The following is a 56,612-nucleotide window of genomic DNA, read 5'->3' as shown; positions in this document are numbered from 1 at the left end:
GTCCATCCGCGGTGCGGGGGCGACGAGTCGCGCCTGAACGGCCTGCTCGATGACGGTGGACACAGCCGGCTCCCTCGTGCGCGCTGGTGCGGCGTTACGCCTCCCTGACAAAGGGAAGGACGACGAACGCGAGCGGCACGTGCACTCTTCCCCGCTGTGAACTGTGTCACGGGCCTCCGCGTCACGGGTGCGGCCGAGGTCTTTCCGGCGATCGTGGCCACGGCGGGGTACGGCCGAGGCGAAGCCGTCCGGGGCCGGCTGTCAGAGGCGGGCCGTAGGGTGGCGCCATCATGACGATCATCGAGAAGCCCGCCGACTGGCCCCGCACCGAGGCCGAGGCCCTGGACGTGCAGAACGCGCTGCGCGACCGGGTCGTGCTCGGCGAAGTGGGCCCGCCGCCGGGTACCGGGCTGGTCACCGGAGTGGACGTGGCCTACGACGACGACCGGGATCTGGTCGCCGCCGCCGCGGTGGTGCTCGACGCCGCGACGCTCACCGTGGTGGAGCAGGCCACCGCGATCGGCCGGGTCGCCTTCCCGTACATACCCGGGCTGCTCGCCTTCCGTGAGATACCCGCGGTGCTCGCGGCGCTGGGACGGCTGGAGTCCGGCCCGGGCCTGGTGGTGTGCGACGGGTACGGGCAGGCCCATCCGCGCCGCTTCGGTCTCGCCAGCCACCTCGGCGTGCTCACCGACCTGCCGGTGATCGGCGTCGCCAAGAACCCGTTCGCCTTCCGGTACGAGCAGCCGGGCGAGGAGCGAGGTGCCGCGAGCCCGCTGCTGGCGGAGGACGAGGAGGTGGGCCGCGCCCTGCGCACCCAGCCCGGTGTGAAGCCGGTCTTCGTCTCGGTGGGCCACCGGGTCGGTCTGGAGCAGGCCTGCGCCCAGGTGCTGCACCTGGCGCCGCGCTTCCGGCTGCCGGAGACCACCCGGCACGCCGACGCGCTGTGCCGCCGCGCCCTGAAGGAGGCGGTGGCGGGCTGAGGGGAGAGGCCGGCCCGTGACAGCTGTGCGGCCCTGGTGCAGCACGACCGCCATGGACACGCCGCACCCGGACTGGATCGTCATCGCCGTCTACGAGAACCGGGGCCGCCTCCACCCGATGGCGGCCGCCCGCGCCTGACTGCGCGACCGGGGCATCGACTGGATGCCGTTCGCGCCGGACGAGATCGGCTGGGACCACTCCTGCGGTGCCGGCCCCGACGGCCACTGGCACGGCTGGTTCCAGGTCCGCGTCCGGGCCGGCGCGCTGCGACGGCTCGGGCTCCTCCCCGGTCAGCCCACCTCCGGGATCACCGGCCCGGCCCCGCCCGGCTGGTGGCACGCCGCCGCCGAACGGGCCGCCCGCCGGACCGGAACCCGAGCCGTCCGCCTCGCCCTTCGGCGGAGTCTCAGCGCACGTCCACCGTGCGGAACCGCACCCCCGCCTTGACCAGCCGGTCGATCAGCGCGTCACCCATCGCGGCGGCCGAGGTGGTCTGCCCGGCGGTCTCCGGCAGCGGGTCGAAGGCGAGGCAGAGCGCCGACTCGGCAAGCATCTTCGCCGTCTCGTCATAGCCCGGGTCGCCGCCCGACACCTCGGTGAACACCCGGTGCCCAGCGCCCTGCCCGACGAACCGCACCGAGAACCAGCTCCGCCCGCGGCGCTCCTCGTCCGGGCCGCTGCCCGCCTGGTAGCGGTCCATCAGCCACTTGCGCGCCTGGGGGACCTGGACGACCGCCAGCAGCGCTCCGGCCGCCACCGTCGAGCCGAGCGCCACCGGCAGCGAGGCCACCCCCGCGTAGTGCCGGTAGCGGAAGTCCGGGCCGTAGCGCGGCAGCGCGGCCGCCGAGCGGGCCACCACCGCCGCGTCCAGCGTCGGCAGCGGCAGCGCCCACAGCCCCGTCTCCCGGCTGAACCGCGGCGGCCCCAGCGGGCCCCTGGCCCGGCGCCCCACCGGCGGCGGCTCCACCGACTTACGTTCCCGGGCCGCCCGCAGGGTGTGCCCGCCGCGGCCCATCGCGGTGAGCGCGGAGGCCAGGGTGCCACCGGAGAACGCCGCGCTCGCCCGTACGAAGCCGTCCACCCGCAGCGGGACGCCCTCCGGCAGCTGCTTCACGGTGTAGTAGGCGCCCAGATCGTGCGGCACCGAGTCGAAACCGCAGGCGTGGATCAGCCGCGCCCCGCTCTCCCGGGCCCGCTCGTGGTGGCGGACATAGGTCCGGTCCACGAACTCCGGCTCGCCGGTGAGGTCCACATAGTCGGTGCCCGCCTCCGCACAGGCCGCGACCAGGCCTTCGCCGTACCAGACGTACGGCCCGACGGTCGTCGCCACCACCCGCGCCGAACGCGCCAGTTCGCGCAGGGCCGCGTCGTCGGCGGAGTCCGCGCGCAGCAGCGGCAGCTCCGCGCAGCCCGGGTGGTCGGCGGCCAGCCGCTCCCGCAGCCGCTCCAGTTTGCCGGTGTTCCGCCCGGCCAGCGCCCAGCGGCAGTCCGCCGGGGCGTGCGCGGCGAGATAGCGGGCGGTCAGCTCGCCGACGAAGCCGGTCGCGCCGAACAGCACCAGGTCGTACGCCCGTTCCGTGCCGTGCGTTGAGTCCATCAGCCCTCCGTACGTGGATGGTGCGGGCCCGCGCCGCGCGGGCCCCGGGCGCCGCGCCGGCCTCGACCGCCCGGCGCGGGCACGCCGAGGCTAACGCGATACCCCCGCCCGTGGCGTGGTTGCGCCACGTACCGGCCAAGGGCTTGTGCCGGGTGGAACCTGTTCTTAACATCTTCACTGTTACAGCAGTTGTGTCACATCAGTCGGCGCCGCGACGGGCCGCGACCAGAGGCAGGTGACCGCAGCCCGATGACAGCCGGATCCCCGACGACGGAATCCCACGGCCCGCTCGGCGGAGTGCGCGTGGTCGAGCTGGCCGGCATCGGCCCCGGTCCGTTCGCGGCGATGCTGCTGGCCGACCTCGGTGCCGATGTGGTGCGGGTGGACCGCCCCGGTGGGGCCGGGATCGGCATCGACCCCGCCCGCGACCTCACCAACCGCAACAAGCGCTCGGTGCTGGTCGACCTCAAGGCCCCCGAGGGTCCGGCCCGGGTGCTGGACCTGGCCGAGCGCGCGGACATCCTCATCGAGGGATACCGCCCGGGCGTCGCCGAGCGCCTGGGCGTCGGCCCCGAGCCCTGTCTGGCCCGCAACCCCCGGCTGGTGTACGGGCGGATGACCGGCTGGGGGCAGGACGGCCCGCTCGCCCCGCGCGCCGGCCACGACATCGGGTACATCGCGGTCAGCGGCACCCTTTCCATGGTCGGCCGCGCCGACGAGCCGCCGACCGTCCCGGTCAACCTTCTCGGCGACTACGCGGGCGGCTCCCTCTACCTGGTCGCCGGCGTCCTCGCCGCACTGCACCACGCCCGTACCGAGCACGGCACCGGCCAGGTGGTGGACGCCGCGGTCGCCGACGGGGCCGCCCACCTCGCCACCATGCTGCACGGCATGCTCGCCGCCGGAGCCTGGCAGGACCGGCGCGGGGCCAACCTCCTCGACGGCGGCTGCCCGTTCTACGGCGCCTATGAGACCTCCGACGGGCGGTATATGGCCGTCGGCGCGCTGGAGCAGCGGTTCTACGAGGAGTTCGCCCGGCTGCTCGGCCTCGGCGAGGCCGCCGCCCTGCGGGACGACCTCGGTCGTTGGGACGAGCTGCGGGAGGCCGTCGCCGCCCGTTTCCGCACCCGCAGCCGCGCCGAGTGGACGGCCGTCTTCGAGTCCAGCGACGCCTGTGTGGCCCCCGTCCTCTCGATGACCGAGGCTCCCGGCCACCCCCATCTGGCCGCCCGCGGCACCTATCTGGAGCACTCCGGCATCACCCAGCCCGCCCCGGCGCCCCGCTTCTCCGCCACCCCCGGCGCCGTCACCCGCCCGCCCGCCGTCCCCGGCGCCCACACCGCCGAAGTGGCCCGCGACTGGGCCCTGCCCGCCGCGGCCCGGCCCACCGGGGCCGACCAGGGCACCGAATCCACCGTCCCCGACAGGAGGCCCCGGTGAAGCGCCAGTTGTTCACCCCCGAGCACGACGCGTTCCGCGAGACGGTCCGCACCTTCCTCGCCAAGGAGGTCGCACCGCACTACGAGAGCTGGGAGAAGGACGGCATCGTCTCCCGGGAGGCCTGGCTCGCGGCCGGCCGGCAGGGCCTGCTGGGCATGGCCGTCCCCGAGGAGTACGGAGGCGGCGGCATCCCCGACTTCCGCTACAGCGCCGTCCTCGCCGAGGAGTTCACCCGCGCCGGCGCCCCCGGACTCGCCCTCGGCCTGCACAACGACATCATCGGCCCCTATCTGACCGGCCTCGCCACCGAGGAGCAGAAGCGCCGCTGGCTGCCCGGCTTCTGCACCGGCGAGACCATCACCGCCATCGCCATGACCGAGCCCGGCGCGGGCTCCGATCTCCAGGCCATCCGCACCACCGCCGAGGACCGAGGCGACCACTGGCTGCTCAACGGTTCCAAGACCTTCATCTCCAACGGCATCCTCGCCGATCTGGTGATCGTCGTCGCCAGGACCACCCCCGAGGGCGGTGCGCACGGACTGTCGCTGCTGGTCGTGGAGCGCGGCATGGCCGGCTTCGAGCGCGGCCGCAACCTCGACAAGATCGGCCAGAAGTCGCAGGACACCGCCGAGCTCTTCTTCCACGACGTCCGCGTCCCCAAGGACAACCTGCTCGGCGAGCTGAACGGCGCCTTCATCCATCTGATGACCAACCTCGCCCAGGAGCGGATGGCCATCGCCGTCGCCGCCATCGCCGGCGCCGAGCACCTGCTGGAGATCACCAAGGAGTACGTACTGGGCCGCGAGGCCTTCGGCCGGCCGCTCGCCAAGCTCCAGCACATCCGCTTCGAGATCGCCGAGATGGCCACCGAGTGCGCCGTCACCCGCGCTTTCCTGGACCGCTGCATCACCGAGCACGCCCAGGGGACACTGGACGCGGTGCACGCCTCGATGGCCAAGTGGTGGTCCACCGAACTGCAGAAGCGCACCGCCGACCGCTGCCTCCAGCTGCACGGCGGCTACGGCTACATGGCCGAATACCCGGTCGCCCGGGCCTTCACGGACGGCCGCATCCAGACCATCTACGGCGGCACGACCGAGATCATGAAGGAGATCATCGGCCGTTCCCTGCTGGACAACCCCTCCCGAAAGGCGTGACCCCCGTGAGCACCGAAGCGTACGTCTACGACGCGGTCCGCACCCCGCGCGGACGCGGCAAGGCCAACGGCTCCCTGCACGGCACCAAGCCGATCGACCTGGTCGTCGGCCTCATCCGCGAGCTCCGCGACCGCTTCCCCGGGCTCGACCCGGCCGCCGTGGACGACATCGTCCTCGGGGTGGTCGGCCCGGTCGGCGACCAGGGCTCCGACATCGCCCGGATCGCCGCCATCGCCGCCGGACTGCCCGACACCGTCGCCGGCGTCCAGGAGAACCGCTTCTGTGCCTCCGGCCTGGAGGCGGTCAACATGGCCGCGATGAAGGTCCGCTCCGGCTGGGAGGACCTGGTCCTGGCCGGCGGGGTGGAGTCGATGTCCCGGGTGCCGATGGCCTCCGACGGCGGCGCCTGGTTCAACGACCCGATGACCAACCTCGACACCCACTTCGTCCCCCAGGGCATCGGCGCCGACCTGATCGCCACCATCGAGGGCTTCAGCCGCCGCGACGTCGACGAGTACGCCGCGCTCTCCCAGGAGCGGGCCGCCGCCGCCTGGAAGGACGGCCGCTTCGACCGCTCCGTGGTCCCGGTCCGCGACCGCTCCGGACTCACCGTCCTGGACCGCGACGAGCATCTGCGCCCCGGCACCACCGCCGACTCCCTGGCCGGGCTCAAGCCCTCCTTCGCCGACATCGGGGACCTCGGCGGCTTCGACGCGGTCGCCCTCCAGCGCTACCACTGGGTCGAGAAGATCGACCACGTCCACCACGCCGGGAACTCCTCCGGCATCGTGGACGGCGCCGCGCTCGTCGCCATCGGGTCCCGGGAGGTCGGCGAGCGCTACGGACTCACCCCGCGCGCCCGGATCGTCTCCGCCGCGGTCTCCGGCTCCGAGCCCACCATCATGCTCACCGGCCCCGCCCCAGCCACCCGCAAGGCGCTCGCCAAGGCCGGGCTGACCATCGAGGACATCGACCTGGTCGAGATCAACGAGGCCTTCGCCGCCGTGGTGCTGCGCTTCGCCAAGGACATGGGCCTCTCCCTCGACAAGATCAACGTCAACGGCGGCGCGATCGCCCTCGGCCACCCCCTCGGCGCCACCGGCGCGATGATCCTCGGCACCCTCGTGGACGAGCTGGAGCGCCAGGACAAGCGGTACGGCCTCGCCACCCTCTGCGTCGGCGGCGGTATGGGCATCGCCACCGTCGTCGAGCGCCTCTGACCGCCCCGTCCGCACCCCTCACGGAGAAGCAGCCATGACCGAGAGCACCACCATCCGCTGGGAGCAGGACGAGACCGGCGTCGTCACCCTCGTCCTGGACGATCCCGCCCAGTCCGCGAACACCATGAACCAGGCGTTCCGCGACTCCCTCACCGCCGTCGCCGACCGCGCCGAGGCCGAACGGGACTCCATCCGCGGCATCATCTACACCTCCGCCAAGAAGACCTTCTTCGCCGGCGGCGACCTCAAGGACATGATCAAGGCCGGCCCCGCCGACGCCCAGCGGATCTTCGACGGCGGTATGGCGATCAAGGACGCCCTGCGCCGTATCGAGACCCTCGGCAAGCCCGTCGTCGCCGCGATCAACGGCGCGGCGCTCGGCGGCGGTTACGAGATCGCCCTCGCCAGCCACCACCGGATCGCCCTGGACACCCCCGGCTCCAAGATCGGCCTGCCCGAGGTCACCCTCGGCCTGCTGCCCGGCGGAGGCGGCGTCACCCGCACAGTCCGTCTGATGGGCATCGCCGACGCCCTGCTGAAGGTCCTGCTCCAGGGCACCCAGTACACCCCCCAGCGTGCTCTGGCGGGCGGCCTGGTCCACGAACTGGCCGCCACTCCCGAGGAGATGCTCGCCCAGGCGCGCGCCTTCATCGACGCCCACCCCGAGTCCCAGCAGCCCTGGGACGTCCCCGGCTACCGCATCCCCGGCGGCACCCCCTCGCACCCCAAGTTCGCCGCCAACCTCCCCGCCTTCCCGGCCAATCTGCTCAAGCAGACCGGCGGCGCCCCCTATCCGGCCCCGCGCAACATCCTGGCCGCCGCCGTCGAGGGCTCCCAGGTCGACTTCGCCACCGCCCAGACCATCGAGTCCCGGTACTTCACCGAGCTGGTCACCGGCCAGACCGCGAAGAACATGACCCAGGCGTTCTTCTTCGACCTCCAGGCCGTCAACGCCGGCCGCAGCCGCCCCCAGGGCGTCGAGCCCCGCAAGGTCACCAAGGTCGCCGTCCTCGGCGCCGGGATGATGGGCGCCGGGATCGCCTACTCCTGCGCCAAGGCCGGTATCGAGGTCGTCCTCAAGGACGTCTCCGCCGAGGCCGCCGAGAAGGGCAAGGCCTACTCCACCCGCCTCCTGGACAAGGCCCTCTCCCGGGGCCGCACCACCGAGGCCGCCCGCGAGGAGCTGCTGGCCCGGATCACCCCCACCGCCGACCCGGCCGACCTGGCCGGCTGCGACGCCGTGATCGAGGCGGTCTTCGAGGACACCGCCCTCAAGCACAAGGTGTTCCAGGAGATTCAGGACGTCGTCGCCCCCGACGCGCTCCTCTGCTCCAACACCTCCACCCTCCCCATCACCCTCCTCGCCGAGGGTGTCGAGCGCCCCGCGGACTTCGTCGGCCTGCACTTCTTCTCACCCGTCGACAAGATGCCGCTGGTCGAGATCATCCGCGGCGAGCACACCGGCGACGAGGCCCTGGCCCGCGCCTTCGACCTGGTCCGCCAGATCCGCAAGACCCCCATCGTGGTCAACGACTCCCGGGGCTTCTTCACCTCCCGGGTGATCGGCCAGTTCATCAACGAGGGCGTCGCCATGGTCGGTGAGGGCGTGGAGCCCGCCTCCGTCGAACAGGCCGCCGCGCAGGCCGGCTACCCGGCGAAGGTCCTCTCCCTGATGGACGAGCTGACCCTCACCCTCCCGCGCAAGATCCGCGACGAGACCCGGCGCGCCATCGAGGAGTCCGGCGGCGTCTGGCCCGGCCACCCCGCGGACGAGGTCATCGACCGCATGGTGGACGAGTTCGGCCGCCCCGGCCGCAGCGGAGGCGGCGGCTTCTACGAGTACGGCGAGGACGGCCGCCGCACCCGCCTCTGGCCCGGACTGCGTGAGCACTTCACCAAGCCGGACGTCTCCATCCCCTTCGAGGACATGCGGGAGCGCATGCTCTTCGCCGAGGCCGTCGACACCGTCCGCTGCCTGGACGAGAACGTCCTCACCTCGGTCGCCGACGCCAACATCGGCTCCATCATGGGCATCGGCTTCCCCGCCTGGACCGGCGGCGTCCTCCAGTACATCAACGGCTACGACGGCGGCCTGCCCGGCTTCGTCGCCCGCGCCCGCGAGCTGGCCGCCCTCTACGGCGAGCGCTTCCAGCCCCCGGCGTCCCTCGTCGCCAAGGCCGAGCGCGGCGAGACCTACCACGACTGAGGCGCACGGTCCCTCCCAAGAGACGCATGACCCCGGCCACCTCAGGTGGCCGGGGCCGTGCGCTGGGGGGGAGTAGCGGCTACCCGATGCCGGGAGATGCCGTCGGTGCGAAGGAGGCTAAGTGGGCGGCTGCTGGTAGAACGGGGCCGTGCCCGCTCCGGAGCCGGCACCGATGACTCTGCTGTCCGGCGGGTCCCCACCCGCCCCCGGCCCTCTCCAGGAGCCCCCTTGCCTCCGCGCACGGCCGTCACCCGCCCGATACCCCTGCTCCTGGCGATCGCGCTCGCGGCCACGACGCTCACCGGCTGCGAGCTGCTGGATCTCGCCCAGGACTGCGAGGGGACCGACGAGGCCCGGGTGAAGGAGACAGCGGCGCTCGACATCCTCGGCGCCCGTCCCGACGGCGCCACCGTCCCTCGGGGCTTCGAGGAGGTCGACGCCGGCTGCTGGGCGGACAGCGGCGAGGTCGTGGTCTACGCCGACCGCACCTACGCCTTCCCCGGCACGCGGGCCGAAGCGGCCGCGCACTACCGCACGGTGGCGGTACAGGACGGATGGGGAGCGGCCCCCGAAACCCCGCCGGGCGAGCTGTGCTTCACCAAGGACGCCATGGCCCTGCGGATAGCCTTCCTCACCGCCGAAGGTCTGGCGGAGGACGGTCACGGACGTCGCCCCGACCTCACCACGGGTGCCGGCTACTCCGTCGGTGTCGAGTCGTACGCGAACAGCGGCACCGAGGCGGGTTGCTAGCCAAGGCCGTGTTCCAACGCCCTGCGGGTATCGCTTGCGGGTCGTAGCCGACAACAAGTGCAGAAGGCATGCGGCCGGCCAACCTATCGATTTCTGCCCGAACATGATCCGCCGGACCGGACCTGGCCTTCGGCTCCGGCTGCGCGTACGTCGGCGAGCGCTTGCCGTACCAGCGGGCCGAAGTCCTCGCCGTTGCCGGTCTCGATCCACTGGTCGTAGGCCATCTCCCAGACCAGGGTGCCCAGTTGCGCGGCCACGCGCGCGTTCAGGATCGGCACTCCGCGGCGGTGGAGGGCCTCGATCATCGAGGCGGTGAGGTCGAGCCTCTTCAGGGCTTCGCGTTCCCGCAGTTCCGTATGGGCGTTCAGCACGGCCTGGCGCCGGCCGCTGAACTCGCGGCGGTCGGCGGTGAAGAACGTCCGGCCCAGCGCTTCGACGGCGTCCGCCACCGCGTCGAGCGGCCCGGCCTCCGGCGCCGCCGAGGCGATCCCTTCGGCGAGCAGACCGGTCACCGTGCCCTTGTCGAAAAGCACCTCGCGCTTGTCCGGGAAGTGGCGGAAGAAGGTGCTCTTGGTGAGCCCCGCGCGTTCCGCGATCTCGATCACGGTCGTGTTCTCGTAGCCGTGCTCCTCGAAGAGGTCGAGGGCGGCGGCGGCGAGTCGTCCGGGTGCGTCCGGTTGCCAGCGAACCATGGGAGCAGTGTACGGGACTTGGTCCCATCACTGGTGTACGGTCCATGAGACCAAGTCCCATCACTGCCAAGAGAGGTCACCGATGAGTAGAGCTGTCCGTTATGGGCGATTCGGCGGTCCCGAAGTCCTCGAACTGCGGGAGATGCCCGAGCCGCACGCCGCGCCGGACGAGGTCCGCGTCCGGGTCACGGCCGCTGGACTGAACCCGATGGACTGGCAGATCACCACACAGCCCGACATGGCGGCGCGGTTCGGCATCACCTTGCCGGCCGGGTTCGGCAGCGACTTCGCCGGAGTGGTGGACGAGGTGGGCGCCGAAGCCACCGGATTCGCGACCGGCGACCGGGTGTACGGGGCTGCGATCGGCCGGTCCGTCGCCGATTTCGTGCTGGTCAAGACACCCGCGCCACATCTGTGGCACACCCCGGAGGGCATCGGCGACGAGGTGGCGGCCACGCTTCCGGTGTCCGGTCTGACGGCCTCCGCCGCGCTCGCCGCGATCGGTCTGCGCGCCGGGGACACCGTCCTGATCGGAGGAGCGGCGGGCGGCGTGGGCATCTACGCCGTGCAGTTGGCGAAGCTCGCGGGCGCCCGGGTGCTCGGCACCGCCTCCGAGGGCACCTTCGGATTCCTGCGCGGGCTCGGCGCCGAACCCGTGGTGTACGGCCCCGGCCTGGCGGACCGGGTGCGGGCCCTGGCGCCCCAGGGGATCACCGCCGCGGCCGATCTGTACGGAAGGGAGGCCGCCGAGGCCGCTCTCGGCCTCGGCGTGGCACCCGAGCGGATCTCCGTCGTGGCCGACGGCCCCGCCCCACCGCCCGGCGTGCGCACGGCGGGCGCCCTCGATGCGGGCCCGGGCGCCCTGGAACGGATCACCGACGCGATCGGTTCCGGCGCGATCACGGTGCCGATCGCGGCGACCTTCCCGGTCGAGCGGATCCGCGAGGCGGTGACGACGCAAGCCGAGAGGCATGTTCACGGTAAGATCGTGATCGCCCTGTGAATCGGCATCTTCGTCCAGCCACTTGCCCAGGGTGCTGCGGCCTGCCCGCGACGTGAGTGAGGGCCGACCGGCCGTCGTACGCCCCGGTCGGCCCCGCCAACGCGAAGGTGACCCCGACTACCGTGCCGCCAGTGCCAGGAAGGCGTTCCACTGGTCGTGGTTGACGCGCAGGACCGGTCCGTTTTCGGCGGTCTTGGAGTCGCGGACGTGGATGGTGGTGGAGCTGGTGGCGATCTCGACGCAGTCCCCGCCGCCTGATCCGCTGTAACTGCTCTTGAACCAGCTCAGTTCGTCCATGTTGTCAGCCATCTGCTGCACACTCATAGCGTCTCCCGTCACCTCATGGATGAGCTGTCGGCTACGTCGTCGCCAGTGCCAGGAAGGCGTTCCACTGGTCGTGGCCGACGCGCAGGACCGGTCCGTTTTCGGTGGTCTTGGAGTCGCGGACGTGGATGGTGGTGGAGCTGGTGGCGATCTCGACGCAGTCGCCGCCGTCGGACCCGCTGTAGCTGCTCTTGAACCAGCTCAGTCCGTCCATGCCGACGGCCACCTGCTCCATGCTCATGCCTCTCCCACCATCCGCTCGATGAGCCGGGCTGACTCCTCGACGTTCAGCGCCTGCGAACGCAGCTTGCCATACCGCAGTGCGAAGGTGCTGACGTCCGACGCCTGGGAGACGACGCAGCCGACGCCCTGCGACTCGAAGTACCCGAGCTGCTGATGGGTCGCGGACTCGACCAGTACGAACGCGCCGTTCTTTCCCGAGTGGAACCCCCGCCCGGCAGGCATCACCTGGACACCGACGTTCCGCAAGGTGCCCACCTGGAGGAGATGCCGCCACTGGTCGCGCATGATGTCCATGTCGGCGACCGGGTCGCGGAGCGCCTCCTCGGCGATGATGAAGGACAGCTCCGCCATTGGCGCCCGGGTCAGCAGCTTCTGCCGGCTCAGCCGCCCCTCGGTGTGCTGGTCGATGATCTCCTCGTCCAGCGGCGGGCAGTGGCCCGCGAAGACCGCCCGTGCGTACGCCTCCGTCTGTAGCAGCCCGGGCACCAGCAGCGGGTCGTACGAGAAGCGGCTCAGCGCCTCGGCCTCGATGAGCGCGAAGTTGCGGAAGAACTTCGGCAGCTTGGCGCGGTCCACCTCGTCCTGGAGGACCAGCAATACGCCCCGCGCCTTCAACGTCCGGTCCGCCGCGACGGTGAACGCCTCCTTGGCCGGGCGCCGGCCCTGCTCGACCGAGGCCACCAGGTCCACGGAGTAGCCGATGACGTCCCCGAGCTGCGGCTGGCTCAACCCCGCCAGCTTGCGCAGGTGTTGCAGCAGCTTGCCGGGCCAGGCTCGGTGTCATGACCGCACAACAGAGCACCGATCAGCGGCCCGTGCCGCAGCTGGCGGCGCCGGGCCACCACCTGACCATGCTGTTCAGCAGCACCCGGCGAGGGGCGCGGCTGGCCCGGCGGCTGGCCGTGCAGCAGTTCACCGAGTGGACCGGGCTGCCGCACGGTTCGGACGCCGCACACGCCGTCGCCCAGATCACGGGCGAGTTGGCGTCGAACGCCGTCACCCATGGGCGGCTGCCGGGGCGGGATTTCCGGCTCCGCCTGTCCCTCGCTCGGCAGTGCCTGCGGATCGAGGTGACGGACGCCCGGCCGGAGCGGGTGCCGTGCTTGCCGGTCGCGGGCGGCCTGGAGGAGGGCGGCCGGGGGCTGCTCATGGTCGCCGCCTACGCCGAGGACTGGGGGTGGGAGGTGCGCGACCGATTCACCAAGACCGTGTGGGCGGAGGTGGCGGGATCCTCACTCGTCTCGGAAGGCCGACCGCAGCTCGTCCTTGAGGGAGCGCTGGAAGGCGGTGACCAGGGCCTGCACCACCAGCGGCTGCATATGGGCGGACAGTGACTTCATCGCGGCCAGATGCTCCGGGTCGCCCTCCCGCTCCCGGTACGGGCCCCACACCTCGTCGCGGAACAGCCGGGTCAGCTCCTGCGCGGCCGAGCGGGTGTGCTCCACCAGCACGGTACGGGCGGCGAGGATGGTCTCGTGCGCTATCGGCACATCCAGCAGCCGCGCCCCCAGCCGCAGCAGCCCCAGGTCGACCCGGAACACGTCCGTCGCCTCGGTCCGGGCCAGCACCTCCATGGCGACCAGCCGGTCCACGTCCTCCGCCGACAGTTCGCGCCCGAGCCGCCGCTCCAGCTCCGTCCGGCTGGCGTCCTCCGCCGCGTCCGGTGCCCAGGTGGCCACCAGGGCCCGGTGGATGGCCAGATCGTCGGCGCTGAGGTCGGGCGGCAACTGCTCCAGATACCGTTCGATCGCCGACAGCGTCATACCCTGCTGCTGCAACTCCTCGATGAGCGCCAGCCGGGCCAGGTGCTCGGGCCCGTACCTGCCGACCCGGCGCGGCCCGATCACCGGGGGCGGGAGTAGCCCCCGGGTGCTGTAGAAGCGGATGGTCCGGACGGTGATCCCGGCCCGAGCGGCCAGCTCGTCGACGGTCAGCATCGGCTGCGTCGGCTGTCCCTCGGTCTCGGTCGCCATGGTCGGGCCTCTCTTCCGGCTCTACGGCAATACGGCTCTACGGCAATGCGGCGATAGGGCTCTATGGCTTTACGGCTCTACGGGTGGAACATTATTGCTGTCTCACCAGGAGTGTGAAAGACGGATGCTCCCGCCACCGCACGGGGGCACCTAGATCCACGCCCCCAGCTTCTCGGGGTTGCGTACCGCCCAGATCCGAGTGACCCGGCCGCCGGAGCCGGAGAACGCCGCCACCGTCACCGTGACCCCGTCGCGCTGGGCCACCAGCCCCGGCTGACCGTTGACCGTGCGCTCCAGCAGGGTCAGCCCGCCGACCTTCTCGGCGAAGTGGACCAGGTACCGGGCGATCCGCTCGCCGCCCTCTACCGGGCGCAGCGCGGCGCCGACCACTCCGCCACCGTCGGCGGTCATCGTGGCGTCGGGGGCGAGGAGGGCGACCAGGGCCTCGATGTCCCGCGCCTCCCAGGCCTGCCGGAAGCCCCGCACCAGGTCGGCGGCCTGTCCGGACGACGGGGTCCGCGCGGTGCGCACCCGGCGCCGTGCCGACGAGGCCAGCTCACGGCAGGCCCCCGGCGACCGGTCGAGGATCCCGGCCACCTCGGCGAAGGGGTAGCGGAAGACGTCGTGCAGGACCAGCGCCACCCGCTCGGCCGGGGTCATCGACTCCAGGACCACCAGAAAGGCCATGTGCACCGACTCGTCCAGGGTGATCTGGTCGGCGGGATCCACCGCCCGCCTCGTCCACTCCGCGCGGTCGGGCAGCGGCTCCGGCACCCAGGCGCCGACATAGCGCTCACGCCGGACGCGCGCCGAGCCGAGCACGTCCAGGCAGATCCGGGTGGCCACCGTCGTCAGCCAGCCGCCCGGCGAGGCGATGGCCTCCCGCTGCCGCGCCGGCAACCCGTACCAGCGGGCGTAGGTCTCCTGCACGGCGTCCTCGGCCTCGGCCAGCGAGCCGAGCAGCCGGTAGGCCAGGTTGGTCAGATGCCGTCGTTCACCGAGGACCGCACCCGTCTCCGTGGTCACGATGACCGCCCCCTGACATTTTCCCGACCCGCGTCGTCGGAGTAGCGCAACCGTATCCACGATCCGCTGGCATGAGGCAGCAGAGAGGGCGCACATCATGAACGTGCAGACGACGGAGACCCCCCGCACCACGACCCCCACCCCCACCACTTTCCTCAGGGTCGCGGTCGCGCTCCAGACCGGCACCCTCTTCCTCCAGGCCGTCAGCGCCGGGCTGCTGCTGACCGCGCACCACGGCGAGGTGCTGCACAGCGTCGGCGCGCGGGTGACGTACGGCGCGTCGATGCTGTACGTGCTCGCCGCGGTCCTGGCCTGGAGGCCGGGCGGAGGCTCACCCCGGCCCATCGCCTTCGCCTCGGGGTTCCTGGCCCTCTCCTCCGCGCAGGTGGTGCTGGGCATCGCCCGCATACCGTCGGTCCATGTCCCGCTCGGCGTCCTGATGTTCGGCCTGAGCCTGCTGGTACTGGCACGCCGCCGCCCCGGCGGGCCGGAGTAGGCGGGCCGGCCGCTGGCTGGTCACCCGCGCTCGCGCTCGCGGAGGTACGCGTCCAGCTCGGCCGCCCCGGTCAGCATCGCCCGCCCCCGCGCGGACAGCCGGCCGTGCCAGTCCTGCAGGGCGCCCTCCAGCGGAGCGAGGCCGCCGGCCGCCCGTACCTGGGTGATCAGCGGGGCGATCTGCTCCAGCAGATGGCCGCCCCGTCGGAGCTGGTGCACCAGCCGGGCGTCCCGCACATCGGCCTCGTCGTAGACGCGGTACCCGGTCCGCGGGTCGCGCCTGGGCCGCACCAGCCCGGCACGCTCCCACATGCGCAGCGTCGCCGGCACGATCCCGAGCCGCTCGGCCAGCGGCCCGATGAACATGCCGCCGGAGTCGGGCCACCTGTCGGGCCGGGAAGCCGCCGGGGCGGACCCCAGCTCGCGCAACGCCCGCTCCACCGCCTGGAGGGTCCGCCGGTCGTCACGGAGCTGGGCGTGGCTCTCGTCCAGCAGCCGGAACACCTCGCCCTCCGGGCCCGAGTGCACCGCCCGCATGATCGACGTCGCCCCCTGGTGCCCATGGCCCGGCACCAGGGCGAGGAAGGTGCGCAGGGCCAGGGCGTGCAGCGGGGTGTAGGTGCGGTAGCCGTGCTCCGTGCGCTCGGCGACCGGCAGGATGCCGGCCTCCTCGTAGTTCCGGACGGCCTGGGTGGACAGACCGTGCCCGCGCGCCAGATCGACCGGCCTCAGCCGCTCAGGTGTTTGAAGCTTCTGCTCCACCATTGCCTCCACTACCCGCCTGTCCCGACGCCGAAGTCTCCACCGTGAGTTCAACGATACCGTTGAGGGCATGGCCACCGACATCGCACCGACCACCCACACCCTCGACGCCGCCGCCGTCATGGAGCTGCTCCCCGGCCGCCCCCGGCTGCTCGCCCTGGGGGAGCCCACCCACGGCGAGGACCTGCTGCTCGATGTGCGCAACGCGCTCTTCCGGCAGCTCGTGGAGCGGGAGGGCTACCGCACCCTCGCGATCGAGAGCGACTGCCTGGCGGGCCTGATCGTCGACGCCTATGTCACCTCCGGCGCGGGCGGTCTGGACGAGGCCGTGGAGCGCGGCTTCAGCCATGGCTTCGGCGCCTCCGCCGCCAACCGCGAACTGGTGCGCTGGCTCAGGGAGTACAACACCGACCGGCCCGCCGCCGAGCAGGTCCGCTTCGCCGGCTTCGACGGCCCGCTGGAGATGACCGGCGCCCAGAGCCCCCGGGCCGCCCTCACCGCGCTGCACGACTACCTTGCGGCCCAAGTGGACACGGACGACCTGCTGCCCTGCACCGCCGAGACGCTCGACCGCCTGCTCGGCGCCGACGAGCGGTGGACCGAGCCCGCGGCCATGATGGACCCCGCCCGCTCCCTGGGGCGGTCCGCCGAGGCCCGGGAGCTACGGCTGCTCGCCGACGACCTGGTGGCGCTGCTCGACGCGGAGGCGCCAAAGCTGATCAGGGCGACCTCGCGCGAGGAGTGGGACCGGGCCCGCCTGTACGGGCGTACCGCCCTCGGCCTGCTCCGCTACCACTTCTGGATGGCCGACACCTCGCCCGCCCGCCTGACGCGGCTGGTCGGCCTGCGGGACCAGATGATGGCCGACAACCTCCTCGCCCTCGCCGAACGCGGGCCGGTACTGGTCCACGCCCACAACGCCCACCTCCAGCGGGACCGGAGCTCGATGCGCCTGGGCGAGCTGCGCCTGGAGTGGTGGAGCGCCGGCGCGCTGGTGAGCGCCCGGCTGGGCGCGGCGTACGCCTTCCTGGCCACCGACCTCGGCACCATCCGGCACCAGGGGGTGGACGCCCCGCCGCCGGAAACGGTCCAGGGCATGCTGTACGCCCTCCCCGAGGACCGCTGCCTGGTCGACACCGCCCGTCTCGCCGCTCTCCTGGGCGAGGAGCGGCCCGCCGCCCGCGTATCGCCCTACTACGGCTACGCCCCGCTCGACCCCGCCCACCTCACCGCGTACGACGGCCTCGTCTTCGTCAGGGACATGCCCTCGCCCGCCTAGGCCGTGGGCGCCGCCGCCGTGCGGAGGTCAGGTGGCTGGGCCATCCTGGCACCTATGAGCAGGTCACCCGACGGCCCGGTGCTCGCGTTGCGGGTGGTGGCGCAGGAGGCCAGGGCCCATCGGGAACGGGCGGGGATGACCGCCGCCGACGCGGCTCGGCGCCTCGGTGTGCACACGGTGACCGTCCGGCGGCTGGAGCGGGCCCACACCCTTCCCCGGGCCGACCTGCTGGGACGGCTGATGGAGGTGTACGGGGCCGATCCGCGGCAGACCGCCGAGCTGCTGGAGCAGCTGGAGCGGGCGCGCGAGCCCGGCTGGTGGAAGGGGTACGGGGATCTGGTGCCCCGCCGGCTGGAGGGTCTGCTGAGCCTGGAGAGCGAGGCCGCGCTCAGCCGCGTCTACGCCCCCGCGCTGGTGCCCGAGCCGCTGCGCACCCCTGGCTACGCGCGCGATCTGCTGGCGCTGCGCCACCCCGCGGCGGACGAGGCCGAGCTGGACCGCCGCCTGGAACTGCTGCTGGCCCGGCAGCGGCATCGGGGCGGGCGGCTGTGGGTGCTGCTGGAGGAGGCCGTTCTGGACCGGGCCTCCGCGCACTGCGAGGCGGTGGACGAGCAGCGCCGGGCGCTGGCCCGCTACGCCGCGGAGCCCGGCCTGGACGGGGTGACCCTCCAGTGGATCGGCGCCGACGCCGCGCCGCATCCCCTGCTGCTGAACGGCCAGGTGGACCTGGTGCGCCACCCGCACCGGCTCGTCCCGGACCATCTGGTGCTGCGCGCCCTGGACGCGGTGACGGTGACCGACGCCCCGGAGCGGGTCGACGCCTACGCGACGGCGATGGACGTGGCCGCCCAGCGGGCCCATGAGCCCGGCACCCCGCTCCCGCGGCTGCGCTTCCTGTGACGTGACCGGCCGACCGGGCACTCAGGGCTTGCGCGCCACCGCCCCGTACATGGCGATGGCCCGGTCGTCCACGCCGTCCTGCTCGGGTCCGGGCCGCCACTTGTGGACCTGGACGACACCGGGCTCGACCAGTTCCAGCCCGTCGAAGAAGGCGGTCGCGGTGGGCAGGTCCCGCAGGGTCATGGGCATGTTCTGCTGGGCGTACTCCTCGGCCACCCGCCCGACCTCCTCCGGCGCGAAGTCGGCGGTGCCGATGGTCAGCGCCAGGTAGCTGCCCGAGGGCAGGGGGTCGAGCAGCCGCCGTACCAGGTCCTGATCGTCCGGCGGGGCGATGAAGTGCAGCATCCCGATGATCGTCAGGCCGACCGGCTTGTCCAGGTCCAGCAGGGAGCGGAACTGCGGGCTGTCCAGGATCGCGTCCGGGTCGTTCATATCGGCGTCGACATAGGCGGTCTTCCCCTGCGGCGAGCTCAGCAGCAGCGCCCGGGCGTGCGCCAGCACGATGGGGTCGTTGTCGACGTAGACCACATGGGACTCCGGCGCCACCTCCTGCACCACCTCGTGCAGATTGGGCGGGGTGGGCAGACCGGTGCCGATGTCGAGGAACTGCCGGATGCCCTGCTCCCGGGCGAGGTAGCGCACGGCGCGGTGCATGAACCGCCGGTTCTCCCGCATGTGCACCGGAAGCGCCGGCCAGTGCCGGCACATCGCGTCGCCCGCCTCGGCGTCCACGAGGTAGTGGTCCTTGCCGCCCAGGATGTAGTCGTACACCCGTGCGGAATGCGCGGTGGTGGTGTCGATCCGATCGCGTGCGTCGTCCATGAACCGCTCCGTCATCGCCCGGCAGTGCCTGCCACGACGCTATAGCAGAAGGTCCGGCTCTTCGAACGGTGCCGCCCGCGGGAAACCTCGCGACGCACCGCACCACCATCCGCTACCGTCCCCGTGGTCACCGAGCAGGCCCCTGCCGTCGGCGGAGGTCTCGGCGAACGGGGGAGCCGGACGATGGACCAGGACGCCGTACGAGCGCTGTACGACGAGCAGATGCGCCGCGGGGCCCGGCCGGACGGGCCCGGAGTGACCGTGGAGCGGGTCGGGGACGTGGTGCGCCAGACCGGGCCGGCGCACGCGTGGAACGGGGTGCTCTGGTCCCGGCTGGAGGCGCACACCGCCGACCGCGCCATCCGCGAGCAGCTGGAGCACTACACCGCCCTCGGCCTCGGCTTCGAGTGGAAGCACTACGACCACGACGGGCCCGCCGACCTCGCCGTCCGGCTTCTCGCCGCCGGGCTGACGGCCGAGGAACCGGAGAGCCTGCTGGTCGCCGAGACCGGCGGCGCCGACACCGCGGCCCGTCCGCCCGAGGGGGTGGAGCTCCACCCGGTCACCGACCCGGCCGGGGTGGAGCTGGTGGCCCGGGTCCACGCGGAGGCGTTCGGCACCGACGCCTCCGACCTGCGCCGCCGGCTGCTGGACCGGCTCGCCGCCCACCCGGGCACCGTCGCGGCGGTGGTCGCTCTCGCCGACGGGCGCCCGGTCTCCTCGGCCCGGCTGGAGCTGACCCCGGGGACCGCGTTCGCCGGACTCTGGGGCGGCGGCACCGTCCCGGGGTGGCGGGGCCGGGGCATCTACCGGACGCTGGTCGCCCACCGGGCGCGGATCGCCGCCGAGCACGGCTACCGCTACCTCCAGGTCGACGCCACCGAGATGAGCCGCCCGATCCTGGAACGCCTCGGCTTCGTCCGGCTCGCCACCACCACCCCGTACGTCCACACCCCCGGCCGCTAGCGGGCCGAGCCCACCACCGGGTAGTGGTCGGACAGATTGGTGTACGTGTACGAGGTGCCCCAACTCGACACCGTCCACGGCGCCGTGGACTCCTTCACCACCTCGTTGCCCCACTTCGCGGGCCGGGCGTGGCCCGCGCGGTGCAGCACGTGGTCCAGGTCCTCACGGGGGTCGTCCGGGTAGCGCTCGGAGGCGATCGAGTTGTCCCGGGTGTCGAAGGAGTACGGGTGCCCGGTGCGGGTGTCCTCGCCCACCAGGCCCGCGTCGGCGAGCATCGAGGCGTACTCGGCGCTGTGCCGGTCCACGTTGTAGTCCCCGGCCACCAGCACCTGCTCGGAGGCCGGGATCCGCTTGGCGTCCAGGAAGGCGTCCACCGCCTTGAACTGCCGGCTCCGCACCGCCGCCGCCTCACCCGCGGAGCAGCCCGGGTCGGTGGACTGGGCGTGGGTGCCCACCACATGCACCCGGCTGCCGTTCACCTCCAGCACCGCGTACACAAAGCCCTTGTTGGAATACCAGTCGGCGCCGCAGGCGTCCTTGTAGACGTACTGCTCCTTGCGGACGATCGGCCACTTGCTGAGCACGCTCACCCCGCCGTCCTCCGGCGTGGTCGCCGAGTACGAGCCGCCGGTGGCGTCCCAGCCGCTCTTGCTCCGCCCCATCACCGGCGTCTGGTACGGGTACTTGCCGGCCGCGTTGCGCAGCAGGGCGTCCGAGGTGCCGTTGTCGAAGGCCTCCTGGAGCACCACCACATCGTGCCCCTGGAAGAACGGCGCCGCCGGAATCGCCTTCGCCCGGTGCTCCTGGCCCCAGTTCGGGTAGAGCGTCCGGCTGAACAGGAAGGTGTTGTACGTGAGGACGTCCACCGCCGGGGCGGCGGCGGGCGCGGCACTCGCCGCCGGCGCGGACGCCATGGTGGCGGCGGTGAGCGCGGCGGCGAGCACCGCCCCACCGGCGCGGCGGACGGAGCGGGGCAGGACGGATCGCGGCACGGAGACTCCAGTCGGGAGCGGGGATGTCGGACCTGGCGGGCCATATCCAAGCAGCCGCGGTTACCTTCCGGTAGCCATCCGGTGCCCCCGGACTTGCGCCCACCGGTCCACTCCGCCAACACCCCGCACCACCAGCGCATACTGGACAGCGGAACACCACCGACCCCACCAGACCCACAAGGCACAGAGCGGCGCAGATGACCACCACCCCGGAAGCCTCCTCACCGCACCCGGCCGCACCCCGGGCGGACCGGCACCCCGACCCCGTACCGCCGCCCCAGGGCGGAGTGCTCTGGAGCCTGGTCGGCGACATCCGCAGCCTGCTGATGCTCCCCGCCGCCCTCACCCTCCAGGTGGCCCACCCCGCCGTCGGCGCCGGAGTCGACACCCACTCGGTCTTCCGCACCGACCCCTGGGGCCGCGGCGAACGCTCCCTGCGCTCACTCCAGCTGTGGGTCTACGGGGGTCCCGAAGCCGCCCGTGAGGGCCGCCGGCTCCGCGTACTGCACCGCACCATCCAGGGCACCGACACCCGCGGCCGCCGCTACCACGCCCTGCGCCCCGGCACCTACGCCTGGGTGCACGCCACGGGTTTCCCCGTCCAGGAGCACGCCTTCCGCTACCTCTTCCGCCCGCTCACCGGCGCCCAGCAGCGGGCGCTGTACGCCGAGTGGCTCCAAGTCGGCCGGATCCTGGGCATCCACGACCGGGACATGCCGCAGACCATCGAGGAGTTCCGCCCCTACTACCACCGCATGCTCGCCGAGGAGATCGAGGCCACCCCCGTCGTCCGCGAACTCATCGACCCCGGCGCCCGCGTCCCGCCCCCCGACCGCGGCCCCTGGGCGCTCCGCCTCGTCCTGCGGGCCCTCTGGCCGGTCCTGTCCCCACCCCTGGTCGCCGGCCGCGCCTTCCTCACCGTCGGACTGATGCCGCCCGAGGTCCGCGCCGCCCTCGGCCTCGACTGGACCGTCGCCCAGGAACGGCGGCTGCGCCGCTTCTGCCGGATCGTCCGCCTCACGGTCCCCGCCCTCCCCGAGCGGCTGCGCTACCTCCCCATGGCCCGAAAAGCCCGGCACAAAGCGCGGCAGGAGGCCGGATGCAGCCACCCGGCCCCCACCCGCTGACCCGCCCGCTCACCCCTCCGGCGGCCCGGCCAGCCCGCCCCGGGCCACCACCTCCGCGTACCACCGGGCGCTGTCCTTCGGGGTACGCCGCTGGGTGGCGAAGTCCACGTGCACGATCCCGAACCGCTTCCCGTAGCCGTACGCCCACTCGAAGTTGTCCAGCAACGACCAGAGGAAGTAGCCGCGTACGTCCACCCCGTCCGCCAACGCCCGGTGCACCGCCGCCAGATGGGCGTGCAGATAGGCCACCCGCTCCGGATCGTGCACCGCGCCCGACGGGTCCGCGTAGTCGTCGTACGCCGCCCCGTTCTCGGTGATCACCAGCGGTACCTCGGGCAGCTCGTCCCGCAGCCGGGTCAGCAGCTCGTACAGCCCGTCCGCGTCCACCGTCCAGTCCATCGCGGTACGCGGCCCCGGCGCCGGCACGAACCGCACCCGGTCCTCCGCACCCGGCCACGGTGACGGCGACTCCGAGGTCCCCGCCCCCACCACCGTGGGGGAGTAGTAGTTGATGCCCAGCGAGTCGATCGGCTCCGAGGCAACCGCCAGGTCCCCGTCCCGGACGAACGACCAGTCCGTCAGCCCCGCCGTGTCCGCCACCAGGTCCTCCGGCAGCCGGCCGTGGAACACCGGGTCCAGGAACACCCGGTTCCCCAGCGCGTCGATCCGCCGCGCCGCGTCCAGGTCCGCCGCCGATCCGCTCAGCGGCCGGATCGCGTGCAGGTTCAGCGTCAGTGACACCTCCGCCGCCCCGGGCAGCGCCGCCCGCAGCGCCCGCACCGCCAGCCCGTGCCCCAGATTGAAGTGGTGCGCCGCCCGCAGCGCCGCCGCCGGCTCGGTACGCCCCGGGGCGTGCACCCCGGACCCGTAGCCCAGAAACGCCGCGCACCACGGCTCGTTCAGGGTCGTCCAGGTGGCCACCCGGTCACCCAGCGCACCCGCCACCAGCCCCGCGTACTCGGCGAACCGCTCCGCCGTCTCCCGATGCGGCCAGCCGCCCGCCGCCTCCAACTCCTGCGGCAGATCCCAGTGGTACAGCGTCGCCACCGGCCGGATCCCCGCCTCCCGCAACTCGTCGGTGAGCCGCCGGTAGAAGTCCAGCCCCCTCTGCACGGCCGGCCCCCGCCCGGTCGGCTGCACCCGCGACCAGGACACCGAGAACCGGTAGTCGCTCACCCCCAGCTCCCGCATCAGCGCCACGTCCTCGCGCATCCGGTGGTAGTGGTCGGCCGCGATGTCCCCGGTGTCGCCGTTGCGGACCTTGCCCGGCCTACGGCTGAAGACGTCCCAGATCGACGGCGTACGGCCGTCCTCGGCCGCCGCCCCCTCGATCTGGTACGCGGCGGTCGCGGTACCCCACCGGAACCCGGCGGGAAACAGCAGCCCGGACTCCACCTGGCCCTGCGGACGTGCGTCGACGGCGGTCATCGGAACATGGCTCCCAACGGTCGTAAGAAGAAGAAAAGCGAACTCAGCCCTTGACGGCGCCCTGCATGATGCCGCCGACGATCTGCCGCCCCAGCAGCCCGAACACCAGCAGCACCGGCAGCGTGCCCAGCAGCGTGCCGGCCATGATCACGGACTGGTCCTGGACGTACCCGCCGCCCAGCTGGCGCAGGGCCACCTGCACCGTCGGGTTCTGCGAGGACAGCGCCACGATCGGCCAGAAGAAGTCGTTCCAGGCGGCCATGAAGGTCAGCAGCCCCAGCACCGCCATCCCCGGCCGGGCGATCGGCACCACGATCGACCAGAAGATCCGTGCCGACGAGGCCCCGTCCACCCGCGCCGCCTCGATCAGCTCGTCCGGCAGCGTCTGCACCAGGAACTGCCGCATGAAGAACACCCCGAACGCGGACACCAGCCCGGGCAGGATCACCGACTGGAGCTGGTTCACCCACTCCAGCTTGGCGATCACCATGAACAGCGGGATCACCCCCAGCTGCGGCGGGATCATCATGGTCCCCACCGTCAGCGCCAGCAGCGCGCCCCGCCCCCGGAACCGCAGCTTGGCGAAGGCGAACCCGGCCAGCGTGCAGCACAGCACCGTCCCCACGGTGATCGAACCCGACACGATCAGCGAGTTCAGCAGCGCCAGCCCGATATCGGCCTCCTCCATCACCGCCTCGAAGTTGGCCATCAGGTTCGGCCCGGGCAGCAACGACGGCGGCACCTGCGCCAGATCGGCGTTGGACCGGCTGGCCGCGACGATCGTCCAGTAGAACGGGAACGCGGACACCAGCACCGCGACGACCATGATCGCGTACGTCAGCCACCCGGCGTGCAGGGTCTTTCCGGCCCCCCGGGGCCGCCGCCGCGGCGGCCTCTCCACGGGTGCCTCCTTGACCGGCGGATCGACAAGCGCCGTCATCGCCCGGCCTCCTTACGGATGCGGCGGCGCGCGACCAGGGCGTTGGCCCCGACCACCACCACGATGAGCAGGAACATCACCCAGGCGATCGCGGCGGCGCGCCCCAGGTGGAAGAAGCCCCAGCCCTGCTCGTACATGTACAGCCCGAGCGTCTGGTACTGGTGCGAGATACCGCCGGAGATGCTGCCCTCGAACAGCAGCGGCTCACCGAACAACTGCGTGGCCCCGATGGTCGACACCACCGCCGTGAACACGATCGTCGGCCGCAGCCCCGGCAGCGTCACATGCAGGAACTGCCGCCAGCGCGAAGCCCCGTCCATCTCCGCGGCCTCGTACAGCTCGGCCGGGATCGACTGCATGCCGGCCAGATAGATCAGCGCGTTGTACCCCGTCCACCGCCAGATCACGATCGTGGACACCGCGATCTGCGAGGCGACCGTCCCGGTCTGCCAGTCCACCGGCCCGAACCCGACCAGCCCGAGCACGTAGTTGATCAGCCCGAAGTCCCGCCCGAAGAGCTGCGCGAACACCAGCGTCGCCGCGGCCACCGAGGTCGCGTACGGCAGCAGCATCGCCGTCCGGAAGAACGTCCGCCCGCGCAGCTTGTAGTTGAGCAGATGCGCCAGCCCCAGCGCCATCACCAGCTGCGGCACCGTCGACAGCACCCCGATGGTGAACGTGTTCCGCAACGAGAGCCAGAAGAACTCGTCGGTGAACAGAGCCGCGTAGTTCCCGAACCCGCGCCACTCCATCTGCCCGGGCGTCTGCAACTCCACCCGGTACAGCGACACGAACGCGGTGTACACCAGCGGGAACAACCCGAAGGCGGCGAACAGGGTGAAGAACGGGGCGATATAGGCGTACGGCCCGGCGCTCTTGGCGAACCGCCGTACAGCGGGCGCACGCTGCGGCCGTCTCACGGCACCGGCCACCGCGGTGGCGGCCGGGGGCTCTTCGGGGGCGACTAGCGACACGGTGCGGTCCTTCGTTGTTCGGGTCTTCGGCTGCGGGCCGGTGGCCTCTCCCCCAAGGACTTCGTCCAGGGGGGGTGCCCCCAACGCGGGTGGGTCTGTGCTGTGTTGCGGTCCGGTGGCCTTTCGCCGGTCCGGTGGTTCGGTCGCTTGTCCGGTGGGTGGGGGCGTGGGCACTCCGGGCTCACGTGCTCGCGCTCACCGTTCGACGGTCAAGCGCACTGCCTCATGACGCTCGGCCGTCCCCCAAGGACTTCGTCCAGGGGGTGCCCCCAGCGCGCGCGGCCCTGCGTACCCCCACCCGACCGGCGGCCGAGTGACCCGTTTCGCCGTGGCTGATGACCACCATCCCGGGCCGAGGGCCCGCACCGGTGGGACGCTACTGCCCGGCGGGTGAGACGGCCCCGTCCGACCCGTATTACCGGCCACGGCGCCCTGGGGCTCAGAGCGTTGCCCGGGCTGTATCCCGGCCGTAGGCCGGGAGATGGTGCCACCGGACGGGCACTCGCCCTCCGGACGTTGGGTGGGGTATGCAGGGTCGCGCGCGCAGCCGACGAGCGTAAGTCGAACGGTGCGTGTGACATCTGACGGTGAGCGCGAGCGGCGAGCACGTGAGCCCGGAGTGCCCCACCCCCCACCCACGGACGGAGGGCCCACCCACCGGGGAGGAACCGACCCACCCGGACGGTGCCAGGACGGGGGCCCCGCACCGTGGGGCCGGGGAGGGGTGTGGGGAGGGGCGGAGCACCTCCCCACGGACCACCCACCCCACCCGCACCACCCGCACGGTCACCCCGTCACGTTGGCGACGCCCTTCTTCGCGTTGGACCACGCCTTCTCCGGCGCCGTCCCCTTGCGCTCCACCTCGCTCAGCGCGTTGGTGATCTGGTCGGCCACGTTCTTGTCGTGCACACCCAGCACCTGCACCGGCGCCGCCTTGGCCGCGTCGCCGAAGATGCGGCCGATCGGGGCCCCCGAGAAGTAGGGGTCACTCGCGTCGGCCACCTTCGCGATGGCGCCCGTGGAGGACGGGAAGTTGCCGACCTTGCGGAAGAGCTTGGCCTGCTGCTCGGGCGCGGTGAGCCACTTGACCAGCTCGTACGCCTCCTTCTTGTGCTTGGCGGCGCGCGGCACGCTCAGATACGAGCCGCCCCAGTTGCCCGCGCCGCCCGGCAGCTTGGCGATGTCCCACTTGCCCTTGCCGGCGTCCCCGGCCTGGCCCTTGATGTAGCCGAGCATCCACGCCGGGCAGGGGATCGTGGCGAAGGAGCCCGCGGAGAAGGCCTGGTTCCACTGCGGCGACCACTGGTCGAGCTTGGCGCTCAGCCCGGCGTCGGCGGCCTGGGTGGCGGCGTCCCAGGCCGTGCGGACGGCCGGGTTGTCCTCGTAAACCAGCTCACCGGAGGCGTTGTAGTACCGCTCCTCCTCCTGGCCGATCATGATGGTGAAGAGGCTGCCGACGCTGTCCAGCCAGGCGCTGTTCTTGGGGGCCTTGGCCTTGTACTGCTTGCCGAGGTCGAGGTAGCCGTCCCAGCTGGACCACTTGGCGGCGAGCTCCTCGCGGTCGGTGGGGAGCCCGGCCTGCTCGAAGAGGTCGGTGCGGTAGCACATCGCCTCGGGGCCGGTGTCGGTGCCAAGGCCCAGGACCTTGCCGTCCTTGGTGGTCGCCGCGGACCACTTGAAGTCGGCGAACTCCTTCTTGAGGTCGCCCGCCCCGAACTTCCCGAGGTCCTCGAACTTGTCGGACTGCTGCTGGGTGACGGAGGCGATCCGGCCCACCTCGATGCCCTGGACGTCGGCGAGGCCGCCGCCCCCGGCGAGTCTGGTCTGGAGGGACTTCCAGTAGTCCTGCTCGTCCTGGGTGTCGGTCTGCTTGATCGTGATGTTCGGATGGAGCTTCTGGTACTCGGCGTAGAGCCCGGCCTCCTTGTAGCCGAACGACCCGAAGAGGTCGACGGTCAGGGTGGTCTTGCCGTCACCGCCCGCGTTGTCGGAGCCGCCGGATCCGCAGGCGGCGAGCAGGGCGCCGGTGAGGGCGACCGCGCCGAGACGGGCGGCCGTCCTCCGCACGGTGGCTCGGGGGATGGGCATGGGCGGGGCCTCCTAGGCACAGGGACGCTCTGAACAGCATGCTCGGAGCAGCACAGTACGCTGTGAGCAGCACAGTCTGAGAGCGCTCTCAAATCTGCGTCTGGAGCGTCCCGCGCAAGGCCCACCCCCGTCAAGCCTCGAACGCATAACGGCTGTGACACGTCAACAAGTGGGCGGTGTTTCCGGTGTATTGACAGTCATGTTTCAGGAGTTTTACGTTCCTGGGCATCTGAGAGCGCTCTCGACACGCTCTCCCGCCACCCCCGAGGTGCTGCCCATGCCATCCCCCCGCACCAGAGCCGCACTCCTCTCCAGACCCTCCGCCGTCCTGCTGACCGCCGCCCTCGCGGCCTCCGGGCTCACCGCCGTGACCGCGTCCCCCGCCGCCGCGGCCACCATCCCGGTGGGGGCCGGTAGTTACTCCGACACCCGGCCCGCCGGGACCTCGGGGCCCACCACCAACACCGGCGCCCCGGTCACCCCCAAGCTCGGCCCCAGCGCCCAGGGCAAGCCGGTGCCCACCAACGACTGGTGGTCCTCGCTGGCCTTCCAGCGCTACGGGGACAACCCCTGGGGCACGCCCATGTACGGGCATCCGCTCACCTACCAGGCCACCTCGGCCGGGCTGGACATCGGCTACCCGACCTCGCCCGCGATCGTCGGCGACGGACGGCAGTACGAGTACGCCCACAAGCGCGACCTCACCCTGGGCCTCACCGGCCTCAACTCCCCTGACACCAGGGCCGACGCCTGGTCGGACTGGACGGTGACGCCGTACTGGTCGGACGGCGCCCGCACCCTGCGCACCACGATCGGCCACGGCTCCCCGTACGTCTACGCCAAGGGCAGCGGCGGCAACGCGCGGATCAGCACCGCCTCCGCGCCCACCGTCTTCGCCGACCAGGGCAACGTCCTCGGCATCACCGTCGGCGGCCACCACTACGCGCTGTTCGCCCCCACGGGTGCGGACTGGAACGTCTCCGGCACCGAGATCACCGCGGGCCTGGCCGGCAAGGACTACTTCTCGCTCGCCGTACTGCCGTCCACCGACGCGCTGGCCACCTACCGGAAGTACGCCTTCAGCTTCGTCACCGACTCCAAGGCGACCTGGAGCTACGGCGGCGGCACGGTCCGAGCCACCTACGCCGTCACCACCCAGCCGCAGGAGGGCACCGAGCGCGGCACCCTCCAGGCCCTCTACCGCCACCAGTGGCTGCACACGGCCGACCCGCTGACCCCGTACACCTATGTCTCGCCCCGGGGCACCATGAAGGTCCGCGAGGCCACCTCCTTCACCACCAGCCAGCACGCGGCCAGCGCCCTGCCCGCACTGCCCAAGGCGGGCGGCACCGACGCGGCCCGGCTGCGCGGCTATCTGAACGAGGCGGCGAACGCGGCCGACCCGTTCTCCGGCGCGGTGGACACCTACTGGACCGGCAAGGCGCTCGGCCGGCTCGCCCAACTGGTGCCCGTCGCCGAGCAGATCGGTGAGACGGCCACCCGGGACAAGCTGCTCGGGCTGCTCAAGGGGCGGCTCCAGGAGTGGTTCACGGCCGGGGGCGCCAACGGCTTCGCCTACGACCGGGACTGGAAGACGCTGATCGGCTACCCGGCCTCGTACGGCAGCGACACCGAGCTCAACGACCACCACTTCCACTACTCGTACTACGTGTACGCGGCGGCGATCGTCGCCCAGTACGACCCGGGCTGGGCCGCCGACTCCGCCTGGGGCGGCATGGTGAAGACCCTGGTGCGCGACGCGGCCAACCCCAGCCGTACCGACACCGCCTTCCCCTTCCTGCGCGGCTTCGACGTCTACGCCGGGCACAGCTGGGCCTCCGGCCACCAGGGCTTCGCCGCCGGCAACAACCAGGAGTCCTCCTCGGAGTCCACCAACCTCAGCGCCGGGCTGGTGCTGTACGGCTCCGCCACCGGGGACACCGCGCTGCGCGACCTCGGCGTCTATCTGCTGACCACCGAGTCCGAGGCGATCGCCCAGTACTGGTTCGACGCCGACCAGCAGGTGTTCCCCGGCTCCTTCGGCCATGACACGGTCGGCATGGTCTGGGGCAGCGGCGGCGCCTACGCCACCTGGTGGACCGCCAACCCGGAGGAGATCCACGGGATCAACGTCCTGCCGGTGACCGGCGGTTCGCTCCATCTGGCCGGCGACAAGGCGGCCGTCCGCCGCAACATCGCGGAGATGGAACGGGAGAACGGCGGCCCGGCGGTCGAATGGCGGGACATCCTCTGGGAGTTCCAGTCGCTCGCCGACCCGGCCGCGGCCAAGGCGAAGTGGGACGCCTCGGGCGGCAACTACACCCCGGAGGCGGGGGAGTCCAGGGCCCACACCTACCACTGGCTGGCCACGCTGGACTCGCTCGGCGCCCCGGACACCACCGTCACCGGCGACCTGCCGACCTCGGCGGTCTTCAGCAAGGGCACCACCCGCACCTACGCCGCCCACAACCACGGTTCATCCGCCCGTACGGTCACCTTCTCCGACGGCGCCAAGCTGACCGTCCCGGCCCGCTCCACCGCCACCGGGACCGGCACCGGCGGCGACCCGGACCCCGACCCGGACCCGCCCACCGGCAACACCTTCCAGCTGCGCACCGGCGGGACACTGACCACCGCCACCGGCTCCACCGCCGGCAGCGACACCCTCGCCTCGGCGGGCGGCGCCAACCACGACGGCACCCCGCACCAGCCGCTGGTCTACGAGGCCCGCGGAGTCAACGGCACCCTGCGGCCCGGTGCCACCACCGCCTTCCGCCTCCAGGTGGACGCCGGCACCGCGGTCGGGCTGGGCCAGCAGGCCCGGGTCAGCTACGACCTGACCGGCGACGGCAGCTTCGAGCGCAGCGAGACGTACCACTACTTCGCCACCGATCCGGTGGCCGGCTGGGAGGAGTACAGCCAGGCCCGCGGGCTGAAGTCGACCACCGGAACCCTCGGCGACCTGCGCGGCGGCACCGTCCGGCTGGAGGTGTGGAGCGCCATCGGCAACGGCACCGCCCGAGTGCAGACCGGCACCGACCGCTCGGTGCTCGTCATCCCCTACCAGTAGGAGTACCGCCGGGGGCCCGCCCCCGTGGACCGGCGCAACGGTCCACGGGGAGACGGTGGCGGCGGACGGCGATACGGGCGGTGAACCGTAAGGAGGACTGCCGTACGTCGTAGGTCACCGGCCCATGCCGGCCGAGCGGCGGGTGGCCGGGCAACGGACCCGAGGCCTTCCGGCCGATGATGTCGCATTGCCGCCACGGGCCTGGTCGCCACCGCGAACCGTCATCCCCGGCCCGGCTCAGGCGGAGGCCCTCCGTACCAGCTCCACCGGCATGATCACCGAGCCCGGGGTGTCCGCCCCCGGCTCGGGCTCGACCTGGTGGAGCACTCGCACCAGCAGCCGGACCATCAGCCGCCCCATGCCCTCGATGTCCTGCCGCACCGTGGTCAGCGGCGGGTCGGTGGACTCGGCGACCGACACCACATCGTCGAAGCCGACCAGCGCCACGTCCTCCGGCACCCGCAGACCGCGCTCGCGCAGCACCCCGAGCGCGCCGGAGGCCATCAGGTCGTTCGCCGCGAACACCGCGTCCAGCCGCGGCCGCCGCTCCAGCAGCTCCGCCATCGCCCGGGCCCCGCTGGCCGCGGTGAAGTCGCCCTGGGCGATCAGCCCGGGATCGGCGTCCAGCAGCACGTCCCGGTAGCCGTCGCCCCGGTCCAGAGCCGAGGTCTGGTCGCGCGGCCCGGCGATATGCGCGATCCGCTCGCGGCCGAGGTCCAGCAGATGGCGTACGGCCAGCCGCGCCCCGCCCCGGTTGTCGCAGTCCACATACGGCACCGCCTGGTCGGCCGTGGCGCCCGGCCAGCCCGGCCGCCCGCCGAAGACCGCCGGCACCCCGGTGCGCCGGATGATCGAGGGCAGCTCGTCGTCGTTGTGCACCGAGAAGGCGAGCGCCCCGTCCACATGCCCGCCGCCCAGATAGCGGGCGATCCGGTCGTAGTCGCCCCGGCCCTCCACCCAGAGCAGCACCAGCTGGGAGTCGTGCGCGGTCAGCTCCCGGCTGATGCCGCGCACCTGCTGCTCGAAGAAGGGGTCGGAGAATATACGGAACTCCGGCTCGGCGATGATCACCGCCACTGCCCCGTTGCGCCGGGTCACCAGGGTGCGGGCCGCGTGGTTGGGGACATAGCCCAGCTCCTCGACCGCCTGGCGCACCTTCTCCGCCAGCGGCCGGCGCACCCCCGCGCCGCCGTTGACCACGCGTGACACCGTCGCCCGGGAGACGCCCGCGTGCGCGGCGACGGCCTCCAGGGTGGGGCGGGCGCCGGCTGCGGTCGGGTCGGACATGGTGGACACGGGACGGCTCCTCGGCTGCGGGGCGGAACGACTACCCCAGCAGGGTAGCCGGTCGCCCAGACAGCTGAGAGCGCTCTCTCGGTCAGTGGGACGGCGGGGTTGCGAGATCCGGACGGCGGCCGCCCCGGCCGGGTGGGCCGGGGCGGCGCGTGGTGCGGGGGTTGCCGGACCCCCGTACTCGCCGTCAGTGGTCGTGGTCGTGGACCGTGTTGGTGGCGACGATCTTCTTCCAGGACTTCGGCTGGGCCGGCTTGGCCGGGGTGGCCTGGGCCTTCGTACGGGCCTGGCCGGGCGCGCCGATGACCGGCTTGCGAGCCGGGCGCTTCCCGGTGGCCGTGGAGGTGGCCGGCTTGGACGGCTGGTACAGCCAGGTGTCGAAGAGGCCGGCCAGCGGCTTGCCGGAGACCTGCTCGGCGTACTTCACGAAGTCGCCCACCGAGGCGTTGCCGTGCGCGAACTTCTGCGGCCAGCCCTGGAGAATGGCGAAGAAGTGCTGGTCCCCGACGGTGTTGCGGAGCGCCTGGAGGGCGAGCGCGCCGCGGTCGTAGACCGCGATGTCGAACTGCTTGTCCGGGCCCGGGTCGCCCGGCTTGACCGTCCAGAACGGGTCGTCGGCCGGGTGGAGCGCGTATACGTAGTCCGCCAGCTCCTGGGCGGTGCCCTCGCCCTCCTTCTCCGACCACAGCCACTGGCTGTAGCGGGCGAAGCCCTCGTTGACCCAGATGTCCTTCCAGCCCTTGACGGAGACGCTGTCGCCGTACCACTGGTGGGCCAGCTCGTGCACCACCACGGAGACGTTGGAGCCATTGGCGAACTGGCGCGGGCTGTAGAAGGGGCGGGTCTGGGTCTCCAGGGCGTAGCCGCTGGTGACGTTGGGGACGTAGCCGCCCAGCGCGTTGAACGGGTAGGGGCCGAAGACCTCCTCCAGCCACTCGGCGACCTCGGTGGTGCGCTCGATGCTGGCCCGGGCGGCGCCCGCGTTGTCGCCGAGGTCCTTGCTGTAGGCGTTGAGGACCGGCAGGCCCTTCTCGGTCTTGTCGGTGGTGATGTCGAACTTGCCGATGGCGAGGGTGGCCAGGTAGGAGGCCTGCGGCTTGTTGGAGCGCCAGTTGTAGCGGGTCCAGCCCAGCTTGGAGGACTGCGACTGGAGCACGCCGTTGCTGATCGCCTGGGTGCCGTCCGGCACGGAGACCGAGACGTCGTAGGTCGCCTTGTCGAGCGGGTGGTCGTTGGACGGGAACCACCACACCGCGGAATCCGGCTCCTGCGCGGCCACGCCGCCGTCGGGGGTGCGGTGCCAGGCGCTCCAGCCGCCGATCTTCAACTCGGAGGGCTTGCCCGCGTACCGGACGACGACCGAGATCTCCTTGCCCTTGTCCAGCGGGGCGGCCGGGGTGACCTCCAGCTCGTGGTCGCCGGAGGTGGTGAAGGCGGCCTTGCGGCCGTTCACTCGGACCTCGCTGACCTTCAGGCCGAGGTCGAGGTTGAAGCGGGACAGCTTCTGCGTGGTGGTGGCGACGATGGTCGCCGTGCCCTCCAGCAGGTCGGTCTTCGGCTGGTAGGTGAGTCGCAGGTCGTAGTGCGACACGTCGTAGCCGCCGTTGCCGCTCGCCGGGTAGTAGGCATCGCCGATGCCCGCCGCGCCGGGAACGTAGTCGGCCGCCGATGCCGGGATCGCCAGCAGCAGCGACGCAGCGAGTGCGCTCGGGACGATCAGTCTGCGGTGCACGTCAAACTCTCCAAGTCGTGGGGACGGAGGGTCGGGTGGGACGAAGGTCGTGTTCGGTGAGGAACATCCGCAGGCTATGCGGCATTTGATGGCCCAGTCATGCACATGGCCACCCTCGACACAAGATCGCCATCCGGCCGACATGTGGTCTGCCGTGTCGCGTGGACCTGGCCGAGAAGCCGGGGCTGACCGCCTCCGGGGTGTCCCGGGTGGCGGCCACGCCGGCTTCACACGGGCCGTGGTGGGTGGGCTGAGCGGATCCCACCGGAGGGGCGCGGGCATCGCGGCCGGCGCCCTTCGGCGCGAGTCCGCGCGGCTCCGGCCCGGGAGCGCGCCCTCTGTCGCGGCCGTCCGCGCCCCGGTAGCTTGCCCTCCCATGCGCCCACATGTGCACGTCAACAAGACGCCGGGAAGGGCCCGTTCGTCGGTGCCGGGGAGAACCCTCGTGCTGACCGCCGCGGCCGCCCTGCTCTCCGTCCTCCTCCCCGCCGCCGGCGCCACGGCGCGCCCCGCCCCGCCGAAGGTGTCCCAGCCGGTGTACGACTACGCCGCTGCCGTCCGCGAGTCGGTGTGGGTGGACACCGGGCTGGACGGCGACCGCGACGGCCGCGCCGACCGGGTGGCCGTGGACATCGTGCGGCCCCGCGAACCCGCGGCGGCCGGGCGCAAGGTCCCCGTCATCATGGACGCCAGTCCGTACTACTCCTGCTGCGGACGGGGCAACGAGAGTCAGAAGAAGACCTATGACGCCAACGGCGCCCCGGGCGGCCTGCCGCTCTACTACGACAACTACTTCGTGCCCCGCGGCTACGCCTTCGCCGCCGTGGACCTGGCCGGAACCAATCGTTCCGACGGCTGTGTGGACGTCGGCGGCCGCTCCGACGTGCTCTCCGCCAAGGCCGTCGTCGACTGGCTGAACGGACGCGCCCGCGGCTACACCACCCGTACCGGCTCCACCCTCGCCCGCGCCACCGGCTGGTCCACCGGGGCCACCGGCATGATCGGCAAGAGCTGGGACGGCACCGTCGCCAACGGGGTCGCCGCCACCGGCGTCCGCGGACTGAGGACCATCGTCCCGATCGGGGCCATCTCCTCCTGGTACGACTACTACTTCTCGCAGGGCGCCCCGCTCTACGACTCCGGCCCCGACTGGCTGTCCGACTACGTCAACAGCCCCGCCGCCCGCGCCCGTTGCGGCCATGTCCAGCAGGCCCTGGTGGACGGCGCCCCGCGCAGCGGCGACCGCACCCCGCTGTGGGACGAGCGCGACTACGTACCGGACGCCCGCAAGGTCCGGGCCAGCGTCTTCGCCGTCCACGGCCAGCAGGACCTCAACGTCCGCACCAACCACCTCGGCCCCTGGTGGAACGCGCTCGCCGAGGCGGGCGTCGAGCGCAAGCTGTGGCTCTCCCAGACCGGCCATGTCGACCCCTTCGACTTCCGCCGCGCCGACTGGGTGCCCACCCTGCACCGCTGGTTCGACCATTACCTCCTCGGCTACGACAACGGCGTCGACCGCGAACCCATGGCCGACGTCGAACGCGCCCCGGGCCGATGGTCCACCGACCGGGTGTGGCCGCCCCGCACCACCGCCGCCACCACCCTGCGCCCCCGCCCCGCGACCGGCCAGGGCCCCGGCGGCCTCGGGCTGCTCCCGGCCCGACCCGGCGCCACCGCCGCCTTCACCGACGACCCGGCGCTGAGCGAGGCCGACTGGGCCGCCCAGGTGGACGCCGCCACTCCGGAGAAGGCCGCCTTCGTCTCCCGCCCGCTCGGCCGCGACCTGCGGCTGGCCGGCACCGGCAGTGTCACCGTCACCGCCGCGCCCAGCACCACCAGTGCCCATCTGAGCGCCGTACTGGTGGACCTCGGCCCCGCCACCATCCGGGACTACACCGCCGCCGGCGAGGGCATCACCACCCTTCCGCAGCGCACCTGCTGGGGCGCGAGCACCCCGGGCGACAGCGCCTGCTACAAGGAGACCGTGCCGAGGACCGCCGACGTCGGCCACACGGTGTTCAGCCGCGGCTGGGCCGACCTCGGCACCTGGGCCGACCCGGACAAGGGCCGCCCCCTCACCCCCGGCAAGGCCCGCCGGATCACCATCGACCTGGCCCACGCCGACCATGTCGTCCCGGCCGGCCACCGGCTCGCCCTGATCGTGGCCGGCACCGACCGGGGGCTGATCGACCCGCCCGACACCACCCCGTCCCTCACCCTCGACCTGGCCCGCACCTCGGCCCGGCTGCCCCTGGTCGGCGGCCCCGCCGCCTTCCTGCGCGCCACCGCCGTCCCGCCCGCGGCGGACGCGCACCGCTCGGCCCCGTCGTCCACCCCGCCGCCCGGGCTTCCGGCGGCACCCCGCCGCGACGGCCCGGCGATCCCGGACGCCGGCCGCCGCTGACAGCCGCCGCCTCCGGCCGGTGCCCCCCGCACCGGCCGGAGGCGGTGGAGGGGCCGAAAGCCCTGTCACTCGAACGGGCCCACCGTGTCCCCACACCACCCCCATCAGCCCCGTCCCACTTGCGGACATAAAAAATGTGTGAACTGTGTAGTAGGGGGTAGCAGCAGCGAAATCAGGCCATGATCGCGAAAGGTGCCGCCCGTGCAGCAGGACGAACGCAAACCGGCGCAGCGGATGCGGCTGCCGGTGAAGGCGGCCCTACCAGGACGCCATCCGCACGAGGACAAGCCCCCGGTCACCGACCGGATCGTCTTCGGGGTGACCGCGGTGCTCACCCTCGCCTTCGTGGTGTGGGGCGCCACCGCCACCGACGCGCTGGAGAGCGTGTCGTCCACCCTGCTCGACGGGCTGATGCACAACGGCGGCTGGGCGTTCGTCCTGGCCGCCTCGGGGTTCGTGGTCTTCGCGCTCTGGCTGGCCGTCAGCCGCTACGGCCGTATCGAGCTGGGCCAGGAGCACGAGAAGCCCGAGTTCTCCACGGTCTCCTGGGTCGCCATGATGTTCAGCGCCGGTATGGGCATCGGCCTGATGTTCTACGGCGTCAGCGAGCCGCTCGCGCACTTCACCGACCCGCCGCCGGGCACCGACCCCGCCGACGCGGCCGACGCCATGCAGACCGCGCTCGCCACCACCCTCTTCCACTGGACCCTGCACCCCTGGGCGATCTACGCGGTGGTGGGCCTGGCCATCGCCTACAGCACCTTCCGGCGGCGCAGGCGGCAGAACATCAGCGCCGTCTTCACCCCGCTGATCGGCAAGAAGCACGCCGAGGGCGTGCCCGGCCGGGTCATCGACATCCTCGCCATCTTCGCCACCCTGTTCGGATCGGCGACCTCGCTCGGTCTGGGCGCGCTCCAGATCGGCAGCGGTATGCAGGAGGTCGGCTGGCTCAGCAAGGCCGGCACCGGGCTGCTGGTCGCCGTGATCGCGGTGCTCACCGTCTGCTTCGTGCTCTCTGCGGTCTCCGGGGTGGAGAAGGGCATTCAGTGGCTGTCGAACACCAATATGGTGCTCGCGCTGCTGCTGGCGCTGTTCGTCTTCATCGCCGGCCCGACCATCATGATCCTGGACCTGGTGCCGACCTCGCTCGCCGCCTACTTCGAGGAGCTGCCGCAGCTCGCCGGGCGCACCGAGGCCTCCACCGGCGGCGGTGGGGTGGCCGACTGGCTGAGCAGCTGGACGGTCTTCTACTGGGCCTGGTGGATCTCCTGGACGCCGTTCGTCGGCATGTTCATCGCCCGGATCAGCCGGGGCCGCACCATCCGCCAGTTCGTCGGCGGTGTGATCCTCGTCCCCAGCACCGTCAGCCTGATCTGGTTCGCCATCTTCGGCGGCACCTCGATGCACCTGGCGGACGAGGGCCGGCTGAGCGGCGACATGTCGCAGGAGGCGCAGCTCTTCGGTGTGCTGAAGGAGTACCCGATCGCCGGGGTCACCAGCCTGGTGGTGATGATCCTGGTCGGCATCTTCTTCGTCTCGGGCGCCGACGCCGCCTCCATCGTCATGGGCACCCTCTCCCAGAAGGGCAGCTTCGAACCGGCCCGGTTCGTGGTCGTCTTCTGGGGCGTGGTCACCGGCGCCGTGGCCGCCATCATGCTGCTGGTCGGCCAAGGCCAGGGCGACGCGCTTGCCGGACTCCAGCAACTCACCATCCTGGTGGCCGCGCCCTTTGTGCTGGTCATGATCGGGATGTGCTGGGCCCTCATGCGCGACCTCCGCCGCGACCCCCTGATCGTGCGCGGCGAGATCGCCGAGGAGGCCGTCGAGGAGGCCGTCATCGCGGGCCACGAGAAGTACTCCGGCGACTTCGAGATCCGCATCGGCCCGGGCGACGACGCACCCGCGAGCGGTGCCGCCCCCGCGCCGAAGCCGGTCGACGAGCCGCGCAAGGACAACCCGGACGCGACCTGAGGCGTTCGAGCCGCGCTACGTGAAGGGGCCCCGTCCGACTCCCGGACGGGGCCCCTTCACCTACCCCCGGCACCGAGCGGCCCCCGGCGCCCCCCGGCTCACCGGGCCTCTCCGCCCAGCCGCCCGCCTCCGCCGCCTCCGGGGCGCGGCCCCGGGCGTCCCCCGGGTCCAGCCCGCCGCGCGCCCCCGCCACCAGCCGTACGCCGGTGGGGACCGGGTCGCCGGCCAGCCGCACGTACACCTCCAGCGAGGCCGGCGCCGGCCGACCCCCATGAGTCGCCACCGGCCCGCTGACTAGGATCGACCCCCTGATGACTGCCACCCTCGTAGCCAAGGACCTCGCCGCCGCGCACGGTGAGCGCACCCTCTTCTCCGGACTCGACCTCGTCGTCGCACCCGGCGACGTGATCGGCCTCGTCGGCGTCAACGGCGCCGGCAAGTCCACCCTGCTCCGGCTGCTCGCCGGGCTGGACACCCCCGAGCACGGGGAGCTGCGGCTGTCCCCGGCCACCGCCGCCGTCGGTCACCTCCCGCAGGAGCCGGAGCGCCGGGCGGGGGAGACGGTACGGGCGTTCCTCGCCCGGCGCACCGGGGTCGCCGAGGCCCAGGCCGCCATGGACACGGCCACCGAGGCGCTGGTCGCGGGGGAGCCCGGCGCGGACGACGCCTACGCGGCGAGTCTGGAGCGCTGGCTGCACCTCGGCGGCGCCGATCTGGACGAGCGGGCCGAGGAGACCGCCGACTCCCTCGGGCTCACCGTCGGCCTCGACGCGCCGATGACCTCCCTCTCCGGCGGCCAGGCGGCCCGCGCCGGACTCGCCTCGCTGCTGCTCTCCCGCTATGACGTCTTCCTGCTGGACGAGCCCACCAACGACCTCGACCTGGACGGCCTGGAGCGGCTGGAGCGGTTCGTCCAGGGGCTGCGCGCCGGGACCGTCGTCATCAGCCACGACCGCGAGTTCCTGGCCCGTACCGTTACCAAGGTCCTGGAACTCGACCTGGCCCAGCAGCGGATCACCCTCTACGGCGGCGGCTACGACGCCTATCTGGAGGAGCGGGAGACGGCCCGCCGGCACGCCCGCGAGGACTACGAGGAGTACGCCGACCGCCGGTCCGCCCTGGAGGACCGGGCGCAGACCCAGCGCTCCTGGATGGACAAGGGCGTGAAGAACGCCCGCCGCAAGGCCGGTGACAACGACAAGATCGGCCGCAAGTTCCGCAGCGAGTCCAGCGAGAAGCAGGCCGCCAAGGCCCGCCAGACCCAGCGCATGATCGAGCGCCTGGAGGTGGTGGAGGAGCCCCGCAAGGAGTGGGAGCTGCGGATGGAGATCGCCCCCGCCCCGCGCTCGGCCTCCGTGGTGGCGGTGCTGCGCGAGGCCGAGGCGGTCCGCGGCGGCTTCCGCTTCGGCCCGGTCACCCTCCAGATCGACTGGGCCGACCGGGTCGCCGTCACCGGCGCCAACGGGGCCGGCAAGTCCACCCTGCTGGCCGCGCTCCTCGGCCGGCTGCCGCTGGACGCCGGGCACGCGGCGCTCGGCCCCGGGGTGGTGGTCGGCGAGGTCGACCAGGCCCGCGCGCTCTTCCACGGCCCGGAGACCCTGCTGGACGCCTTCCGGGCCGCCGTCCCCGACACCGAGCCCGCCGAGGTACGCACCCTGCTGGCCAAGTTCGGCCTCAAGGCGGAGCATGTGCTGCGCCCGGCCACCACCCTCTCCCCGGGGGAACGCACCCGCGCCGCGCTCGCCCTCCTCCAGGGCCGCGGCGTCAACCTGCTCGTGCTCGACGAGCCCACCAACCACCTGGACCTGCCCGCCATCGAGCAGCTGGAGTCCGCCCTGGACGCCTACTCCGGCACCCTGCTCCTGGTCACCCACGACCGCCGGATGCTGGAAGTCGTCCACACCACCCGCCGCATCGAGGTCGCCGGAGGCAAGGCCACCGAACTCACCTGACGGCCCCCGTACGGATACCGATGGCCGGGGCCGGCGCCCATGCGCCCTCCCCGGCCACCGACCGGTCATCGCCCGCTGCTCAGCGGCGGCCCTTGCCCCGGCCGCCGCCGGAACCGCTGCCGCTGCCGCCGCCGTCGAGCAGGCCCGCCTTGCGCAGGGCGTCGGCCATGGCGCTGTTGGCCGGGGCGGGGGCCCCGGCCGGGCGGCCGCCACCACCCGTACCGCCGCCACCGCCCGTACCGCCGCGGCGGTCCCGGCCACCGGCTCCACCGCGTCCGCCACGGTCCGCACCGCCGCCACCGCCCTGGCGCTGCTGCGGCGGGCGGCCGCCGCGCTCGCGCCGTCCGCCGCCCTGCTCGCCGGAGGAGCCGGCCGCCGCCTCGTCGTCCAGCCGGAGCGTCAGCGAGATCCGCTTGCGCGGGATGTCCACGTCCAGGACCTTCACCTTCACCACATCACCCGGCTTCACCACCTCGCGCGGGTCCTTGACGAAGGTGCGGGACATCGCCGACACATGGACCAGGCCGTCCTGATGGACACCGACGTCCACAAAGGCGCCGAACGCGGCGACGTTGGTGACCACGCCCTCCAGCACCATCCCGGAGGCCAGGTCGCCGATCTTCTCCACACCCTCCTTGAAGGTGGCGGTGCGGAACGCCGGACGCGGATCGCGGCCCGGCTTCTCCAGCTCCCGCAGGATGTCGGAGACCGTCGGCAGACCGAACTTCTCGTCCACGAACTCGTCCGGCCGCAGCGACCGCAGCACCGAGGTGTTGCCGATCAGCGCGGCCACCTCGCCGCCCGCCTTCTTCCCCATCGCCCGCACCACCGGGTACGCCTCGGGGTGCACACTGGAGGCGTCCAGCGGGTCGTCGCCGCCGCGGATCCGCAGGAAGCCGGCGCACTGCTCGTACGCCTTCGGGCCGAGTCGGGCCACGTCCTTCAGGGCGCGGCGGGAGCGGAACGGGCCGTTGGCGTCCCGGTGGGACACGATGTTCTCGGCGAGCCCGGAGCTGATCCCGGAGACCCGGGACAGAAGCGGCGCGGAGGCGGTGTTGACGTCCACGCCCACGCCGTTGACGCAGTCCTCGACCACCGCGTCCAGCGAACGCGACAGCTTCACCTCGGACAGGTCGTGCTGGTACTGCCCGACGCCGATCGACTTGGGGTCGATCTTCACCAGCTCGGCCAGCGGGTCCTGGAGGCGGCGGGCGATGGAGACCGCGCCGCGCAGCGAGACGTCCATGTCCGGCAGCTCCTGGGAGGCGAACGCCGAGGCCGAGTACACCGAGGCGCCCGCCTCCGAGACCATCACCTTGGTGAGGTTCAACTCCGGGTGCTTGGCGATCAGTTCGCCGGCCAGCTTGTCGGTCTCGCGGGAGGCGGTGCCGTTGCCGATGGCGACCAGCTCGACCGCGTGCTCCTTCGCCAGCCGGGCCAGCTTGGCCAGCGCCTCGTCCCAGCGGTTGGCGGGGACATGCGGGTGGATGACCTCGGTGGCGACGACCTTGCCGGTGGCGTCCACCACGGCGACCTTCACCCCGGTGCGGAAGCCGGGGTCGAGCCCGAGGGTGGCGCGGGTGCCGGCCGGGGCGGCCAGCAGCAGATCGCGCAGGTTGGCGGCGAAGACCCGTACCGCCTCGTCCTCCGCCGCGGTACGCAGCCGGGTGCGCAGATCGATGCCCAGATGCACCAGGATGCGGGTGCGCCACGCCCAGCGGACCGTCTCGGCCAGCCAGGCGTCACCCGGCCGCCCCGCCTGCGAGATGCCGAACCGGTGGGCCACCGACCCCTCGTAGCTCGACGGGCCCTCGCGCGGCTCCTCCGGCTCCAGCACCAGGTCGAGGACGTCCTCCTTCTCGCCGCGCAGCATCGCCAGGATCCGGTGCGAGGGCAGCTCGGTGAACCCCTCCGCGAAGTCGAAGTAGTCGGCGAACTTGGCGCCCGCCTCCTCCTTGCCGTTCCGGACCCTCGCCACCAGCCGGCCCTTGCCCCACATGGTCTCGCGCAGCTCGCCGATCAGGTCGGCGTCCTCGGAGAACCGCTCGGTGAGGATCGCCCGGGCGCCCTCCAGCGCGGCCGCCGGATCGGCGACGCCCTTGTCCGGGTCGGCGAACGCGGCCGCCGCGGCCAGCGGTTCGACCGAAGGGTCGGTGAGCAGCCCCTCCGCCAGCGGCTCCAGGCCCGCCTCCCGGGCGATCTGCGCCTTGGTGCGCCGCTTGGGCTTGAACGGCAGATACACGTCCTCCAGCCGCGCCTTGGTGTCGGCGGCGCGGATGCTCGCCTCCACCTCGGCGGTGAGCTTGCCCTGCTCGCGTACGGACTCCAGGACCGCAGTCCGCCGCTCCTCCAGCTCCCGCAGATAGCGCAGCCGCTCCTCCAGCGAGCGCAGCTGCGCGTCGTCCAGCATCTCGGTGGCTTCCTTGCGGTAGCGCGCGATGAACGGCACGGTCGAGCCGCCGTCCAGCAGCTCCACGGCCGCCTTCACCTGCCGCTCCCGTACGCCGAGTTCCTCGGCGATCCTGCCTTCGATGGACGTCGTCACGATGTCCGACCCGCTTCCTCGTGCCTCCAGCTTGCCGTTGCATTCTGCCGCAGCGGTACGACAGGAGGGGGGAGGCCTCCGGGACCGGGCCCGGCCGAAAGGCGTTTGACGCGAGGGGTGGGGCAAGATCGGATGTCCCCATGGTCGGATCAGAGGACACCGGTACGGCGGGACTGCGCATAGTGAGCCCGGAGGACGAGGCCGCCCTCGGAGACTGGCTGCACGTCCACAACACGGTCATCCCCACCCATCACCTGACGCTGGACGAGGCGCGGGACCGGGCCGGGCGGCACCGGCTGGAGGTCGCCTACCTCGGGGACACCGTGGTGGGCTCCAGCACCGTGCGGCCGCCGGCCGACGATACGCGCGCGGCGACGGTGATCGCCCGGGTGCTTCCCGGCCACCGCGGCCGGGGCTTCGGCGGGCGGCTCTACGCCCGCGGTCTCGACCGGGCGCGGCGGCTCGGCGCGGAGACGGTGGAGACGGTGGTGCTGTCGAGCAACGAGGACGGGCTGCGGTTCGCCCGGAAGCACGGCTTCGCCGAGACGGAGCGCTATGTGCTGCCGGGCGAGACCGTCCCCTGGGTGGACCTCCGGCTCCGTTGAGCGGGTGATCCGGTACGGGGCCGGGCCGCGCCGTCTCAGGCCCGGCGGGCGCGGCCGCCGCCCCGCGAGGCCCCGCCGAACAGCCGGGCGAGCAGCCGGAACGGCAGGGTGACCACGGTGGCGATGGCCGAGCCGATCATGCGGAAGAAGTCCGCGATCGTACGCATGGGGTACCTCCGGTGACGTTGGGGTGTGGTTCCTCCGCGTTGCCCGCCACCGCCCCCGCCAAACGTCCCCGGGGCCCTGGAAGGCCCCTGCGAGCCCCGTGGAAGCCGCCTGGGAGCCCGCCGCGTCAGCCCTTGCCGACCAGGCCTTCCGGGAAGGCTCCCGCCATCACCGCCGCCTCCAGGAAGCCGCGCCCCAGCTCGGTGAGCCGCTCGACGCCGACCGCCCCCAGGTGCTCGTAGGGGGCGGCGTCCATCCGGTCGGTGTGCTCCTCCACCTCGGCGCGCAGGGCCGCGCCCGCCTCGGTCAGCTCACCGTCCGCGTCCAGCACCCCGCGCCCGCGCAGCCGCTCCACCGCGGCGTCCCAGTCGGTCCGCCGCCAGCCGCGGGTGGCCAGCGCGAACCGGGGCGTCATGCCCCGGCCCGTCGCGGTGTGGCTGACCAGGGCCTCCAGCGGGTCCAGCCCGGCGAGCAGCAGGGCGGCGAGGTGGCCGTCCCCGCGGTGCTCGCGCAGCAGCGTCGCCCCGTGCCAGTACGCCAGATGCGGCTCCTGGGGCACCGGCAGGTCGGCCTGGGCGGAGTACAGCGGGCGGGCGTGCCGGGTGCAGGCCTCGGCGGCCCGCAGCGCCAGCCCGGCCGCCTCCGCCATGGCCTCGGAGGCGATCGCCTCCTCACCGAGCAGCCGCCGCAGCGTGGCGTCCACCGCGCGCAGCCGGGCGGCGAGCACCGTCTCCGGGGACACGGTGTCCCAGACGGCCGGCAGGTGCCGGGCGACCAGCTCGTGGTTGAAGTTGGAGAACGTGGCGGTGACCGTGCCGGCCGCGACCCGGCCCAGCGGCGCCGAGCGGGCCGCGAAGTAGGCGGCGGAACTGTCGGTCACGCCCTCGGCGGCCAGCTCTTTGTGCAGGTCGGGGGAGAAGTAGAGCGTCGAGTGCAGGGGGTTCACGGCGTGGTGGCAATGGCGTGCGGCACGGGGCGGGAGAGTCGTCATGGGCTGCACGTTACCGACTGGTCGGTACGGCAGAAAGGGTGGGCTGCTCGTCATTGCGGCCGCCGGATGCCACGAGAAGGATGGGGAGTGCGGCCGGCCGCGGAGCCGGGCCCGCGACGGGGCGGAGGAGGCGGAGCGCATGGCCGGTGGAGACGCGGGGGAGCACCGGACGCGGGTACGCCCTTCCCACCGAGCGGTCCCGGCGGTCCGGCCCCGGGCCGGGGAGCCGTCACCGGATCCGGACCGGCCGGACGCCCTCGCCGGTGGCCCGGTAGTGGTCCGCCCCCTCCTGGTGGTGCTGTTCGACGGGGTGCAGAGCCTGGACGTCAGCGGTCCGCTGGAGGTCTTCGCCGGGGTCGGGCACGCCACCCCGGACCACGTCCCGTACCCGCTGACCACCGCCTCTCTGGACGGGCGGCCGGTCCGCACCCAGAGCGGGCTGCGGCTCGCCCCCGACCTCCCGCTCGCCGCCGCCGAGGTGGAGCACACCCTGCTCGTCCCCGGCGGTGAGGGCACCCGGCATCCCGACCCGGCCCTGGTGGAGTGGCTGCGCACGCACGGACCGCGCGCCGAGCGGCTGATGGCCGTCTGCACCGGATCGCTGCTGCTGGCCGCGGCGGGACTGCTGGACGGCCGCCGCGCCACCACCCACTGGGCCTTCTGCGACCGGCTGAGCCGGCTGCGGCCGGCGGTGCGGGTGGACCCCGACCCGATCTTCGTCCGGGACGGGCCGGTCGCCACCTCGGCCGGGGTCACCGCCGGTATCGACCTCGCGCTGGCTCTGGTGGAGGAGGACCACGGCCGGGAGACCGCCCTCGCCATCGCCCGCCAGCTGGTGGTCTTCCTGCGCCGCCCCGGCAACCAGGCCCAGTTCAGCGCCCAGCTGGCCGCGCAGACCGCCCGCCGCGAACCCCTGCGCGAGCTCCAGCAGTTCATCACCGAGCACCCGGCGGCCGACCTCTCCGTGGAGGCGCTGGCCGCCCGCGCCCGGCTCTCACCCCGCCACTTCGCCCGGGCCTTCCGCGCGGAGACCGGCACCACGCCGGGCCGCTATGTGGACCGGGTCCGGCTCGAACACGCCCGCCGCCTGCTGGAGGACACCACCGACGGGGTGCAGGAGGTCGCCCGCGCCGCCGGCTACGGAACCGCCGAGGCGATGCGCCGCGCCTTCGCCAAGGCCCTGGACACCGCCCCCGCCGAGTACCGCCGCCGCTTCCACGCCCCGCTCCCCGCCCACTGACCCCGCCCCGACACCCACCCACCGCCCGCGACAACGAAGGGACCCACCCCATGCAGATCGCGATCCTGCTCCACCCCGGCCACACCGCCCTCGACGCGGTGGGCCCGTTCGAACTGCTCCACCGCCTGCCCGGCAACGAGACGGTCTTCGTCGCCAAGGAGGCCGGGCCGGTCCGCAACGACGCGGGCAACCTGTCCCTGGTCGCCGACCGACCCCTCGGCGAGGTGACCGCGCCGGACATCGTCGTCGTCCCCGGCGGCCCGGACGTCCAGGCCACCGCCGACGACCCGGTGGTCCAGGACTGGCTGCGCGCCGTCGACCGGACCACCACCTGGACCACCTCGGTCTGCACCGGCTCACTGGTGCTCGGCGCCGCCAGACTGCTCACCGGCCGCCGCGCCACCACCCACTGGCTGGCCATGGACCGGCTCGCCGGCTACGGGGCCGAGCCCACCGGCGAGCGGGTCGTCTTCGACGGCAAGTACGTCACCGCCGCCGGGGTCTCCTCCGGCATCGACATGGCCCTGCATCTGCTCGGCCGCATCGGCGGCGACGACATGGCCCGGATCGTGCAGCTGATGACCGAGTACGACCCGCAGCCGCCCTATGACGCGGGCTCCCCGGACAAGGCCCCGGCCCATCTGGTGGACTTCTGCCGCGGCGAACTCGCCACCGAGGTCACCCCGGGTAGGTGAACCGCGGGGCGCGGCGCTCCAGGAAGGCGGCCACGCCCTCCGCGGTGTCCGTGCTGCCCCGGGCCTGCTCGGCCCAGTGCGCCTCCCGGTCGGTGCGGCCGGCCGTGAAGTCCTTCGCCGCCCCCTGGGTGAGCAGCGAACGGGAGGCCAGCACCCGGGCGAAGTCGGCGACCCGCTTGTCCAGTTCGCCCGCCGGCAGCACCTCGTCCACCAGACCCCAGCGCAGCGCCCGCCCGGTGTCCACCAGCTCCGCGGAGAACAGCAGGAACTTCGCGGCGGACGGTCCCACCAGCGCCACCAGCCGCCGGGTGGAGGAGGCCGGATAGACGATGCCCAGCTTCGCCGGGGTGATCCCGAACAGGGACCCCTCCTCGGCGAAGCGCAGGTCGCAGGCGGCCGCCAGTTGGCTGCCGCCGCCCACGCAGTAGCCGCGCACCGCGGCGAGCGCCGGCTTGGGGAAGGCGGCCAGCGCCTCCTCGGCCCGTACCGCGAGCGCCTGCTGCTCGTCACCGGGCTCCCGCAGGGTGGAGATGTCCGCCCCGGCGCAGAAGGTCGGCCCCGCACCGGTGAGCACCAGCACCCGCACCGCCGGGTCGGCCGCCAGACCCGCCAGCAGACCGGGCAGCGCCCGCCACATCGCCGCGGTCATGGCGTTCCGCTTGGCGGGGTTGCTGATCACGACGGTGGCGACGCCGTCGGCGACGGTGTGCTCCAGCTGCGGCTCCATGGGCGGATGCTATCCGCCCAGGGCGGTCATACGATCGTCAGAGGGGTACCGGTAACGCGACCGACGCCGGTAGCGGCGCGGCACCGTGAGAGAGCGAGGCGAGCCGATGGCCGACACCGCCCCCGACCCCGGCACCCCCCATCGTCCCGACCCGGGGTACGGAGGTCCCGAGCCCACCGGCGGCCCGGCAGCCGCCCCGCCGCCCACCCCGCCCGACGCCGGTACGCACTCCGGCCACCGGAACCGCAAGCCCGGGCACCCCGCCGCCCGGCAGCGCAAGAAGCTCAGCCGCAGCTTCGGCGTACTGGCCCTGCTGGGCGCGATCCTGGTGGTCGGCGGACTGGTCGGCCTGTTCTACACCGCCTTCGCCACCCTCACCACCATGCTGCTCTTCGGCTGGTTGCTGCTGGTCGGTGGGCTGGTCGGGCTGCTGCACGCGGTGGAGTCCCGCAAGGAGGGCTACTTCTGGCTGGCCACGGTGGTCGCCGCACTGAACATCGCCGCGGGCGTGGTGGTCATCCGCCATCCGGTGGAGTCGGCCGAGGCGCTCACCATGTTCGCCGCCCTGCTCTTCCTCACCGGCGGCCTCTTCCGGCTGGTGGGCAGTGTGGTGGTGCGGGGTCCGCAGTTCGGCTGGACGCTGCTGCAGGGTGTGTTCGGCCTGCTGCTGGGCGTCCTGGTACTGGCCGAGTGGCCCAGCAGCAGCCTCTACGTACTCGGCGCCTTCTTCTCGCTCGCGCTGCTGTTCGACGGGCTCGGACTGCTCGCGGTCGGGGTGGGCGGCCGCCGGATCGTGCATATGGTCTCCGAGAACCCGCCGGAAAACGACCACGGACGGCTGGAGAAGTAGCAGGGAAGGGGCACTGCCGGGCACGTCCGGTCGGAATACGTCGAATTGCCGCTGACTTCTGGTCAGTAGCGCGAGCCCTCCCGCGTCCTGCCCACACTCGGTGACGTGGCGACTACCGAGCACGTGACGACCGGGCACGAGGACGGAAACCGCACCACCACGGTGACCCGGGGGGCCGCGCCCGCCGGGCCCCGGCCCTATGAGGGGGTCTGGCGCTTCACCGCGCCGGCCGCCGACGGTTCCGTACCCCACTCCCGGCGCGCGGTGAAGGACCTGCTGAAACGTCAAGGCGTGCCGATCGACGGCGACACGCTCTACTCCGTGCTGCTGATCGTGTCGGAGCTGGTGACCAACGCGGTACGGCATGCCGCGCTGCTCTCTCCCGAGCTGGCCGTCGAAGTGGCGGTCGGCCCCGAGTGGATCAGAGTGGCGGTGGAGGACGAGCACCCCTACCGGCCCCGGGCCCTGGAGGCGGACGACGACCGCACCGGTGGGCGCGGGCTGCTGCTGGTCCGGGAGATCAGCCGGGAGGCGGGCGGCCAGTGCGATGTCGAGCACACCGCGAGCGGCGGCAAGGTGGTCTGGGCCGCCCTCCCCCTGAGCGCCCCCGCCCCCGTACCCCAGCCCGAGGCCCCGCTCCTCCCACCGGAGCCCGCCCCCGCCCCCGTACCCCAGCCCGATCCCGTACCCCAGCGCGGCCCCGTACCGCCGCCCGGCCCCGTACCGCGGCAGGGCCCGGCCGGGACCCGGGCGCCATCCGTGCGCCCCGGCCCGGCCGGGCCCTGAGAAAACCGGCTACCGGCCGCTCACCAGCCGCCCGTCTCCCCGGTCAGCTCCTTGACCGCCGGGCGCGCCGCGTCCAGCACCGTCATGAACCAGGCCGAGAACACCCCGGCGGAGCGCCGCTCGGCCAGCTCCGCGGCGGTGACGAACGCGGTCTCCTCGATCTCCTCGGGGTCCGGCCGCAGCGGCGACTGCACCATCCCGACGAAGAGGTGGTTGTACTCCTGCTCCACCAGCCCCGACTCCGGGTCCGGGTGGTTGTAGCGGACCGTGCCCGCCTCGGCGAGCAGCGACGGCGAGACGCCCAGCTCCTCGTGGACCCGCCGGGCCGCCGCCGCGAACGGGGCCTCGCCCGGATAGGGGTGGCCGCAGCAGGTGTTGGACCACACCCCGGGGGAGTGGTACTTGCCGAGCGCCCGGCGCTGGAGCAGCAGCCGCCCCTCCTCGTCGAAGAGGAACACCGAGAACGCCCGGTGCAGCTGTCCCGGCGCCTGGTGCGCGGCCAGCTTCTCCGCGGTCCCGATGGTGGCGCCGGTCTCGTCGACCAGTTCGAGCATGATCGGACGCTGGGCCGCGCCCGGCGCGTCGGCCGTCAGGCCGTCCGCCCGGACGTCCGCCGGGCTCCCGTTCGCACCGTCCGTCACGGTGGCTGGTGTGGTCGGCATAACCATCCTTCGCTTCTGTCCTCGGCCCTGTGGGGCACCCTCAGTCTGCCGTACAGCCGTACAAAAGCCGCTTGTCGACAAAGGATGCCCCACGACCGCCATGTCGCCTACGCGTAACTTACGGGGGATCAGCCACCGCTCACACCCCGAACGCCGGTGCGTAGCGGATCCGGCCGGCCGGCAGCTCGCCGGAACCGGCCAGGTCGAGCGCCATCATTGCGGCGTCCGGCACCTCGAAGCCGGGCCGGATCCCGTAGCGCGAGGCCGGCGTGAAACCGAAGGCCGGGTAGTACTCCGGATGGCCGAGCACCAGGGCCAGCCGCTCCCCGCGCGCCCGCGCCGCGTCCAGCACGGCCCGTACCACCGCGCGCCCGGCGCCCCGGCGCTGGTGCTCCGGGGCCACCGCGACCGGCGCCAGCGCCAGCGCGGGTGTCCCGTCGACATGGCAGCGGGTCAGCAGCGCGTACGCCGCGACCGAGCCGTCCGGGGCCTCGGCCACGTACGACAACTCCGGCAGCCAGGCGGCCGGGTCGGCCCGGAGCGCCTCGACCAGCGCGGCCTCGTCCTCCCGCCCGAAGGCGGCGGCGTTCAGCCGGTGCACGGCGGTCAGGTCCGCCGGGGCCTCCGGCCGGGTCCGCCACCGAGGGTCGGCCGGGCGCAGGACGTAGCCGGTGTAGCCGTACTCGCCGCCGTGCTCCCGGCGCATGGCCAGCTCCGCGCGGGTGGCGGCCAGCGCCTCGGCCATCCCGGGCGCGCCCGGGTCGGCGGCGTCGGCCCGGGCGGCGAGCGGACCGTAGTACTCCGCCCAGTCGCCCTCCGGCTGCCGGAGCATCCCGGTCACGTGGTAGCCCGTGGCGACCGCGGCCGAGACGTTCGCCGCCTCGGTACGCAGCGGATAGTGGGCGTCCCAGAAGGCGCGGGCCCCCGGGGACGGCTCCGGCACGGTCCAGCCGCACTCGGTGAGCACCAGCGCCCCGCCGGGGGCCAGCAGTCGCCGCCACTCCCCGAGCGCGCGGTCGAAGCCGATGGAGTACGCCGAGCTCTCCGCCCAGAGCAGGTCGAAGGACCCGTCCGGGTAGGGCAGCTCGCCCATGTCCGCGTGGACGGTCTCGATGGCCTCGCCGAGCCCGCGGGCCTCCGCGGCCCGGCGCAGCTCGTCGAGGAACGGCAGGTGCAGATCGACCGCGGTCACCCGGGCGCCGGCCTCGGCGGCGAGCAGCAGCGCGGACCGGCCGGGGCCGCAGCCCAGGTCGAGCACGCGCGGGCGCTCGGGCAGCGGACCGGCCAGGGCGAGCAGCCGGCGGGTGGTGGCGTCGGAGCCGGGCCCCTGCCGCGGCAGCCCGGAGTGCAGGGCGAAGAAGGCGTTCCGGAACGCGTCGGGAGAGGAGGCGCCGGAATCGTGGATCTGGTCGGACAACGGAAGAAACCCTTGGTGTGGGCGGGTTTCCGGGCCGACGCGGGCAGGAGGCGGAGGGGCGGCCGGACGGGCGCGCTCACCTCGGCGTCATGTCGGAGTCAGCCGGAGACCCGGAAGCGGAAGGCGATGCTGGACCGGGCGCTGCGCTGGGCAGCGGTCACCGCGACGGTCATCGACCTCAGCTCCTCACATGTCGTCGTCTGTCGCTCATGGGGGGACCCCCGTACGAGCCCGTCCACCCTAACAGCGGCCCCCGACAGGCCCCTCGGCGGTGTCCTGACTCAGTGGCAGAGCCGCGCCTCGTGCGCGGCGTGGCCGCTGGGCTCCAGCTGGAAGGTGCAGTGCTCCACGTCGAAGTGGTCGCCCAGCAGGCCCTGGAGCTCGTGCAGCAGCTTCTCGTGTCCCACCGCGTCCAGTGTCTCGGGGCTCACCACCACATGCGCCGAGAGCACCGGCATCCCGGAGGTGATGGTCCAGGCGTGGAGGTCGTGCACGTCCTCCACCCCGGGCAGGTCCAGCATGCGCTGCCGCACCTCGCCCACGTCCACCCCCTTGGGGGCGGCCTCCAGCAGCACGTCCAGCGTCTCGCGGAGCAGCTTGGCGGTGCGCGGCACGATCATCAGACCGATCACCAGCGAGGCGATCGGGTCCGCCGCCTGCCAGCCGGTCAGCAGGATCACCCCGGCCGCCACCAGGACCGTCACCGAGCCCAGGGCGTCCGCCAGCACCTCCAGATAGGCGCCGCGCACGTTCAGGCTCTGCTTCTGGCCGCGTACCAGCAGGGACAGCGACACCATGTTGGCGACCAGGCCGACCGCGGCGAAGACCAGCGCCACCCCGCCCTTGGTGTCCGCCGGGGTGATGAACCGCTGCACCGCCTCCACCAGCAGGAAACCGCCCACGCCGAGCAGCAGCAGGCAGTTGGCCAGCGCCGCCAGGATCTCGGCCCGGGCCAGTCCGAAGGTCCGCTGCTCGCTCGCCGGACGGCCCGCCACATGGATGGCCAGCAGCGCCATCGCCAGCCCCACCGCGTCGGTCGCCATATGGGCGGCGTCCGCGATCAGCGCCAGCGAGTCCGCCATCAGCCCGCCGACGATCTCGGCGACCATCACCGCCACGGTGATGGCCAGCGCGATCCTCAGCCGCCCCCGGTACGCGGCCGCCGCCGTGCCCGTCGGCGGGGTACCGCCGTGGGTGTGCCCGTGATCGTGCCCAGCCCCCATGAGGACGCCTCCCGATGGTCGACGACTGCCCTTGCGATGCCCTTCCGATCGGCCAGTGAACTACGGGTAGGGGGTATCCGCAAGCCGGTACTGAACACCGTTGTCATGTGCCCTGACCTGCGGTTATGTCCGCAGGTCAGGGAAGCGGGACGGGGAGCGGCCGGGAGCGTGCGGTACGGGTGCGGGGCGCGGGCCGTAAGCCGGCGTGCCCCGCCTCAGCCCCGCCGGGCCTCCGGGTGGCGCAGGCACCAGCCCTCCCAGGCGGACTCCACCATCTCGCGCACCCCGAGCGAGGCGGACCAGCCCAGCTCCCCGGCGATCCGGTCCACACCGGCCACCGCCTCGGCCGCGTCCCCCGGGCGGCGCCCCTCCACCACCGGGGCCGTCCGGCTGCCGGTGACCTCGGCCACCACCTCCGCCAGCTCCCGTACCGAGACGCCCGCGCCGCGCCCCACGTTCAGGGTGAGGTCGCCGGGACCCCGCTGCCCGGCCAGCCGGCGGGCCACCGCGAGATGGGCGTCGGCCACATCGGCGACGTGAATGTAGTCACGTACACAGGTGCCGTCCGGGGTCGGATAGTCGTCACCGAAGATCCGGGGCGCCTCACCGCGGGTGATCCGGTCGAAGAACATCGGGATGATGTTGAACACCCCGGTGTCGGCCAGCTCCGGCCGCACGGCGCCCGCCACGTTGAAGTAGCGCAGACAGGCCGTGGCCAGCCCATGGGCCCGCCCGGTCGCCCGGACCAGCCACTCGCCGGCCAGCTTGGTCTCGCCGTAGGGGTTGATCGGCGCGGTGGGGGACTCCTCGGTGATCAGCTCGGTCTCCGGAACCCCGTACACCGCCGCCGAGGAGGAGAACAGGAACCGCTCCACCCCGGCCTCCACCACCGCCTCCAGCAGCACGGTCAGCCCGTGCAGGTTCTCCCGGTAGTAGCGCAGCGGCTGCTCGATCGACTCCCCGACCTGCTTCTTCGCCGCGAGATGCACCACACCGCGCACCCCGTGCCCGGCCAGGGTGTCCGCCACCAGCGCCCGGTCCGCCAGCGAGCCCCTGACCAGCGGGACGTCCGCCGGCAGACGCTCGGGGACGCCGGTCGAGACATCGTCCAGGACCACCACCCGCTCGCCGGCCGCGGCCATCGCCCCGGCCACATGAGCGCCGATGTATCCGGTACCGCCTGTGATCATCCACGTCATGGCGGCCACCCTATGCGGTCGCCGAGGCCCCGCCCCGAGGGCCGGGGGCAGGAGGACCGAAGGCCGGGCGGGCAGGCGGCGCCCGGCCGGTTTGTCGGGTGGGCGGCCCATCCACCAAGATGATCGCGGGCGGCCCGCGGCAAGATCGCGAGCGGTCCGCCGGGTGATCGCGGGCGGCCCGGAGCGGCCGGGCATCCTGCCCGCTCCCGGCCCGCTCCGCCGGTCAGCCTCGGTGAACCCCGCATGAAGTTCATCCGATAGCCTCTGCCGACGTGCCGCCGCCCGGGACCGGGCCGAGCCCGCCGTGCCCCCGCCCTGTCAGCGCCAAGGAGTGAGTCCGTCTGTCGACCGCCATCCTCACCGGACCCGCGGTGCCCGGATCGCCCCTCGAAGGCGATCTGCGGTCGCTGGGCTTCGACGTCCGCACCGCGGCGGACCAGCGGCAGGCCGCCGAGCTGCTCGCCGCCGTCCCGGCCGGCGAGCGGGTCGCGCTGGTCGACCCCCGCTTCACCGGGCATCTGCACGCCCTCCGGCTCACGCTGACCGACCCCCGCTTCCCGGCTGCCGCCGCCCCCGGCGTGCTCACCGCGCAGCCGGCCGCCCGCCCCGCGCTCCAACGCGCTCTCGCGGGCGCCGGAGCGCCCCCGCGCCCGGTCGTCCCGGCGACGGCCACGGACGCGCCCGCCGCCGTACAGGAGGCCGTACTGCCCGACGGGGCCGCCTCCGCCCTGGAGACCGTGCTGCCCGACCAGGCCGCCGCCGCCCTTGAGGCCGACGGGACCGCCGTCCACCGGCCCGAGCTGGGCACCCTGGTCGCCGCCGTCCCGCGGGACCCGCAGAGCGCCAAGGAGACCCGGGACGCGGTCGCCGCCGTGGACGACGAGGCGGTGCGGCTGCGCTCGGCGGTCAAGGCCCGCGACGGCTTCTTCACCACCTTCTGCGTCAGCCCCTACTCGCGCTATCTGGCCCGCTGGTGCGCCCGCCGGGGCCTCACCCCCAACCAGGTCACCACCGCCTCGCTGCTCACCGCGCTGATCGCGGCCGGCTGCGCGGCCACCGGGACCCGCGGCGGCTATGTGGCCGCCGGGGTGCTGCTGCTCCTCTCCTTCGTGCTGGACTGCACCGACGGGCAGCTGGCCCGCTACTCGCTGCAGTACTCCACACTCGGCGCCTGGCTGGACGCCACCTTCGACCGCGCCAAGGAGTACGCGTACTACGCCGGGCTCGCGCTCGGGGCGGCCCGCTCCGGGGACGACGTCTGGGCGCTGGCGCTCGCCGCGATGGTGCTCCAGACCTGCCGGCACGTGATCGACTTCTCGTTCAACGAGGCCAACCACGACGCCACGGGCAACACCAGCCCCACCGCCGCGCTCTCCGACAAACTGGACAGCCGCGGCTGGACGGTCTGGGTGCGCCGGATGATAGTCCTGCCCATCGGCGAACGCTGGGCCATGATCGCCGTCCTCACGGCGCTCACCACGCCCCGCACCGTCTTCTGGGCCCTGCTGATCGGCTGCGCCTTCGCGGCCTCCTACACCACCGCCGGCCGGCTGCTGCGCTCGCTCACCCGCCGAGCCCGGCGCACCGACCGGGCCGCCCGGGCGCTCGCCGAGCTCACCGACACCGGCCCGCTGGCGGGTGCCCTCGCCACCGCCCTGGCCCGCCCGGCCCGCGCCCTGCCCGCCATCGCGCCGCCCGTGATCGCCCTGCTCGGCGGCGCCGCCGTGGTCGCCACCGCCGCCTTCGCTCCCGTTGCCGGGCCCTGGCCGGCGCTCGCCGCGCTGCTCTACGCGCTCACCTCCGGCCTGGCCGTCGCCCGCCCGTTGAAGGGCGCCCTGGACTGGCTGGTGCCGCCCGCCTTCCGGGCCGCCGAGTACACCACGGTCCTGATCCTGGCCGCCCGCTCCGAGGTCCCGGGAGCCCTTCCCGCGGCGTTCGGGCTGGTCGCGGCGGTCGCCTACCATCACTACGACACGGTGTACCGCATCCGCGGCGGCACCGGCGCGCCGCCCGCCTGGCTGGTGCGGACGATCGGCGGCCATGAGCTCCGTACCCTCGCGGTCGCGGTCCTGACCGCCGTCCTCACCTCCCGCGGCGACGCCCTGACCACCGCGCTCACCGTCCTGGCGGCGGCCGTGGCGCTGGTCGTGCTCGTGGAGTCCATCCGCTTCTGGGTGTCCTCCTCGGCCCCCGCCGTACACGACGAAGGAGAACCCGCATGATCGGCCTCATCCTGGCCGCCGGTGCCGGACGGCGTCTGCGCCCCTACACCGACACGCTGCCCAAGGCCCTCGTGCCGGTCGCCGGTGAGAAGACGGTCCTGGACCTCACCCTCGCCAACTTCGCCGAGGTCGGGCTGACCGAGGCCGCGGTCGTGGTCGGCTACCGCAAGGAGGCCGTGTACGCGCGCAAGGCCGCGCTGGAGGCGGCGTACGGCGTCAAGCTCACCCTGGTCGAGAACGACAAGGCCGAGGAGTGGAACAACGCCTACTCCCTCTGGTGCGCCCGCGATGTGCTCGCCGAGGGCGTGATCCTCGCCAACGGCGACACCGTCCACCCGGTCTCCGTCGAGCACACCCTGCTCGCCGCCCGCGGCGAGGGCCGCCGGATCGTCCTCGCCCTGGACGCCGCCAAGAAGCTGGCCGACGAGGAGATGAAGGTCGTCGCCGGGGAGACCGGGGTCACCCGGATCACCAAGCTGATGGACCCGGCCGAGGCCTCCGGCGAGTACATCGGGGTCACCCTGATCGAGCCCGAGGCCGCCGCCGACCTCGCCGACGCGCTGAAGACCACCTTCGAGCGCGACCCCGACCTCTACTACGAGGACGGCTACCAGGAGCTGGTGAACCGCGGCTTCCGGATCGACACCGCGCCCATCGGAGAGGTGCCGTGGGTGGAGATCGACAACCACGACGACCTCGCGAAGGGCCGTGAGATCGCGTGCCAGTACTGACCCGGCTCATCCCCTCGCCGGTCGTCGTCGACATCAGCCGGGGCGCGATGGACGAGCTGGCCGGCATCCTCGCCGACCAGCGGATCTCCGCCTCCGGGCGGCTCGCCATGGCCGTCAGCAACGGCTCCGGCCAGGCGCTGCGCGCCAAGCTCGCCCCGCTGCTCCCCGACGCCGACTGGTACGCGGTCGAGGACGGCTCCATCGACGCGGCCGTGCGGCTCGCCGACGCCATCAAGGGCAAGCGCTACGACGCGGTGGTCGGCCTCGGCGGCGGCAAGATCATCGACGTGGCCAAGTACGCCGCGGCCCGGGTCGGTGTGCCCATGGTCGCCGTCGCCACCAACCTCTCGCACGACGGCATCTGCTCGCCGGTCTCCACCCTGGACAACGACAACGGCCGCGGCTCCTACGGGGTCCCCTCGCCGATCGCCATGGTCATCGACCTGGACGTGATCCGCGAGGCGCCAGAGCGGTTCGTCCGCTCCGGCATCGGCGAGGCCATCTCCAACCTCTCCGCCATCGCCGACTGGGAGCTGTCCCACCAGCACACCGGCGAACCCGTCGACGGGCTGGCCGCCGCCATGGCCCGCACCGCCGGCGAGTCCGTGCTGCGCCAGCCCGGCACCGTCGCCGACGACGCCTTCCTCATCGTGCTGGCCGAGGCCCTGGTGCTCGGCGGCATCGCCATGTCGATCAGCGGCGACACCCGGCCCTCCTCCGGCGCCTGCCACGAGATCAGCCACG

50 protein-coding genes and 2 pseudogenes (2 of these 52 running past the window's edge) are annotated in these 56,612 nt (G+C 73.0%); 27 read left to right on the top strand and 25 right to left on the bottom strand.

The window, feature by feature from the left end:
- A protein-coding gene (locus ABZ945_RS07275; protein ID WP_361265264.1) for an SsgA family sporulation/cell division regulator crosses the window boundary here: on the bottom strand, positions 1-63 show its start. Its footprint begins 354 nt before the window's first position; the window shows 63 of its 417 coding nt (coding positions 1-63); it begins with the start codon at positions 61-63; the stop codon falls past the left edge of the window.
- Between the two features lie 227 nt (positions 64-290).
- On the opposite strand from ABZ945_RS07275, the gene ABZ945_RS07270 reads away from it, so the two are divergent.
- The 3 genes and pseudogenes from ABZ945_RS07270 to ABZ945_RS07260 all read left to right on the top strand — a co-directional run.
- Entirely contained in the window at positions 291-983 is a 693-nt protein-coding gene (locus ABZ945_RS07270; protein ID WP_361265261.1) for an endonuclease V, read from the top strand.
- 16 nt (positions 984-999) lie between these two features.
- On the top strand, positions 1,000-1,122 hold the full coding sequence (locus tag ABZ945_RS07265; protein ID WP_361265258.1) for a hypothetical protein: 123 nt from the start codon (positions 1,000-1,002) through the stop codon (positions 1,120-1,122).
- A 24-nt stretch (positions 1,123-1,146) separates the two neighbouring features.
- Positions 1,147-1,347: pseudogene (locus ABZ945_RS07260) on the top strand (hypothetical protein); the annotation flags it as partial.
- 43 nt (positions 1,348-1,390) lie between these two features.
- Here the strand turns inward: ABZ945_RS07260 and ABZ945_RS07255 are convergent.
- Positions 1,391-2,581 (bottom strand): saccharopine dehydrogenase NADP-binding domain-containing protein, encoded by a 1,191-nt coding sequence (locus ABZ945_RS07255; RefSeq protein WP_361265255.1) that lies wholly within the window; start codon positions 2,579-2,581, stop codon positions 1,391-1,393.
- Between the two features lie 249 nt (positions 2,582-2,830).
- On the opposite strand from ABZ945_RS07255, the gene ABZ945_RS07250 reads away from it, so the two are divergent.
- The 5 genes from ABZ945_RS07250 to ABZ945_RS07230 all read left to right on the top strand — a co-directional run bounded on the left by ABZ945_RS07250 (position 2,831) and on the right by ABZ945_RS07230 (position 9,354).
- Positions 2,831-4,021, top strand: a complete 1,191-nt coding sequence (locus ABZ945_RS07250; protein ID WP_361265252.1) for a CaiB/BaiF CoA-transferase family protein — start codon at positions 2,831-2,833, stop codon at positions 4,019-4,021.
- Positions 4,018-5,178, top strand: coding sequence for an acyl-CoA dehydrogenase family protein (locus ABZ945_RS07245; protein ID WP_361265249.1), 1,161 nt, complete (start codon positions 4,018-4,020; stop codon positions 5,176-5,178). Before ABZ945_RS07250 ends, ABZ945_RS07245 begins: the two co-directional genes overlap by 4 nt.
- Before the next feature lie 5 nt (positions 5,179-5,183).
- Entirely contained in the window at positions 5,184-6,398 is a 1,215-nt protein-coding gene (locus ABZ945_RS07240) for an acetyl-CoA C-acetyltransferase (RefSeq protein ID WP_361265246.1), read from the top strand.
- A 34-nt stretch (positions 6,399-6,432) separates the two neighbouring features.
- Complete coding sequence (locus ABZ945_RS07235) at positions 6,433-8,604, top strand: 3-hydroxyacyl-CoA dehydrogenase NAD-binding domain-containing protein (protein WP_361265242.1); 2,172 nt, start codon at positions 6,433-6,435, stop codon at positions 8,602-8,604.
- A gap of 228 nt (positions 8,605-8,832) precedes the next feature.
- Entirely contained in the window at positions 8,833-9,354 is a 522-nt protein-coding gene (locus tag ABZ945_RS07230; RefSeq protein ID WP_361265239.1) for a hypothetical protein, read from the top strand.
- A gap of 83 nt (positions 9,355-9,437) precedes the next feature.
- Here ABZ945_RS07230 and ABZ945_RS07225 read toward each other — a convergent pair whose 3' ends face one another.
- The gene (locus ABZ945_RS07225) at positions 9,438-10,046 is read right to left on the bottom strand and encodes a helix-turn-helix domain-containing protein (RefSeq protein ID WP_361265236.1); all 609 of its coding nucleotides are present in this window, start codon (positions 10,044-10,046) and stop codon (positions 9,438-9,440) included.
- 82 nt (positions 10,047-10,128) lie between these two features.
- Between ABZ945_RS07225 and ABZ945_RS07220 the strand changes: the two genes are divergently transcribed.
- Positions 10,129-11,049, top strand: coding sequence for an NADP-dependent oxidoreductase (locus tag ABZ945_RS07220; protein ID WP_361265233.1), 921 nt, complete (start codon positions 10,129-10,131; stop codon positions 11,047-11,049).
- A 117-nt stretch (positions 11,050-11,166) separates the two neighbouring features.
- Here ABZ945_RS07220 and ABZ945_RS07215 read toward each other — a convergent pair whose 3' ends face one another.
- Genes ABZ945_RS07215 through ABZ945_RS07205 form a run of 3 tightly spaced genes read right to left on the bottom strand, consistent with a single transcriptional unit; the run spans position 11,167 to position 12,375 of the window.
- Entirely contained in the window at positions 11,167-11,373 is a 207-nt protein-coding gene (locus ABZ945_RS07215) for a DUF397 domain-containing protein (protein ID WP_361265230.1), read from the bottom strand.
- Positions 11,374-11,407: 34 nt separating this feature from the next.
- Positions 11,408-11,614 (bottom strand): DUF397 domain-containing protein, encoded by a 207-nt coding sequence (locus tag ABZ945_RS07210; protein WP_361265227.1) that lies wholly within the window; start codon positions 11,612-11,614, stop codon positions 11,408-11,410.
- Complete coding sequence (locus ABZ945_RS07205; RefSeq protein ID WP_361265312.1) at positions 11,611-12,375, bottom strand: helix-turn-helix transcriptional regulator; 765 nt, start codon at positions 12,373-12,375, stop codon at positions 11,611-11,613. Before ABZ945_RS07205 ends, ABZ945_RS07210 begins: the two co-directional genes overlap by 4 nt.
- A gap of 23 nt (positions 12,376-12,398) precedes the next feature.
- On the opposite strand from ABZ945_RS07205, the gene ABZ945_RS07200 reads away from it, so the two are divergent.
- Positions 12,399-12,950 carry an ATP-binding protein gene (locus ABZ945_RS07200; protein WP_361265224.1) on the top strand — a complete coding sequence of 184 codons (552 nt, stop codon included), beginning with the start codon at positions 12,399-12,401 and terminating at the stop codon, positions 12,948-12,950.
- Here ABZ945_RS07200 and ABZ945_RS07195 read toward each other — a convergent pair.
- Together ABZ945_RS07195 and sigJ are read right to left on the bottom strand one after the other, a co-directional pair.
- On the bottom strand, positions 12,849-13,589 hold the full coding sequence (locus ABZ945_RS07195; RefSeq protein WP_361265221.1) for a MerR family transcriptional regulator: 741 nt from the start codon (positions 13,587-13,589) through the stop codon (positions 12,849-12,851). The two genes, ABZ945_RS07200 and ABZ945_RS07195, sit on opposite strands and share 102 nt — an antisense overlap.
- A 150-nt stretch (positions 13,590-13,739) precedes the next feature.
- Positions 13,740-14,615: an RNA polymerase sigma factor SigJ gene (sigJ, locus tag ABZ945_RS07190; RefSeq protein WP_361265218.1), complete on the bottom strand. Its 876-nt coding sequence runs from the start codon at positions 14,613-14,615 to the stop codon at positions 13,740-13,742.
- 97 nt (positions 14,616-14,712) lie between these two features.
- Here sigJ and ABZ945_RS07185 point away from each other — a divergent pair, with 97 nt between their 5' ends.
- On the top strand, positions 14,713-15,111 hold the full coding sequence (locus ABZ945_RS07185; RefSeq protein ID WP_361265215.1) for a hypothetical protein: 399 nt from the start codon (positions 14,713-14,715) through the stop codon (positions 15,109-15,111).
- Positions 15,112-15,131: 20 nt separating this feature from the next.
- Here ABZ945_RS07185 and ABZ945_RS07180 read toward each other — a convergent pair whose 3' ends face one another.
- Positions 15,132-15,872: a TioE family transcriptional regulator gene (locus ABZ945_RS07180; RefSeq protein ID WP_361265309.1), complete on the bottom strand. Its 741-nt coding sequence runs from the start codon at positions 15,870-15,872 to the stop codon at positions 15,132-15,134.
- 70 nt (positions 15,873-15,942) lie between these two features.
- Between ABZ945_RS07180 and ABZ945_RS07175 the strand changes: the two genes are divergently transcribed.
- Together ABZ945_RS07175 and ABZ945_RS07170 are read left to right on the top strand one after the other, a co-directional pair.
- Positions 15,943-17,151 (top strand): erythromycin esterase family protein, encoded by a 1,209-nt coding sequence (locus ABZ945_RS07175; protein ID WP_361265212.1) that lies wholly within the window; start codon positions 15,943-15,945, stop codon positions 17,149-17,151.
- 54 nt (positions 17,152-17,205) lie between these two features.
- Positions 17,206-18,051, top strand: a complete 846-nt coding sequence (locus ABZ945_RS07170; protein ID WP_361265209.1) for a Scr1 family TA system antitoxin-like transcriptional regulator — start codon at positions 17,206-17,208, stop codon at positions 18,049-18,051.
- A gap of 21 nt (positions 18,052-18,072) precedes the next feature.
- Here the strand turns inward: ABZ945_RS07170 and ABZ945_RS07165 are convergent, their stop codons facing one another.
- A complete protein-coding gene (locus tag ABZ945_RS07165; protein WP_361265206.1) occupies positions 18,073-18,873 on the bottom strand; it encodes an SAM-dependent methyltransferase in 801 nt (266 codons plus the stop codon).
- 183 nt (positions 18,874-19,056) lie between these two features.
- Here ABZ945_RS07165 and ABZ945_RS07160 point away from each other — a divergent pair, with 183 nt between their 5' ends.
- Entirely contained in the window at positions 19,057-19,839 is a 783-nt protein-coding gene (locus tag ABZ945_RS07160) for a GNAT family N-acetyltransferase (RefSeq protein ID WP_361265203.1), read from the top strand.
- On the opposite strand, the gene sph is transcribed toward ABZ945_RS07160, so the two are convergent.
- Positions 19,836-20,753, bottom strand: coding sequence for a sphingomyelin phosphodiesterase (gene sph / locus ABZ945_RS07155; protein ID WP_361265306.1), 918 nt, complete (start codon positions 20,751-20,753; stop codon positions 19,836-19,838). The two genes, ABZ945_RS07160 and sph, sit on opposite strands and share 4 nt — an antisense overlap.
- Positions 20,754-21,028: 275 nt before the next feature.
- Here sph and ABZ945_RS07150 point away from each other — a divergent pair, with 275 nt between their 5' ends.
- Positions 21,029-21,958, top strand: coding sequence for an oxygenase MpaB family protein (locus tag ABZ945_RS07150; RefSeq protein ID WP_361265200.1), 930 nt, complete (start codon positions 21,029-21,031; stop codon positions 21,956-21,958).
- Positions 21,959-21,967: 9 nt separating this feature from the next.
- Here ABZ945_RS07150 and ABZ945_RS07145 read toward each other — a convergent pair whose 3' ends face one another.
- From ABZ945_RS07145 to ABZ945_RS07130, 4 genes are all read right to left on the bottom strand, one after another.
- The gene (locus tag ABZ945_RS07145) at positions 21,968-23,386 is read right to left on the bottom strand and encodes a GH1 family beta-glucosidase (protein ID WP_361265197.1); all 1,419 of its coding nucleotides are present in this window, start codon (positions 23,384-23,386) and stop codon (positions 21,968-21,970) included.
- A 43-nt stretch (positions 23,387-23,429) separates the two neighbouring features.
- Positions 23,430-24,326 carry a carbohydrate ABC transporter permease gene (locus tag ABZ945_RS07140; protein ID WP_361265193.1) on the bottom strand — a complete coding sequence of 299 codons (897 nt, stop codon included), beginning with the start codon at positions 24,324-24,326 and terminating at the stop codon, positions 23,430-23,432.
- Positions 24,323-25,246, bottom strand: a complete 924-nt coding sequence (locus ABZ945_RS07135; protein WP_361265303.1) for a sugar ABC transporter permease — start codon at positions 25,244-25,246, stop codon at positions 24,323-24,325. Before ABZ945_RS07135 ends, ABZ945_RS07140 begins: the two co-directional genes overlap by 4 nt.
- Positions 25,247-26,086: 840 nt before the next feature.
- Positions 26,087-27,388, bottom strand: a complete 1,302-nt coding sequence (locus ABZ945_RS07130) for an extracellular solute-binding protein (RefSeq protein WP_361265190.1) — start codon at positions 27,386-27,388, stop codon at positions 26,087-26,089.
- A 277-nt stretch (positions 27,389-27,665) separates the two neighbouring features.
- Here ABZ945_RS07130 and ABZ945_RS07125 point away from each other — a divergent pair, with 277 nt between their 5' ends.
- Positions 27,666-30,458 (top strand): glycosyl hydrolase, encoded by a 2,793-nt coding sequence (locus ABZ945_RS07125; RefSeq protein ID WP_361265187.1) that lies wholly within the window; start codon positions 27,666-27,668, stop codon positions 30,456-30,458.
- Between the two features lie 237 nt (positions 30,459-30,695).
- Here the strand turns inward: ABZ945_RS07125 and ABZ945_RS07120 are convergent, their stop codons facing one another.
- Together ABZ945_RS07120 and ABZ945_RS07115 are read right to left on the bottom strand one after the other, a co-directional pair.
- Positions 30,696-31,745 (bottom strand): LacI family DNA-binding transcriptional regulator, encoded by a 1,050-nt coding sequence (locus ABZ945_RS07120; protein ID WP_361265300.1) that lies wholly within the window; start codon positions 31,743-31,745, stop codon positions 30,696-30,698.
- 193 nt (positions 31,746-31,938) lie between these two features.
- Positions 31,939-33,483 (bottom strand): M1 family metallopeptidase, encoded by a 1,545-nt coding sequence (locus ABZ945_RS07115; protein WP_361265184.1) that lies wholly within the window; start codon positions 33,481-33,483, stop codon positions 31,939-31,941.
- Positions 33,484-33,928: 445 nt separating this feature from the next.
- On the opposite strand from ABZ945_RS07115, the gene ABZ945_RS07110 reads away from it, so the two are divergent.
- The 3 genes from ABZ945_RS07110 to ABZ945_RS07100 all read left to right on the top strand — a co-directional run bounded on the left by ABZ945_RS07110 (position 33,929) and on the right by ABZ945_RS07100 (position 39,810).
- Complete coding sequence (locus ABZ945_RS07110; protein ID WP_361265181.1) at positions 33,929-35,887, top strand: Xaa-Pro dipeptidyl-peptidase; 1,959 nt, start codon at positions 33,929-33,931, stop codon at positions 35,885-35,887.
- Positions 35,888-36,121: 234 nt separating this feature from the next.
- A complete protein-coding gene (locus ABZ945_RS07105) occupies positions 36,122-37,858 on the top strand; it encodes a BCCT family transporter (protein WP_361265297.1) in 1,737 nt (578 codons plus the stop codon).
- Positions 37,859-38,169: 311 nt separating this feature from the next.
- Positions 38,170-39,810, top strand: a complete 1,641-nt coding sequence (locus ABZ945_RS07100) for an ABC-F family ATP-binding cassette domain-containing protein (RefSeq protein WP_361265178.1) — start codon at positions 38,170-38,172, stop codon at positions 39,808-39,810.
- Between the two features lie 79 nt (positions 39,811-39,889).
- Here the strand turns inward: ABZ945_RS07100 and ABZ945_RS07095 are convergent, their stop codons facing one another.
- Entirely contained in the window at positions 39,890-42,355 is a 2,466-nt protein-coding gene (locus tag ABZ945_RS07095; RefSeq protein ID WP_361265175.1) for a Tex family protein, read from the bottom strand.
- Between the two features lie 140 nt (positions 42,356-42,495).
- Here ABZ945_RS07095 and ABZ945_RS07090 point away from each other — a divergent pair, with 140 nt between their 5' ends.
- Positions 42,496-42,960, top strand: coding sequence for a GNAT family N-acetyltransferase (locus tag ABZ945_RS07090; protein WP_361265172.1), 465 nt, complete (start codon positions 42,496-42,498; stop codon positions 42,958-42,960).
- A gap of 35 nt (positions 42,961-42,995) precedes the next feature.
- Here ABZ945_RS07090 and ABZ945_RS07085 read toward each other — a convergent pair whose 3' ends face one another.
- Positions 42,996-43,127, bottom strand: coding sequence for an LPFR motif small protein (locus ABZ945_RS07085; RefSeq protein ID WP_361265169.1), 132 nt, complete (start codon positions 43,125-43,127; stop codon positions 42,996-42,998).
- Positions 43,128-43,252: 125 nt separating this feature from the next.
- Positions 43,253-44,116, bottom strand: coding sequence for a hypothetical protein (locus ABZ945_RS07080; protein WP_361265166.1), 864 nt, complete (start codon positions 44,114-44,116; stop codon positions 43,253-43,255).
- Between the two features lie 274 nt (positions 44,117-44,390).
- Here ABZ945_RS07080 and ABZ945_RS07075 point away from each other — a divergent pair, with 274 nt between their 5' ends.
- Together ABZ945_RS07075 and ABZ945_RS07070 are read left to right on the top strand one after the other, a co-directional pair.
- Positions 44,391-45,356 (top strand): DJ-1/PfpI family protein, encoded by a 966-nt coding sequence (locus tag ABZ945_RS07075; RefSeq protein WP_361265164.1) that lies wholly within the window; start codon positions 44,391-44,393, stop codon positions 45,354-45,356.
- Between the two features lie 50 nt (positions 45,357-45,406).
- A complete protein-coding gene (locus ABZ945_RS07070) occupies positions 45,407-46,051 on the top strand; it encodes a DJ-1/PfpI family protein (protein ID WP_361265161.1) in 645 nt (214 codons plus the stop codon).
- Here the strand turns inward: ABZ945_RS07070 and ABZ945_RS07065 are convergent.
- Positions 46,035-46,778, bottom strand: coding sequence for an enoyl-CoA hydratase-related protein (locus ABZ945_RS07065; RefSeq protein ID WP_361265158.1), 744 nt, complete (start codon positions 46,776-46,778; stop codon positions 46,035-46,037). The two genes, ABZ945_RS07070 and ABZ945_RS07065, sit on opposite strands and share 17 nt — an antisense overlap.
- A 106-nt stretch (positions 46,779-46,884) precedes the next feature.
- Here ABZ945_RS07065 and ABZ945_RS07060 point away from each other — a divergent pair, with 106 nt between their 5' ends.
- Both ABZ945_RS07060 and ABZ945_RS07055 read left to right on the top strand, forming a co-directional pair.
- Positions 46,885-47,628 (top strand): DUF308 domain-containing protein, encoded by a 744-nt coding sequence (locus ABZ945_RS07060; RefSeq protein WP_361265155.1) that lies wholly within the window; start codon positions 46,885-46,887, stop codon positions 47,626-47,628.
- Positions 47,629-47,790: 162 nt separating this feature from the next.
- Positions 47,791-48,240 (top strand): annotated as a pseudogene (locus tag ABZ945_RS07055) (ATP-binding protein); the annotation flags it as partial.
- Between the two features lie 194 nt (positions 48,241-48,434).
- On the opposite strand, the gene idi reads toward ABZ945_RS07055, so the two are convergent.
- From idi to galE, 4 genes are all read right to left on the bottom strand, one after another.
- Entirely contained in the window at positions 48,435-49,076 is a 642-nt protein-coding gene (idi, locus tag ABZ945_RS07050; protein ID WP_361265152.1) for an isopentenyl-diphosphate Delta-isomerase, read from the bottom strand.
- A gap of 139 nt (positions 49,077-49,215) precedes the next feature.
- Complete coding sequence (locus ABZ945_RS07045; protein ID WP_361265149.1) at positions 49,216-50,493, bottom strand: bifunctional class I SAM-dependent methyltransferase/N-acetyltransferase; 1,278 nt, start codon at positions 50,491-50,493, stop codon at positions 49,216-49,218.
- A 281-nt stretch (positions 50,494-50,774) separates the two neighbouring features.
- A complete protein-coding gene (locus tag ABZ945_RS07040; protein ID WP_361265146.1) occupies positions 50,775-51,716 on the bottom strand; it encodes a cation diffusion facilitator family transporter in 942 nt (313 codons plus the stop codon).
- A 215-nt stretch (positions 51,717-51,931) separates the two neighbouring features.
- On the bottom strand, positions 51,932-52,915 hold the full coding sequence (gene galE, locus ABZ945_RS07035; protein WP_361265143.1) for a UDP-glucose 4-epimerase GalE: 984 nt from the start codon (positions 52,913-52,915) through the stop codon (positions 51,932-51,934).
- A gap of 341 nt (positions 52,916-53,256) precedes the next feature.
- On the opposite strand from galE, the gene ABZ945_RS07030 reads away from it, so the two are divergent.
- The 3 genes in view from ABZ945_RS07030 to ABZ945_RS07020 are tightly spaced (each overlapping or abutting the next) and all read left to right on the top strand, a layout consistent with a single transcriptional unit that may run on beyond the window.
- Positions 53,257-55,137: a DUF5941 domain-containing protein gene (locus ABZ945_RS07030; protein ID WP_361265294.1), complete on the top strand. Its 1,881-nt coding sequence runs from the start codon at positions 53,257-53,259 to the stop codon at positions 55,135-55,137.
- Positions 55,134-55,868, top strand: coding sequence for a phosphocholine cytidylyltransferase family protein (locus ABZ945_RS07025; RefSeq protein ID WP_361265140.1), 735 nt, complete (start codon positions 55,134-55,136; stop codon positions 55,866-55,868). The genes ABZ945_RS07030 and ABZ945_RS07025 overlap by 4 nt, the downstream gene beginning before the upstream one ends.
- Positions 55,856-56,612, top strand: partial view of an iron-containing alcohol dehydrogenase family protein gene (locus tag ABZ945_RS07020; protein ID WP_361265137.1) — the 5' portion only. The gene runs 305 nt beyond the window's last position; the window shows 757 of its 1,062 coding nt (coding positions 1-757); it begins with the start codon at positions 55,856-55,858; its stop codon lies off the right edge, out of view. The genes ABZ945_RS07025 and ABZ945_RS07020 overlap by 13 nt, the downstream gene beginning before the upstream one ends.

The organism is Streptomyces sp. NPDC046887, assembly GCF_040644755.1.
Taxonomy (GTDB): Bacteria; Actinomycetota; Actinomycetes; order Streptomycetales; family Streptomycetaceae; genus Streptomyces; species Streptomyces lichenis.
The sequence above is the reverse complement of the archived record's forward strand: the minus strand, read 5'-3'. Positions and strand labels throughout refer to the sequence as shown.

Coding starts and splice junctions, on each gene's coding strand:
- ABZ945_RS07270 (WP_361265261.1), top strand. CDS start 291: ATGACGATCATCGAGAAGCCCGCCGACTGGCCCCGCACCGAGGCCGAG.
- ABZ945_RS07255 (WP_361265255.1), bottom strand. CDS start 2,581: ATGGACTCAACGCACGGCACGGAACGGGCGTACGACCTGGTGCTGTTC.
- ABZ945_RS07250 (WP_361265252.1), top strand. CDS start 2,831: ATGACAGCCGGATCCCCGACGACGGAATCCCACGGCCCGCTCGGCGGA.
- ABZ945_RS07235 (WP_361265242.1), top strand. CDS start 6,433: ATGACCGAGAGCACCACCATCCGCTGGGAGCAGGACGAGACCGGCGTC.
- ABZ945_RS07225 (WP_361265236.1), bottom strand. CDS start 10,046: ATGGTTCGCTGGCAACCGGACGCACCCGGACGACTCGCCGCCGCCGCC.
- ABZ945_RS07220 (WP_361265233.1), top strand. CDS start 10,129: ATGAGTAGAGCTGTCCGTTATGGGCGATTCGGCGGTCCCGAAGTCCTC.
- ABZ945_RS07215 (WP_361265230.1), bottom strand. CDS start 11,373: ATGAGTGTGCAGCAGATGGCTGACAACATGGACGAACTGAGCTGGTTC.
- ABZ945_RS07210 (WP_361265227.1), bottom strand. CDS start 11,614: ATGAGCATGGAGCAGGTGGCCGTCGGCATGGACGGACTGAGCTGGTTC.
- ABZ945_RS07200 (WP_361265224.1), top strand. CDS start 12,399: ATGACCGCACAACAGAGCACCGATCAGCGGCCCGTGCCGCAGCTGGCG.
- ABZ945_RS07195 (WP_361265221.1), bottom strand. CDS start 13,589: ATGGCGACCGAGACCGAGGGACAGCCGACGCAGCCGATGCTGACCGTC.
- ABZ945_RS07185 (WP_361265215.1), top strand. CDS start 14,713: ATGAACGTGCAGACGACGGAGACCCCCCGCACCACGACCCCCACCCCC.
- ABZ945_RS07175 (WP_361265212.1), top strand. CDS start 15,943: ATGGCCACCGACATCGCACCGACCACCCACACCCTCGACGCCGCCGCC.
- ABZ945_RS07170 (WP_361265209.1), top strand. CDS start 17,206: ATGAGCAGGTCACCCGACGGCCCGGTGCTCGCGTTGCGGGTGGTGGCG.
- ABZ945_RS07165 (WP_361265206.1), bottom strand. CDS start 18,873: ATGGACGACGCACGCGATCGGATCGACACCACCACCGCGCATTCCGCA.
- ABZ945_RS07160 (WP_361265203.1), top strand. CDS start 19,057: ATGGACCAGGACGCCGTACGAGCGCTGTACGACGAGCAGATGCGCCGC.
- sph (WP_361265306.1), bottom strand. CDS start 20,753: ATGGCGTCCGCGCCGGCGGCGAGTGCCGCGCCCGCCGCCGCCCCGGCG.
- ABZ945_RS07150 (WP_361265200.1), top strand. CDS start 21,029: ATGACCACCACCCCGGAAGCCTCCTCACCGCACCCGGCCGCACCCCGG.
- ABZ945_RS07145 (WP_361265197.1), bottom strand. CDS start 23,386: ATGACCGCCGTCGACGCACGTCCGCAGGGCCAGGTGGAGTCCGGGCTG.
- ABZ945_RS07140 (WP_361265193.1), bottom strand. CDS start 24,326: ATGACGGCGCTTGTCGATCCGCCGGTCAAGGAGGCACCCGTGGAGAGG.
- ABZ945_RS07130 (WP_361265190.1), bottom strand. CDS start 27,388: ATGCCCATCCCCCGAGCCACCGTGCGGAGGACGGCCGCCCGTCTCGGC.
- ABZ945_RS07125 (WP_361265187.1), top strand. CDS start 27,666: ATGCCATCCCCCCGCACCAGAGCCGCACTCCTCTCCAGACCCTCCGCC.
- ABZ945_RS07120 (WP_361265300.1), bottom strand. CDS start 31,745: ATGTCCGACCCGACCGCAGCCGGCGCCCGCCCCACCCTGGAGGCCGTC.
- ABZ945_RS07105 (WP_361265297.1), top strand. CDS start 36,122: ATGCGGCTGCCGGTGAAGGCGGCCCTACCAGGACGCCATCCGCACGAG.
- ABZ945_RS07100 (WP_361265178.1), top strand. CDS start 38,170: ATGACTGCCACCCTCGTAGCCAAGGACCTCGCCGCCGCGCACGGTGAG.
- ABZ945_RS07090 (WP_361265172.1), top strand. CDS start 42,496: ATGGTCGGATCAGAGGACACCGGTACGGCGGGACTGCGCATAGTGAGC.
- ABZ945_RS07085 (WP_361265169.1), bottom strand. CDS start 43,127: ATGCGTACGATCGCGGACTTCTTCCGCATGATCGGCTCGGCCATCGCC.
- ABZ945_RS07080 (WP_361265166.1), bottom strand. CDS start 44,116: ATGACGACTCTCCCGCCCCGTGCCGCACGCCATTGCCACCACGCCGTG.
- ABZ945_RS07070 (WP_361265161.1), top strand. CDS start 45,407: ATGCAGATCGCGATCCTGCTCCACCCCGGCCACACCGCCCTCGACGCG.
- ABZ945_RS07065 (WP_361265158.1), bottom strand. CDS start 46,778: ATGGAGCCGCAGCTGGAGCACACCGTCGCCGACGGCGTCGCCACCGTC.
- ABZ945_RS07060 (WP_361265155.1), top strand. CDS start 46,885: ATGGCCGACACCGCCCCCGACCCCGGCACCCCCCATCGTCCCGACCCG.
- idi (WP_361265152.1), bottom strand. CDS start 49,076: ATGCCGACCACACCAGCCACCGTGACGGACGGTGCGAACGGGAGCCCG.
- ABZ945_RS07040 (WP_361265146.1), bottom strand. CDS start 51,716: ATGGGGGCTGGGCACGATCACGGGCACACCCACGGCGGTACCCCGCCG.
- galE (WP_361265143.1), bottom strand. CDS start 52,915: ATGACGTGGATGATCACAGGCGGTACCGGATACATCGGCGCTCATGTG.
- ABZ945_RS07025 (WP_361265140.1), top strand. CDS start 55,134: ATGATCGGCCTCATCCTGGCCGCCGGTGCCGGACGGCGTCTGCGCCCC.